We start from the raw sequence: 57671 nt of genomic DNA, 5'->3' as shown, positions 1-57671 counted from the left end.
TTGCCGGAGGCCGGTCGACGAAGCGGCTCCAGCGGGGAACGCTTTCCCAGGGGCTCATCGTGGGGACCGCGCTGCGGATCCTCGACGAGGACGGGCCGGACGCGCTGACCTTCCAGCGACTCGGCAAGGAACTGTCCTCCTCCGCGACCGCGGTCTACCGGCACTTCGCGAGTCGCGACCACATCATGGTCGCCGTCGCGGAGGAGCTCGACAGGATCTCCCTCGAGGGGTACGAGCCGCACGAGTCGTGGACCGAGTCGCTGCGAGATCTGGCGGTCCGTGCCTGGAACACCGCGCTGGACCACCCGGCGGCCGCCGCGCTCTGCATGGGGAGAGTCACCCGGGGCGTTCACGAGTTGCGCGCCGTGGACGCCGTCCTGGAAGCGTTCCACCGCGGCGGCTGGCGCGGCCGGGAGGCCGTCCTGCACTACCAGGCGTTCTCGAACTTCATCCTCGCCATGGCGAGCAACAACGCCTGGCGGCTCGTCAACCAGCGGTTCGGCGCCGAGGTGAACTGGGTGCAGGAATACCAGCCGGCGGATCCTGACGCGTACCCCTACGCCGAGGTGGCGAAGGAGCACCTGCGCAGCATCGACATGACCGACGTCTTCCACCGGCAGACAGACATCCTCCTCGCGGCCCTTGAGGCGGAGGCGGCGACGCTCCCGCGCGACTGACCCGCGTCAGTCCTCGCGGCACACCGCACAGCAGCGATCTCGCGGCCGAAATCGGCGACAGGGGTGGCGCGCGCAAAGATAGTTAACGCTATTGACTACGCCGTTCACTTGGCTGCATCCTCTGCACACCGGGTGCTCCACGGCTCGCCACGCGGCGTCCACCGAGCGCCGCGCGCACCGCCTCCACCCCGAACTGCTCGCGCTCGTCCCGCCCGTTCCCCTGCGACCTGCGCAGAGCGCGACATCCCTCTCCAGGAGCACCCATGCGCCAGACCCGTACCAGCGCGGTCCCTGTGACCGCAGCCGTCGCCATGACGGCCGTACTCGCCGGCTGTACCACCACGGGATCGACGTCCGCAGACCCGAGCGGCGGCGATGCCGCAACCGCGACGAAGATCCGGACGACGATCGACGTGCCGGCCGGCTTCGACCCGGCCAAGGCTCTGTCCCTGCCGGACTACCAGCTCGCCCGGAACAGTTACGACACCCTCGTACGCAAGGACGACGGCGGGCTCGTCGGCGGGCTGGCCACCAAGTGGACGAACACGCCGACCTCGGCCACGTTCACCCTGCGCGCCGACGCGACCTGCGCCGACGGGACGCCGATCACGCCGACGGTCGTCAAGGCGTCCCTCGACCGTTACGTCGACCCGAAGACGGCGGCGCCCGATCTCTCCACGGTCTTCGGCCCCGGCAACAAGGTGAAAGTGACCGCCGACGACGCGGCGCGGACGGTGCAGATCACGCTCGCCAGGCCGTGGGGCGACATGGTCACCGGCCTGTCGGTCGCGAGCACGGGCATCGTCTGCCCGGCGGGACTCAAGGACCTCAAGGCCCTTGCCGCCGGTAAGGCCAAGGGCTCCCAGTCCGGCCCGTACCTTCTTGAGAAGTCCCAGTCCGGCGTCTCGTACTCCTACACGCTCCGCCCGGAGTACAAGGCATGGCCGGCCTGGCGCACGAAGATCCCCGGCAAGGTCGCCGCGACGATGGAGTACCTGGTCTCGCCCGACCCGACGGCGACCGGCAACCTCGTGACCAGCGGCCAGCTCGACATCGGCAAGATCGACGCCTCCGGCATCCCGCGCTTCGACGGCGTGGCCGGCCACAGCGTGAGCGTCAGCCGGTTCTCCGACTTCTATCTGCTCTTCAACGAACGACCCGGCACGGTCTTCGCGGACGTCGCCACCCGCCGGGCGGTCGCCCAGGCCGTCGACCGCGCCGCCTTCACCAAGGTCGTCTCGAAGGACACGGGTGAGCCGTCGACGATGTTCGTGCAGAAGGGCATCCCCTGCAACGACCCGGGCACCTCCTTCCTCGTACCGACGGACAAAGCCGCTGCGGCCGCCGTGCTCAAGGGCAAGAAGATCCGTCTCGTCGGCCCCCAGGTCGTCGGGCCCGCCGGCGCCGGAAACCAGTACATCCAGGAGGCGCTGCGGGCCGCGGGTGCGGACGTCACCCTCGCCAACGTCGATGTCGGGGCCTGGGTCGGGACCGTGTTCGGCAAGCCTGACGCCTGGGATCTCACGGTCTTCGCCGACCTCAACTTCCTCGGCAGCGTCGCGGGCCCGCTCGCCCACTTCGTGGGCCCGACCGTCCCCGAAGGGGGCGGCAACCTCGGCGCGGTGAAGAACCCCGCGGTGAACAAGGCCTTCGCGCAGGGCGCCGAGGCGACGACCGAGAAGGCCCGCTGCGCCGCCTACCAGAAGGCCGCCAAGGCCCTGATCTCGCAGGTGGACGCGGTGCCGCTGGTCAACGACCCGTTCATCTACGCACTGCGCAAGGGATTCAGCGCACAGATGCTCGGCGGCTCGCTCGACGACCCCGTCCTGCGCATCACCGGCTGACGGACAGGCCGACCGCACGCGGCGCAGACCCACGCGACGGAGACCGCAGCCGGACCCGACCGTCCGGCACGGAGAATCCCCGCGCTGTTCCGGCGCCCCGCACCCACCGAAACCCTCGCACCTATGCGACAGGAGCCCCCTGGTGATCGACCCATTCAGCACCGCCCAGCAGATCGCCGACCTCGTGCGCACGAAAGAGGTCAGCCCGGTGGAGGTGGCCGAGACCTACCTCGACCGCATCGAGCGGATCAATCCCGCCGTCAACGCCGTCGTCTGGCTCGACGCCGACGCCGTGCGCGCGGCGGCCGTGCGGGCCGAGCAGGCGGTGCTGCGCGGCGATCCGCTCGGCCCGCTGCACGGCGTCCCCGTCCCCATCAAGGACCTCAACTCCGTCGCGGGACAACCCAACACGATGTCCTCACTGGCCGTCCGGGACACCCCGAGGACCGTCACGGACCCCGACATCCAGCTCCTCCTCGACGCCGGCGCGATCCCCCTCGGCCGGACGAACTCGCCGGAGTTCGGCGCTCTGACCGTCTCCGAGAACGCCCGGCACGGCAAGACGCGCAACCCGTGGAACCCGGCGCACACCTCCGGCGGGTCGAGCGGCGGCGCGTCGGCGGCCGTCGCGGCCGGGCTAGCCCCGGTGGCACACGCCTCCGACGGCGGCGGATCGATCCGGGTCCCGGCGTCCGTCACCGGGCTCGTGGGCCTCAAACCGAGCCGGGGACGCGTGCCCGCGCTCGTCCGGGGCTGGGAACACTCGACGACCGAAGGCGCGATCACCCGCACCGTGCGCGACGCGGCCCTCATGCTCGACGTCATGGGCCGTCCCGACCGGCTCGCCTGGTACAGCGCGCCCGAACCTGGTCGCCCGTACATCGAGGAGGTCGGTGCCGATCCCGGGCGGCTGCGGATCGGCCTGCTCCTCGACGCACCGACCGGGCTGCCGGTCGACGAGGAGTGCCGCAAGGCGGCGCTGACGGCCGCTCAGGCACTGCGCGACCTGGGGCACGAGGTCGTCGAGGCCCGCCCGAGGATGTTCTCGTACGAGGCGATCATGGGCTTCACCTGGACGATCATCAGTGCCTCCACCTACGCCATCGAGGTCGACGATCCCGACGCGGTGGACCCCTACATCCGCCGCCGCCGGGAGACCGCCCTCGAGGTCACCGCGGGCGACTACGCCCGGACGGCGGCGCGCCTGCAGGCCGAGTCACGCGAGGTGGTCGCCCAGTGGGGCAGGGACTTCGACGTTCTCCTCACTCCGACCACGGCGGTCGTGGCGCCGCCGGTCGGCCCCGTGTACGACGAGGCGAACTCCGACCCGGACGGCCCACGGGCCACCGAGACCCGGATGGTCTCGTTCACCGCGTTCGTCAACATCGCCGGGCTGCCCGCCATCTCGCTGCCCGTCCATACGACCGCGGACGGTCTGCCGGTCGGCGCGCAACTCGTCGGCGCGCCCTACGACGAGGCCACGCTGCTGCGGCTCTCGGCCCAGCTCGAACCGCGGTTCCGCTGGTACGAGCGGCACCCGGACGACGCGGTACTCGTGGGGGCGCTGTGAGCGCCGGGTCCGCGGTCCCGGCCGGGCCGCTGCCCGCCGCACCCGTCCGGCGCGTTCCACGGCTGCGGCTGGGCGGTGGCTGGGCCGGGTTCGCCGTCCGCCGGGCGGGCGGGCTGCTGATGTCCATGCTGCTGCTCGTCCTCGTGACGTTCCTCATCGTGCCCCTGCTGCCCGGGGACCCGGCCCGGGCGATCGCCGGCACCAACTCGTCCCCGGCCACGCTCGCGGCGATACGCGAACGACTGGGCCTCGACGAGCCGCTGGCGACGCGGTTCGTCCACTACCTCGGCGACATCGCGTCCGGACGGCTCGGCACCTCGTTCCGGTTCGACACCCCGGTCGCGGACATCGTCGCGACGCGGCTGCCGTACACCGTCCAGCTCGTCATCCCGGCCGTCCTGCTCTCCCTGGTCATCGCCGTCCCGCTGGGCATGACCGTCGGTGTCCTCACCCGTGACGGACGCCGCCGCCGGCTCGGCGTCGGCTTCGGCACGGTCGCCGGGCTCCTCGCGTCGGCGCCGGTCTACGTCGTCGCGACCCTCCTCATCGTCCTGTTCTCGATCACCCTCGGGCTGCTGCCGTCCGGCGGCGCCACGACACCGAGCGCGCTCGTCCTGCCGATCGCCGCGCTCTGCATCGGCCCGGCCTTCGCCATCGCCCGGGTCGTCCGGCAGGAGACGGCCTCGGTACTCGCCCAGGACTACATGAGGACCGCCCGCGGCCACCGCCTGGGATCCGTGCGGCTCCACCTCCGCCACGCGCTGCCCAACCTCGTGACGAGCGTCCTCACCCTGAGCGGTCTCGTCCTCACGTCCCTGCTCGGCGGGACGATCATCCTGGAGAACGTCTTCACCTACCCAGGGCTTGGCACCGAGGTCGTCCAGGCGATCATCTACAAGGACTATCCGGTGATCCAGGGCATCATCCTCGTCGTCGGCATGCTCGCCCTGCTCGTCAACCTCCTCGTCGACGTCGTCCTCGGCATCGTCGACCCCCGCACTCTCGAGGGAGGTCGTCGTGGCCACTGAGGCGACCGTGCGCCGATGGCGCCGCAACCCGTCGCTGCTGTCCGGCGCCGTGATCCTCGGATTGCTCCTCGTCGTGGCCCTCGTGGCCCCGCCGCTGCTGAGCGGCTCCGCCGAGACCCTCACCGACGACGCCCGGCTCGGGCCCGGCGCCGAACACCTCCTCGGCACCGACGCCTTCGGCCGTGACGTCCTCGCCCGGGCGCTCGTCGCGACCCGGCTCACCGTGCTCATGGCCGCCGCCGCCACGGCCGCCTCGTTCGTCGTCGGCGTCGCGATCGGGGCGCTGGTCCACCTCGCCCCCGGGTGGCTGCGCGAGGCCTGTCTGCGGCTGATCGACTCGGCGGTGGCCTTCCCCTCGCTCGTGCTCGCCCTCGTCATCGCGGCGGTGCTCGGACCGGGCACGGTGTCCGCGGTCGTCGCGATCGCCGTCGCCGGCGTCCCCGGGTTCGCACGGCTGACGGCGAACCTCGCCGCGACCGTCGCGGACAAGGACTACGTCCTCACCGCGCGCCTGCTCGGCGTCCCCGGCCTGCGCATCCTGGGCCGGCACGTCCTGCCGAACATCAGCGGGCCGCTGCTGGTGCTCCTCAGCTCCAGCTTCACCCTGTCCCTGCTCGACATCAGCAGCCTGTCGTTCGTCGGCCTCGGTGTGCAGAGCCCGCAGTACGACTGGGGCCGGCTGCTCAACGAGGCGCTGCCGTCGATCTTCGCCCAGCCGTCGGTCGTCCTCGCCCCGTCGATCATGCTCATCGTCACCGGTGTGGGCGCCATGCTCCTCGGAGACGGCGTGGCCTCACTAGTCGACCCGCGAACCCGCGGCACAGCGCCGGCATCGGCCAAGACGGCGGACGAGGCGGGACCGGCCGCCCCGGCACAGGCGCCTCAGGCGCTCCAGGCGTCGGGCGGTGCGGGCGCAGCGGCCGAAAAGGAGCCGGACGGCCTGCTGACCGTCGCTGGGCTGACCGTGCGGGCCGGCGACCGGACGCTCGTCGACGACGTGTCGTTCACCATCGGGGCCGGCCAGATCGTCGGCCTCGTCGGGGAGTCGGGCTCGGGCAAGTCCACCATCGCCATGGCGGTCGCGGGCCTGCTCCCCGAGGGCGTGCGGGCGAACGCGTCGCGCCTCGCCCTCGGCGACCTCGACCTGCTCGGAACACCGCCGGAGCGACGCCTCGCGACCGAGATCGGCATCGTCTACCAGGACCCGATCGGCACGTTCAACCCCGCGCTGAGGCTCGGCACCCAGCTCACCGAGGTGGCCAGGGTGCATCGGGGGACGCCTCGGCGTCAGGCCGCGCGGGACATGGCCCGCGCCCTGGCTGACATCCACGTCACCGAGCCGGACCGGAGACTGCGCCAGCACCCGCACGAGCTGAGCGGCGGCATGCTCCAGCGTGCCTCGATCGCCTCCGCGATGACGACCAACCCGCGGCTGCTCATCGCCGACGAACCGACGACGGCTCTCGACGTCACCGTCCAGGCGGAGGTGCTGCGGCAGTTCCGGCGCATCAACCGCGAGCACGGTACGGCGATGCTGTTCATCTCGCACGACATCGGCGTGGTCGGCGTGCTCTGTGACACCGTCCTGGTGCTCCACGGCGGCCGGGTCGTCGACCGGACGACGGGCGGCGACCTGCGCCGGGGGACGGTCACCCACCCGTACACCCGCGCGTTGCTCGCGGCGACGCCCGCCGCGGTCGAGGCCGGTGCGACCCTCAGCGCGGTCCGGTGGACGGCCGACGCGCATGCGGCGCAGCCGAACGGGGCGCCGCCGGACGACCTTTCCGACAAAGCCGCGGACCGCCCCCCGGCCGCGGAAGGGAGCCGCTGATGTCCGCCACCGCCACCGCACCGGACCCGCAGACGGCTGCCCCGCTGCTGCGCGTCGAGGACCTCACCGTCGAGCTCGGCCACGGTGCCGCGGCCCGCAGGGTGCTCAAGGGAGTCTCGTTCGACATCCCCCGGGGCAGCACCCTCGCACTCGTCGGAGAGTCCGGGTCGGGTAAGACGACGCTGGCGCGGACACTCGTCGGCGTCCACAGGCCGTCGAGCGGTCGGATCCTCGTGGACGGCGCCCCGCTGCGCACCTCGCGCGGACGGGCGGGAGCCGCGACGGTCCAGATGATTCCGCAGGACCCGTACTCCTCGTTCGACCCGCGGCGCACCGTCGCGCAGTCGCTCGCCGAGGCACTCGATCCGATCCGGGCCAGGGTCGGGCCGGCCCGGGCCCGGATCGCCGAGCTGCTCAGCCAGGTGAGCCTCGACCCGGACAGCATGGACCGCTACCCGCACGAGTTCTCCGGCGGCCAACGGCAGCGGCTGGCGATCGCACGGGCCCTCGCACCGCGTCCCCGGTTCGTCATCGCCGACGAGATCACCTCGGCCCTCGACCTGACGACGCAGGCCGAGATCCTCAACCTGCTCGCCGATCTGCGCCGCCGGCTCTCGCTGACGATGCTGTTCATCTCGCACGACCTGGCCGTCGTCCGGCACGTGAGCGACACGGTCGCGGTCCTGCGGCACGGGGACCTCGTCGAACTCGGCCCGACCGGAGCCACCTTCGCCGCGCCGAACCACCCGTACACCGCTCAACTCCTCGCGTCCGTCCCCGGCGACCCGAGGTTCCGCCTCGACGACGAGCCCGCCAGGACGTGAATCGACGGACGCGGTCCGGCTTCCGGCCCGCCGACCGGCCCATGCCGGCCGGCGGGCCGTGTGGCGCTGTGGGCCTGGCCCACTCCCGCTGACGCCGCACATCCGAAATCGCATACAGGCGTGAGGGCCAGGTCCGCCGGATGGTCCCGGCGGTCGCCACCCCGGCGCGCCGGTCACGGGGAGGGGTTAAGGCCCTCTGCCGATGCGGGGCATGCCGAGCATCACGCTCCGGCTGCGGCGTACGACGGCGACGGCCTCGCCGATCTGGGCCTGCTCCTCGGTCGGGAGGTCACCGAGATCGGACTTCACCCGCTCGATCAGCGGGCGTACCCTGCGGATCTCCTGTGCGCGGGCACGGTTCCGCGCAAGGGCTCCGGCGAACCATCGGGACGATGACCTCTGTGGCGAAGGGGCATCGCCCGGCGAGGAGCTACGGGCCTGGTGCCGTCGCAACGAAATCGATGCCGAGGACCGATTCCATGGCCGCAGCGATGTCGGCGCAGTCGCGCTCGGCCTGTGCCGAATCCTGCGCGGTCACTTGGAGCGTGCCGTATCTGTCCAGATTTCCCTCCATGGCGCGCAGCTGCATGCCCGCGCGGATGGTTGAGGACCCGAATTCCAGCCTGGGCCGGAACCCCTCGAACCAGTCCTCGGGCAGGTCGGCGCGCACGGTGCGGGGGCGCTCTACGCCGAGAAAGTAGTTGGTCGCCCCGCGTCTGACCGCGAGCGGACGCGCCGGTGCCGGGCTGCCGGCGTACAGATCGACCAGGATCTCGAAGAGGTTGGTGTCGGTGGCCGCGCGGATGACGTCCGGCACCATGCCGCCGCCGATACGGGGATTGACCTCGATGAGACGGAAGCCCTCAACGGTGTGAATTGCCTCGACGTGGAAGATCCCCAGATCCAGGCCGAGTGCCTGACAGACCCGGACACAGTACGCGCCGAGCTCGTCCTCTTCCGGGCCTGGCAGGCCGGTTGGCATGGTGGAGCCAAGTTCGAGCAGCGGATTGTCCCGGCCGACCTTGCGGCGAATCGCCGCCAACGGGACGGTGGACCGTCCGTCCGTGGCCACCTCGACCGAGTACAGCGGGCCGACGGCCACTTCCTCCACGATGAAGTTCTCACCGATGTCATCGGTGAGCGCGGACTCCAGGGCATCACGCCGCGCTGCGACCTCCGCGAAATGGAGGGTGATGTCCCGCTCCCCACGAGCCATCGTCGTGACCAGCTTGCCGGTGCCGGACACCGGTTTGATCACCACGGGATACCCGAGTGCGTCGGCGGCCTCCAGCGCCTCGCCGCGGGACGTGACGACGAAGTGGCGCAGGTTGGGGATCGCGTGCTCATCAAGGATCTGGCGGCAGCGGGACTTGTCCTTCGCGGCCTCGACGGCGGTGGGCGAAGGACCGCGTACACCGCACGCCCGAGCCAGGTGTGCGGCGGAGGTGACACAGAACTGTACGACCGTCAGGACGGCATCGAAGTGCGGTACATCGGCCGACTGCATGGCCTGCCGCACAGCATCGACGTCCGACAGGTCGTCGACCTCGACGACCTGGTCAGCCAGGCTCGCGGCCCTGGCGCGGACCTCGGGCGTCAGGAAGAAGTCGTACCGGGGCGACCTCAGCAGCGTGGTCCGGTGTCCCTTGTCCCGCGCGTAAGCGAGGGCGTGGTTTCCCAGGGGCGTGCTTTCCAGGAAGACCAGATGACTCATGCTTGCTGTCCCTCTGTGTCGACCAGGGTGAAGTCGAGTTCGGCTTCGGGCACCTCCGCCGGCAGCCCCGCCCAGGCAGGCGCCTGTTCCTTGGCGTCCTGGCAGGCCCGCAGCATGGCTTCCGGAGCAGCGAGATGTGCGACGGCCACGATGTCGTCGAGCCGGGCGGGATTGACGGAGGTCGTCACCCTGGCTTCAGTGCGCAAGGCAGCGCCGCCCACATCCGTCCACAAGTGCGGCGCGGAAAGCGAGGGTTCCTGGGTGGGGTGCATCGCCGGGTCTTTCCAATCCTGTCTCGTGCGGAAACGGTGAGGCGCGGCTGCGGGGACCGAAGGGCGGCCCGCCGCTCCGCCGGACGGCGCCGAAGCGCCGCTGGCGGAGCGGGGGACACAGCCTTCCGGTCGGATGAGCGGCGTTACGCCGCCTCGGCGAGCCAGACTCGGCGCAGGTGGCGGCGCTCGTCGGTGTAGGCGGTGCGGGAGTGCAGCACCCGGTGGTTGTTCCAGATCAGAATCGCGCGCGGCTCGATGTCCACGGCGACGTGGTTCTCCTCGAAGAACTCGACGACTCGATCCCGGATGCCGAGCAGAAACGGATCGTCGTTGTGGTTCACGTTGTTGTAGCTGAACCGGAAGATCGGTTCGCGACCCTCACGGATCTCGTACATCGGATGGACGGCGGTGCGCCCCAGCTTCATCTCCAGCACGCCGTCCGCGGAGACGTACTCGTAGCGCCGGCTCGACAACTGCTCCCGCTCATCGTCCGTGAGGGTCGCGATGAACTTCCTGCCGTCCAGCAGGGTCGTCTGGCCGCCGCCGTCACTGGCGCGGACCACGCCCCACAGTCCGAGGTACTGCGGGGACGCCTCCGGGAACTCGTAGCACTCCGTGTGCGGGTACAGCGCACGGGTGTTGAGGGAGTGGTACATGTTCTCGAAGCGCTTCTGCGACTTCACGGACCACACCTTCTGGCCGTCGTACTGCGGCATGAACTCTCCGAACCCACGCATGAAGGACTCGTGGTCGAAGTCCTCGGGTATCTCGTTCATGTACACGTAGCCGTGCTCGTCCAGCAGGCGTCGGAACTCCTCCGGGGTGTACTCGGAGTAGCTCAGACGGCTGTCAATTGTCGTAGTGCTGCTCATGCTTCCTCCTGGATCCGTGTGGTGTGCTCGGAAATGGTGCTGAGGACGCGGTCGATCGCGCCGACCGCAGTGGTGAGTTCGTGGACTGTGATGGTGAGCGGGGGCCTGAAGCGCAGCGTGCGGCTCCCGCTCGGGAGGGCCATGACGTGTTCCTCGGAACGCAGCCGCTCCACGACCCCGTCACGCACGGCGCCGTCGGGCAGATCGATGGCGGCCATGAGCCCGCGACCTCGTGCGTTCGTGACCAGGTCCGGGTGTCGCCTCTCGAGGTCCCTCAGCAAGTCCAGCAGGACGGCGCCGTGGGCGGCCGCGGCTGGGACGAGGCCGTCCTTCTCGATGATTTCCAGGATGCGGGTGCCCCGGACCATATCGGCGAGATTGCCGCCCCAGGTCGAGCTGATACGGGACGGAACGGCGAACACGTTGCTCGCCACCAGGTCGACTCGCCGGCCGGCCATGACACCGCAGACCTGGGTCTTCTTTCCGAAAGCAACGACATCGGGTTGCAGACCAAGTTGCTGGTACGCCCATGCTGTTCCCGTTGCTCCGCAGCCGGTCTGGACTTCATCGACGACGAAAAGGGCGTCGAACTCCCGGCACAGCTCCTGCATTCCGCGAAGAAAACCCGGGCTGAGGTGTATGTCACCCCCCTCCCCGAGAATGGGTTCGGCGATGAAGCAGGCGATCCGGCCGCCCGCCTCCTCCATCAGGGTGCGAGCCTCGCGAAGCGCCTCCTCGTCAGCACGCCGATTTTCGGCCTCCCACCGGTCTTCCGGAAAACGCTGTTCCGGAGTGGTCAGTCGAGGCCAGTCGAATTGAGGGTAGCGCAGGGTTTTTGCCGGATCCGTATTGGTCATCGACATCGTGTAGCCGCTGCGTCCATGGAACGCCCTGGTCAGGTGCAGCGCCGTCAACTGCCCACCGTCGGCGGGCGCGGAGGGCCGCTGTGCCTTCCAGTCGAACGCCACCTTCAGCGCGTTCTCCACGGCCAGGGCGCCGCCGTCGATGAAGAAAAGGTGCGGCAGTTCCGGATCGCCGAGTACGCGGGCGAAGGTGTCCACGAATTCGGCGTACTCGACGGTGTACATGTCGTGGTTGCTCACCTTGTGCAGAGCGGCCCGGCCGAGTTTGGCCAGAAAAGACTCATCCTGGGCCAATCCGACATGGTTCATCCCCAGCGGCAGCGAAGAGAAGAAAGTGAAGAGATCAAGGTACTCCTCACCGGACCGGGCTTCTACAAGTGTCGTTCCACTGCTCTTCTCCAGATCGAGAACGAAGTCGTATCCATCGACCAGGATGTGGCGCCCCAAGGAGTCCAGGACGTCTATGGGTTCGGGCATTATCTCTCCCAGAAGGATCGCGCGTGAGCGTCTTTGAAATTCGGCGGACTGCGGTGAGGGATTCAAGCTCCAGGTGGCGTCTCATCCACCGCCGGAAAAACCCTCGGTGCGACGATCAGCAGTACTCCGAAGGCCAGGGCCGCAGCGCCCGCAGCGGTGGCGAAGATCCGGCTCGTGGCGTCGGAGACAGCCTGCTGCAGGAACACGGCCAGTCGCGGGGGTACGGCATGCCCATGGCCCAGGGCGGAAGAGAGTGAGTCCAGGCCGGCCGGGCGACCTGGCGCGGACGAGTACGCCGGTCCCCCCGCACGCAGCGACTCGTTGGCAATCGTGCCGAAGAGTGCCGCGCCGAAGCTCTGGCCGATCTGACGCCAGAAGACGATCGACGAGGTGGCGGTCGCCCGCTCGCCCCAGGTGACCGTGGACTGGACGCCGACGATCAGGGGCGGTTGGAAGAAGCCGAGCGAGACACCCAGCACCAGCATGATGACGATCGGCTGCCAGATGGGCGGGCGCTCTGGCAGCAGCGCGAACGATGCTGCTGCCAGAGCGGCACCGCTGGTGCCGAGCAACGCGGTGTCCCGGAACCCCAGCCGCAGATAGGCGCGGTTCACGAATGCCGCCGACAGGGGCCAGCTCACCATGAGCACTCCGAGCAGGAATCCCGCTCCGAGGGGGCTCAGTCCGAGTACCGTCTGCCCGTAGACCGGGAGGATGAGGGTCGGAGCAGTCGCGACCAGGCCGAGCCCAGCCATGGCGAGGTTGCCTGCGACCATCACTCGGCGGCGCCACACCCACCCCGGGATCAGCGGCTGTTGCGCACTCCGTTCCACGAACACCGTTGCGACCGTGCACACTGCCGCGCCGGCGAGAAGAGCCACGGTGCCGGCGGACAGCCAGGGCGCCGTTCCCGCACGGGTCAAAGCGGCGAGAAACAGCCCGGTCGCCGCGAACACACCGGCCGCACCGAGCCAGTCCACGCGTACCGACGCCCCTGTCTGAGGCTGATCGTGCAGGTGGCGCCGGATCTGGAGCAGGCAGAACAGCCCGAGGGGCAGGTTGAGCAAGAAGATCCAACGCCACGAGGCATACGTCACGAAGACGCCGCCCAAGGCCGGTCCGGCCACCGCTGCCGAGACCCAGACGGTGGACAGGGCAGCCTGGATCTTTCCGCGCTCCTGCTTGTCGTACAGGTCCCCAGCGATGGTCTGAACCAGCCCCTGGATGGCTCCGCCGCCCAGGCCTTGCAGGACACGGAAGGCGATCAGCGACGGCATGTCCCACGCCACGGCACACAGGGCCGATCCCAGCAGGAAGACCGATACCCCGGCGATGAGCGCGCGCTGACGCCCGTACAGGTCGGCCCACCTGCCATACACAGGAAGCATCACGGTCACGGCGAGCAGGTAGCCCGCGATCAGCCACGCGAAGTAAGCCAGTCCGCCCAGGTCGCTGACGATCTGGGGGATGCACGTGGCGATCACGGTCGAGTCCATGGCCGCCAGCGCCATGACGAGCATCAGGGCGACGACCACGGGCCGACGGCGGACCGTCGGCCCGCCGGGAACCGGACCGTCGACGACGTCCGCCCCGTTTCGGGCGAGCGCGCCACGCGCTCCGGGTCGCACGTCACCTGGCGGTTCGTAGGGTTCCTCGGGCCTCTTTGGCTGCTTCCTGCTTCGCATGCGTCTCGTCTCACTATGTGCGGGGACAACGGCCCATTGGCTGCGGCCTGTTCAGGCTGCGATCAGGTGGAGCCCGTCCACCACGGCAGAGCCGAGGGCCGGCAGAGCGAGGCTCAGGAGGCGTCGAGCAGACCAGCTTTGATGACAGCGTCCCGGGCGCCGGGCAGTCACCGGGGGTCCGGGCGGCGACCTCCATCAGGTGGGGGTGGCCGTCAGCACTGTGCGAGAGCTCCACGAACGAGCTCGAGACCGACTCCGGGGTCTCCATGGTGGTCACCGAGGCGAATACCGGCCGGCCGTGCCGAACCAGAGCCTCCACGGAGAACTCCTGACCCACGACCTTCTCCTCGACGAGTACGTTCTCGCCGGGGGCCGGAAAGCCGGTGAGGGTCGCAGCGCGTCTACCCTCGAGATGTCCAGGTCATGTCATGTCATGTTCAGAACGGTTCGTCCGGCGTATCGGAGAATCGAGTACGTCCCGGCCCGGGGTTCGTTGCAGTGAAGTCGACGAAGCCGGACCTGTCCTGGCCGTAGCGCTTCACCACCGGCTGTCCGAAGCGCCGGTACCAACCCCAACACAAAGCCTTCCAGGCTTCATCGGTTCTGCTGGAGTATTGCGCGAGGAGGGGCGAGTCGCACCGACTGTCTTGAAGTCCAGTTCGCGCATGAGTTCCTGGACAAGATGGGTGCCGATTTTCTGAGGAGAGGCAATCAATACACGCTCAGAGAGAAACACGGAAATCCTGTCGGCCATCTACGGGACTGAAAGTTGGCACGAGGAACGGACTTCCGCCCCCGCGACTTACGATCATTCCGATCCTCCATTGCCTCGTCAACGATCATTTCAGGCCACCGGGTTGGCTCATAAGATTCTTAGAAGAATCCTGAGTAAATGCGGTGAAGTTTTTGCCGGATCTCTGTTTGCTCGCCCTGTGCTGAGGGAATCATTGGCACTCCGCATGCCCTCGCTTCGATTTGACCGGTTTACGCGCCGTTCGGGAGGGCCGGAGCGGTCGCCCGGGCCGCGTCCGGTGCCGGAACGGCAGCCTGGCAACTGCTGGAGCTGGGCTTCGGCTCCGGGCAGACGTGGCGGCGGCGCCTGGAGCGAGGGCGGCCAGGCCGGCGTCGACCAGCTGCACCGCATCCTGCGCGCCGAATGGAACGCGACCGATGAACTCGACTGTTCTCGGGGGAGCCGACACCGGCCCGTCGCCGGTCGACCGGCGGAAGACGGGCAGCAGACACCACCCGATCCGGGTCCTGGCGACCCAGGGTGAGGGCGGCGTCAGCGGAGGCCCTCGGCCGGCAGGATGCGCCGCACCCCGGAGCGGTGGATGCCGAGCGTGAGGCGGTGGGTCCTTCCGGGTGGCGCGGGTAGGCGGTGACCTCGCGGAAGAAGAGGGCGACGCACCACTCGGCGGCGGGCCTGCCCAGTCCTCTGGTCTTGGCGGGCCAGGCCAGTGCCCGGCGCGGCGGGGCGGTGGGGTGCCCGGCGGGTACGCCGTCGGGCAGGTCGCTCTGGGCCGGCAACTCCTGGAGGAGCTCGCGTGCGAGGCCGTCGAGGTCTCCCTCTCTTTGGCGTCCGGGGCGTTGCGGTAGGTCCGCGGAAGGCCATTGCCGCCATCGGCGGTGCCGGAGTCGCGTCGTGGGAACGGGAAGGGCGGGCGAGTCCTTTCGCAGGTCCCAGAGCTGGCCGACGGGTTGGCGGGTGCCAGATCCCTGCGCCTGCTGGGGCGTAGCGGGAGCCGGACTCCCTCGCGAGGAACACGCCGCAGTCCGCAGCGGACTCCAGCCTTCGGCGGCGCGTGCTTTCACTGTCCGACCGCCCGCCCGCGCCATGAGGGCTGCCCGTCGAGGGGTTCCATTTGGACTCCTCCTTGTGGGGCATCCCGAGCTGCTCGATTAGAAGGTTGGCGACCTCTCGCCTGTGCGTCGCGACTTGGTCTTCCGGGAACATGACCGCGCCCACAGCGGGCTCGGTGATCGTCCCAGCTGGTTCATCCCGTACCCGTGCAAGTCGGCATCCGCCCGCGGCGCGCCATCACCAGCTCTGCGCCGCGGACGCATGCTCAGCTGCCCCGGCCTGGCGTCATGAGCTGCGTGACCAACTCCTTGGCGGCGCCGTCGAGTTTGCGCCTGTAGAGGACCTCGCGCCGGTGGACGATCCGGGGCGTCCCGAGGGGGACGGCCGTGCCGACGGTGCTCTCCCTCGCCACGGACCAGGGCAGTACGACCTGGCCGAGACCCGCTTCGGCCAGTCCCTGCAGGGTTCGTACGTCCAGGCCCTCGTAGCGGAGGGACACGGGAAACGCTTTGCTGTGACAGATCGCGCGCAGTTCGGTGAGGGCGGCCGACGTGCTGGGGGCATCGATCCATTGGGCGTCGCAGAGGTCGGCCAGGTGGAGCCTGGGGCGGCCCTTGAGGGGGTGGTCGGCGGGGAGGAGGACGGCCACGGGTTCCTCCGCGACACGTACGGTCTTGAGAGGGCCGACATCGATCACGGGCAGCGGGTCGTCGGGGGCTCCTATGCCGTCGACGAGACCGAGATCGAACGTGCCCGTCGAGACCTGAGCGGCGATGTCCTCCCGCGCGGCCATGCGCAGGGTGATGCGGGTACGGGGGCTCACGGCGCGCGCCGAGGCGAGGGCGTGCATGGCCTCGCGGGTCATGGCGAGGGGGGAGACGCCCAGGACGAGCGTGTCCGCGGGGGCCGCCAACCGGCGTGTGACATCGCTGCGGGCGACTTCCAGACGGTGTAACAGGGGCTGTGCGTGCTCCAGCAGCCGCTGCCCCTCCGCCGTGAGGGACACGGGCCGCCGGTTCAGCAGCTGAACCCCCAGATCGTTTTCCAGGGTGGCCACCTGCTGTGAGACGGCGGACTGTGTGTACCCCAGTGCGCGTGCGGCATCTGAGAACGACCTGCGCTGAGCCACCGCGACGAAGGTCTTGAGCACATGAAGATCCATGCCGATCAGTATGGCTAATGATTTTTTATCGATTGTTGTTGGAGTCCGCCCGGGTCCGATTGCGATGATGTGTAATGTGACAGCAGCTCAGGGGGGACGTATGACTCGCGTCGCGCTGGTGGGGGACAGAACCACGCACGTCCGTGCGCATAACCGTGTACCTTCTCTTTTGGCTGCCGTCGCTGACAGAGAAGATCTGCTGCTCGACATCTACTGGGTGCCCACCTCCGACGTGGACGAACGCACCTTGAAGGAATTCGACGCGATCTGGCTGGTCCCCGGCAGCCCCTACCGGAACGAGAAGGGCGCCGTGGAAGCCGCGCGTGTCGCGCGCGTGCACGGCATCCCGTTTGTGGGAACGTGCGGCGGATTCCAGCACGCCCTGCTGGAGTTCGCGCGCCACGAGTGCGGGCTCCCCGACATCGGCCACGCCGAGAACGCCCCCTGGGCCGAGGAGCACCTGATCATTCCCCTGGCCTGCTCGCTCATGGCTTGGGAAGGCGTCGTGCACGTACAGTCCGGCTCCCTGGCGGAGCGGGTCCTCGGCACGGATCTGATCACGGGCCGCTATCAGTGTGCCTATGGCCTTTCCTCCGCCTACCGCGACGTGCTGGAACAGCACGGGATGCGGTGGAGCGGCGTCGGCGTGGACGGGGAGGTCCGCATCGCGGAACTCCCGGACCACCCCTTCTTCCTGGCCACGCTGTTCCAGCCCGAGCTCTCCGAGGACGAAGAGAGCGCGCAGGCGATCAGCGCGGCCCTGGCGAGGGCCGCGGTCGCTCGTAAGGAACGACGGCTGACGCCCGTCGGGTCCGCGGCCTGAACAGGGCGATCCGCGCAGAACACACCAAGCAGGCAAACCCTGACAGGGCGGCCTAGGTCGACTCAGGCGTCCGGCACTGGATCCTGACCTGATCTGTGCACGCCCCTGCCCGAATCCATCCCAGATGGATGCTTTCGCTCACTTTGACCACAAGGAGTAGCACCGTCATGGATCCCTATCACCGCGTTCTCCTCGTGTACTGCCGCGGCGGCGCACCGCTCGAGTACGCGATCCCGAAGATCGCGGAGCGCGCTGAGGTGCATGTCCTGGCACTGCAGCAGATGCCGTCGCACACGGAGGACTCCTGGCGTCCGCACTGCACCGCCGTCATTCCGGCGTGGGACGAGCGTCTCGAAGGCGACGCCCTGGTCGGTCTGATCGTCGAGGAGGCCCAACGGGTCGGCGCGGACGCGGTGTTCACGCTGTCCGAGTTCGCCGTCCTCGCCGTGGCCGAGGCGGCCGAGCGGCTCGGTCTGCGTGGCGCGGGACCGAAGGCGGCCCAGTCCCGGGACAAGCGCCTCATGCGGGAGATCTGGGAGCGAGAGGGCGTGCCGAGCCCCCGCTTCCGCCGCGTCACCTCCGAGGACGAACTGAAGTCCGCCTACGCGGAGTTGACGCCCCCACTGTTGCTGAAGTCGGCTTGGGGTGCGGGCGCGGTCGGCCAGCTCGTCATCGACTCTCCCGAGCGGATCGCTGAGGCGTGGGCCGAGACGACCGCGACGGTGGCGGACGCCCACGCGACCGGCTTCATGGAGCTCCAACAGGTGGGCGCCGAGCACGACTTCCTCGTGGAGGAGATCATCCCGGGCTCCATCCGGAGCTGGTGGGACGCCGACAGCGGCTACGGTGACTACCTCAGCGTCGAAGGCATCGTCGCCGACGGCGAGTATCACCCGCTGTGCATCACGTCGCGCATCCCGACCATCCCGCCCTTCACCGAGCTCAGCAACCTCGCCCCGTGCGCCCTTCCGCAGGATCTGCAGCGGAAGGTCGAGTCGGTGGCACGCGCCGCCGTCGACGCGCTGGGTCTCGAGACGTGCGGGACGCACACCGAGATCAAGCTCATGGACGACGGCGGCCTGTCCGTACTGGAGTCGGCAGCGCGGCTCGGGGGCGTCATGGTCGCCCCCGAGATCGAGCACGTCTTCGGCTACGAACCGATCGGCATGCTCATCGACTCCCTCCTGGGGCGGCCGGTCGAATTCCCCGAGCGGATGCTCACCGACCTGGACGCCAAGGGCGCGGCCGGCTCCCTCTCGCTCATCGCGACGGACGCCGCGGGCAACCCGTGGGCCGAGGAACTGACGTGGGACGAGGACCTCGTGGACTGGTCCGGCATCCTCAGCCCGGGCAGCCGGATCGAGGCCGTTCCGGGGCTCAGCATCACCAAGGGCACCCCGATGCCGCGCTACGACTTGTCCAGCGGAGCCCTCGGCTACGGCGGCATCTTCTTCCTGCGCACCACCGGCGCGGACACCCTGGTCCGCGATTCCCACTCCGTGCTCAACAACCTCGAAGCCGCCCTGTCCAAGGGCTGGCGTGAGAAGAACGCCCAGACGGAAGGCCACTGAATTGATCATCTGTGGGCTCAAACTGACCCACGACGGTGCGGTCGCCCTCATCGAGGACGGACAGCTCGTCTTCAGTGTGGAGGTGGAGAAGCTCGCCAACAACCCTCGCTACAGCCAGGTGGAGAGCAGCTCCATCATCACCACGCTCCTGCGGGACTTCGGCTATCAGCCCTCCGACGTCGACCGCTGGGTCATCGACGGCTGGGACGGCAAGCACGCCGGATACGCGAACCTCACCGACCAGGGAAAGCCCGTCACCCTGAACCTGGCGCCCTACCGGGAGACCGACGCGGTCCCCGACGTGTTCGAGCCGGGCCACGAGGGCACGTTCCCGCTGGCCGGCGAGTCACGGCCGTACAGCAGCTACGTGCACATCGCGGGACACATCGCGAGCGCCTACTGCACCAGCGACTTCGCGCTGCGCGGCGAGCCCTCGTTCGTCCTCGTCTGGGACGGCGGCCTCTTCCCCCGCCTGTACTGGGTCGACCCCGAACGCGGCGTCGAGAACGGCGGCGAGCTCTTCCCGCTGATCGGCCACACCTACGCCACAGCGGCCCACCACTTCGGGCCGTTCCGCCGCGCGAACGAGGCGAGCACGGTCGACGACCTGTCGGTCGCGGGCAAGCTGATGGCGTACATCGCCCTCGGCAAGCCCCAGCAGGCGATCCTCGACGTCCTGAGGTCGACGTTCGCCGAGCACTTCGAGTCCGAGTCGGACAGGACGGCCGAGTTCCGGTCGAAGGTCGGCGGGTTCGGCAGCACGTCCGAGCCGTCGATGTCCTTCGTGCACGCCTACTTCCGCGATGTGCAGGAGCGGCTGGCCGGGGCCGGGTTCTCCGACGAGGACGTCCTCGCCAGCGTCCACCAGTTCCTCGAGGACATGCTCATCGAGCGTCTCGTGGCCAAGGTGAAGGCGTGGAAGGGCGAGGGCCCCTGGAACATGTGCTTCGTCGGCGGCTGCGCGCTGAACATCAAGTGGAACAGCGCCATCCGACGCCAGGACCTCTTCACCGACGTCTGGGTTCCGCCCTTCCCGAACGACTCGGGGTCGGCCATCGGTGCGGCGGCCCTCGGGCTCGTCGCCGAGAAGGGCCGCCCGGTCGCCATCGGCTGGAATCCCCGTCTCGGTCCCGCCCTGAAGCCCACTCCCGAGGTGCCGGAGGGCTGGCGGACCACGCCCTGCTCGCCGGAGGAACTCGCCGCTCTGCTGCACGAGACCGGTGAGCCCGTGGTGGTCCTCAACGGCCGCGCCGAGCTCGGCCCCCGGGCTCTCGGTGGACGCAGCATTCTCGCCGCGGCGGTGGAGCCGCGGATGAAGACCGTCCTCAACGACGTGAAGAAGCGCGAGCCGTATCGGCCGGTCGCCCCGATATGCCTGGAGGAGCACGCTCCCGGGATCTTCTCCCCCGGCACCCCCGACCCGCACATGCTGTTCGACCACGTGGTCCGTCCGGAGTGGCGCGACCGCGTCCCGGCCATCCTTCACCTGGACGACACCGCGCGCCTGCAGACCGTGGGCACGGAAGACGACGAGACGCTGCGGCGCATCCTCGTCGCCTACCACGAGCTCAGCGGCGTCCCGGTCCTGTGCAACACCAGCGCGAACCTCAACGGCAGCGGGTTCTTCCCCGACGTGGCCTCGGCTCTCGAGTGGGGGCGCGTCGACATGGTGTGGAGCGAGGACACGCTCTACCGCAAGGTCACCTCCGACTGACGAGCAAGCAACGGCACGGCCGAGTCCCCAGACCATTCCTGCACGGAAGCAAGGATCAAAGGATCAGATGAGCTACGTTCTCGGAATCAACCTCAGCCACGACCGCTCCGCCGCCATCGTCAAGGACGGTGAGCTCGTGGTCGCCATCGAAGAAGAGCGCCTAGACCGCATCAAGCACTCCGAAGGCTTCCTCATACAGGGCCACTTCGAGCGCCTGACGAAGACCATCCCCATGAAGGCGATCGCCTACTGCCTCGACGCGGCGGGCATTGGCATCGACGACGTCGACCTGGTTCTCGGCAACCGCCCCCTGGGCGACGGTGCCGTATGGCGCATCCTGCGTGAACTTCCCATCAAGGACAAGAGCAAGGTCCACGCGCTGCCCTTCCCCTCGCACCACCTGGGTCATGCGGCGGCCACCTACTACACCTCGCCCTTCGACGACGCGGCCGTACTGATCATCGACCAGGCCGGCAGCCGCAACGCCGACGGCATCATCGAGAAGCACACCGCCTTCGTCGGCGAGGGCACCGAACTGCGCTCCGTGGCCGCCACGTCGTACCCGGCGGACTACACGGACATGAGCCTCGGGCTGTTCTACGACTTCTTCACCGCGAAGATGAACTTCCTGACCCGCTACGGCACTCCGGACTTCGGTGTCTTCGAGTGCGGCGGCTACCCGGAGGCGGGCAAGACCATGGGTCTCGCCCCCTACGGCCGCCCCCGCCCGGAGTGGGGTGACTGGCTGACCTTGGACGGCTTCGACATCAAGGTCTCGCAGGGCGACCTGGAGCAGATCTGGAAGGAGCTCCTGGAGGCCGAGGGCGCCGACTACGAGCCGTCCGCGCGCGGCTCCTGGAACCACCAGTTCGCCAAGGACGTGGCCTACAAGGTCCAGGACGAGCTGGAGCGTGCCGTTCTGCACCTGGCGCGCCACACCCACGAGTTGACCGGCAAGCGCAACCTCTGCCTGGCCGGCGGCGTCACCCTGAACTCGGTCGCCAACCAGCGCGTGCGCGCCGAGGGCCCCTTCGACGACGTCTACATCCCGGCTCCCGCCGGCGACTCCGGCGTGGCCATCGGCGTCGCCCTCTACGGCTGGCACGAGATGCTCGGCGGCAAGGAGCGGTACCGTATGCGCTCGGCGGCGACCGGCCGCACGTACACGCGTGAACGCGCCGAGCAGGCGCTCGCCCGCTACAAGGACACCCTCGAGTGGCGCGAGGCGACGGTCGACGAGGTCGCCGAACTGATCGCCGGGCACCACTTCGTGGGCTGGTTCCAGGGCGCCTCCGAGATGGGCCCCCGCGCACTCGGCCACCGCAGCATGCTCGCCGACCCGCGCCACCCTCAGACCCGCGACTACCTCAACACCACGATCAAGCACCGCGAGGTCTTCCGTCCGTACGCCCCGTCGGTCCTCGCCGAACACGTCTCGGACTGGTTCGACTTCACCGGGGAGAGCCCCTTCATGCTGCTCGTGCCGGACGTGCGCGAGGAGCGGCGCGCCGAGGTCCCGGCGATCACGCATGTCGACGGCACCGCGCGGGTGCAGACCGTGCACGCCGACATCGACCCCACGTATCACGCCCTGATCAGCGCCTTCCACGAGCGGACCGGCGTGCCGATGCTTCTCAACACCTCGTACAACGACAACGGCGAACCGATCGTCGAGACGCCGGAGGACGCCCTGCGCACCTTCCACCGCACGGAACTCGACTACCTCTACCTGGACGGTCTGCTGGTCACCAAGACCGGCCGATCCCTGCCCGCGGGACACCCGCGCGAGACCCCGCTCGCCCAGCGCTGACGACTGCGAGGGCGGCCGCCGCGACCGGCGGCCGCCCTCGCGGCGCGCACGTCCACTCCACGTCCGAGAGGCAAGATGTTCCCGTCACACGCTCCCATGCCCGAAGTGGCTGCCTTCCGCAACTGGTACGAACGCGCAGGCGTCCGGGCCGATCCGAGGCGGCTCCTCGACATCGAGGACGACATCCACAAGGCGTTCTTCCCCGAGGACCTCGTACCGCACCTCGCCCACCCCCACATTGACCCCGACGACCACCTTCTACGCCGGTATCTGATCGCGCAGCACTGCTACCAGTGGCTGCGCTTCACCATGCACTTCGAGGTCTCCGTGGTCTGCCGCGCGACCCAGCTGATAGCCGACGGCAGCACCGGCCTGTCCCTCACCGACGGCTCGCGCATGGACGCCTACCGGATCGTCGTGGACGAGGGCTACCACTCGCTGTACAGCCTCGACGTCCAGAGCCAGTTGGAGAACCGCTCCGGCATCGCGGCCCTGGAGTACGACTTCGGCCCGTTCATCAAGGGCCTTGACGGGGTCGGTGCTGACATGCCCGACCACCGGCTGCTCGTGCAACTCCTCCAGGTCGTCGTCTTCGAGACCCTGGTCACCTCGATCCTGTCCGACATCCCGAAGGACGAGGGGGTCGTCGAGCTGGTCCGCGAGACGGTGCGCGACCACGCGATCGACGAGGGACGCCACCACGCCTTCTTCTCGGCCTTCTTCAAACACCTGTGGGGCCAACTGGACGCCTCCACCCGGAAGTTGGTGGCCGAGTACCTGCCCGACCTGATCATCCGGTCCCTGCAGCCCGCGACCCGTCCCGCCCACACGGCGCTGCTCGCCTCAGGGTTCGACGCCGGCAAGGCCCGGGAGATCGTGGCCGAGTCCTTCGCGCCCGAGTCCGTCCTCGCGGGCATCCGCCACTCGGCCGCCAAGACCATCCGCCTCTTCGAGGAGGTCGGCGTCCTCGACCTCCCCGGCGCGCGCGAGCGCTTCTACAACAAGGGACTGCTCACCGCCTGAGGCGGGTCACGAGCCGCCGGTCCCCACGCCGGCCACAGAGGGAGAAGACATGACTGACACGGATGGTGTGCTGCTCGTCCTGGGGAGCGGCCACCAACAGTTCCGCGAGTACCTCCTCGCCTCCGCCGCACAGCGGGGCAAGGTCTGGCTGTTCGACCCGGAGGCCCCCACCTGGCAGACCCCGTACATCGTCGGCTCGACGGTCCTCGATGTCTTCGACCCGGCGGTGTCGGTGCCCGCAGCCCGCGAACTGGCCGCCCACACGCCCGTACGCGGCGTGTACTGCTATCACGAGGCCGGTATCCTCGCCGCCGCCCACGTCGCCGCCGAACTCGGGGTGCCGGGGCCCACACCGGAGGCGGTGGCCGCCGTGCGGGACAAGGGCGCGACCCGGGACGTCCTCGCCCGGGCGGGGATCCGTCAGCCCGAGGTTGCCCGGGTCACGACCGAGGAGGAGGCCGAGAAAGCCGCCGCCCGGATCGGCTTCCCCCTGGTGGCCAAGCCCCGCGGCCTGGGCGCGAGCCAGGGGGTGGTCAAGGTCTCCGCCCGCGAGGACCTGGCCGAAGCCCTGAAGATCGCCGGCTCGGCGACCCAGGCGGGCATGGTCAACCACGCGGACGTGCTCGTCGAGGAGTTCCTGACGGGTCCTGAGATCAGCGTCGACGCGGCCGTCTTCGACGGCGAGTACCTCCCCTATCTGATCGGGCACAAGCAGCTGGGTGGCGAACCCTACTTCGAGGAGACGGGGCACACCGTCATCGCCGACGACCCGCTGTTCGCCGACGAGGACCTGTGGAAGATGCTCGCCGAGGCCCACCAGGCCCTCGGCTGGTCCCACGGCATGACCCACACCGAGGTCAAACTCACCCCCGACGGACCCGTGATCGTCGAGGTGAACGGCCGTCTCGGGGGCGACCTCATTCCGTATCTGGGCCGGATCGCGAACGGCATCGACTCCGGCCAGGTGCAGGCGGACGTGACCCTGGGCGTCCGTCCCCGCCTCGACCGGAGCCGGAACGCGACGGTCGCCATCCGCTTCCTCTGCCCGCCCGCGAGCTGCACGGTGCGCCGCCTCGCCATGCCCGCCGCCGACCCCGACGCGGGCCTGTACGAGTCGGTGCCGCTGGTCGAGCCCGGCACGCGCCTGCTCATGCCGCCCGAGGGCTACATCGCCCGCTACGGGTATCTCATCGCGCGGGCCAGCTCCCCGGAGGAGTGCGAGGCGGTCCTGGACCGGGCCGAGGCGGACGTCGTCTTCGAAGGCGAGTGCTGACCCGTGCCCGACGAGCAGCCCAAAACGGGCTCCCCGGAACCAGAAGACGCCCCGGAGCAGCAGGACGAGCACGCGGGTGTGCTGCGGACGCTCCGCGAACTGCCCAACCCCGTAAGAGTCCTGCTGTTCGGCGTCGCCCTCAACCGCATGGGCAGTTTCGTCGCGCTGTTCCTGGTTCTCTACCTCACGGACATCGGCTACAGCCCCTCGCGGGCCGGTCTCGTGCTGACCGCGTTCGGCGTCGGCACGATCGCCGGCAGCTTCCTCGGAGGCACCGTCACCGGCCGGTTCGGCCCGCGGCGGGCGATCGTCGGGTCCATGGTGCTCTCCGGCGTGGCCACGGCGTGGTTCGGCTTCGTGGACCAGTACGCCCTCCTCGTGGTGATCAGCCTCGCGGCGGGCACGTTCACCCAGGTGTACCGGCCCGCCGCCTCTACCCTGCTCGCGGAGCTGACGCCGCCCAAGCGGCTCGTCATGGCGTCCGCGGCCACGCGCCTCGGCCTGAACGTCGGCGCGTCGGCCGGTCCGCTGCTCGGCGTGTGGCTGTCCGGATACTCGTACACCGGGCTGTTCCTGGTGAACGCGGCCACGAACCTGGGCTTCGCGCTCGTCGCGCTCCTCGCGCTTCCGGAGACGGGGCGGGGAGGAGCGGAGGCGGAAGCGCCCGAGAAGGAAGGGAAGGCCAAGGGGGCTGGGAAGAGCGGCGGGGGATACCTGGAAGTCCTGCGGGACCGCAGGTTCCTCCTCGTGATCGTCGCGATGTTCCTCACCGCCTTCACCGAGGCCCAGTACCAGGCGGTGCTGCCGCTGGAGATCAAGGAACGAGGTCTCTCCACGGCCCTCTACGGCACGGTCCTTGCCCTCAACGGCGCCCTGGTCATCATCTTCGAGCTGCCGTTGACCCGGTTCACCCAGAAGCTGCCGATGCACACCATGATCGCCTTCGGCAGTCTGCTGATCGGCGGCGGCCTCTCGCTGTTCGGCATCGGCGCTGGGATCTGGATCTTCTTCATGGGCACCATCGTGTGGACCCTCGGTGAGATCATCAGCGCGCCCTCGATCGTCGCCTATCCCGCTCTGGCCGCGCCGAGGGAACAGCTGCGCAGCCGGTACATCGGGGCCCTGACCACCGCGCAGACCGCCGGCTACGCGGTCGGCCCGAGTGTGGGAACGGCCCTGTTCCAGTACAGCGGCACGGCGGTGTGGGCCATGTGCGCGGTCCTCGGTCTCATCGCTTTCGCGGGCATGTGGGCCGGGGCGGCGCCGGGGCCCGAGCGCTCGTCCGGCGCCGCGCCCGGGGATCCCAGAGAAGCGGAAACGACTGCCGCCAGGTGACGGGAGGTTGACGGGCCGAGGTCCGCGCCGATGCCGGTCTCACGGCGCGGCCTCGACCGGCCCCCGCCTCACCGCGCGGCTTCCACGAGCCCTCGCATCACCCGCAGGTCCTGCCCCATCTCGGGATGCCACTGCACCCCAAGGAGCCACCCGGACGCGGAGGGCAGTTCCATCGCCTCCACGGTGCCGTCTTCGGCGTACGCGGACGCCACGAGCCCCTGCCCGAGGCGGTCCACCGCCTGGTGGTGGTACATCGACACTTCCGTCTCCTCCGGCACCAACTCCCCGTACAGGGTGCCCGGAACCGGCTTCACCGGATGCGTGCCGAAGCATCCGATCCGCTCGACGTGCCCCTCCAGGTGCTGCGTCAGCGTCCCGCCCCGGGCGACGTTGATGAGCTCCATGCCCCGGCAGATCCCGAGGAGCGGCGTGCCCGACGCCAACGCCGCCTCGATCAGGGCCAGTTCCCACGCGTCACGCTCCCGCGCGGGCGGGCCCGTGTGCTCCTCGCGCTCCGCGCCGTACCGCTCGGGTTCGACGTCCGGGCCGCCTGCGATGACGAGCCCGTCGAGCCGGGCGACGGCCGACGCGGCGTGGGCGGGTTCGTCCGGCGGGAGCATCACCGCGAGCCCGCCGGCCGCCTGGATCAGCCACGGGTACCTGGCGGGCAGGAGCGCAGCCGGCAGCTCCCACACGCCCCAACTCACCTTCTGTTCAAGGTAGGTGGTGACGCCGATGAGTGGCCGGTCGTTCATGGGGCTCCCCCGTCTCAGCCGGAACGTGCGATCACCACCACATATACCGTGGCCCTGCGGGCACCGCCCGCACATCCGCGAGAAAGATCGCGGCGGGGGCGTGCCCGCGGGGGCCGCACGGGTCGCTCACATCCCGGCTGGCCCCCGGCTGGCCCCCGGCGGATTCTCCGGGCGAGGTTCGGGCGTCCGGTCCCAAGGTCGGCGCCCAGCGGGCCGCGACCGTCGTGTTCGCTTGCGACGGGACCGGCGTGGCGGAGACCGGGCCGACGCCGGGTGACGGGCGCGCGGGACCCCTCCCGGGCACCCGCGGGTAGAACGGCCCCATGACCACATCGGAAACATCGGCCCGCCGCCGTACGGGCAGGCTGTCCGCGGTGCGCGGCCCGGCGGGGACCGTCTGTGCCCTGGTCCTCGCCGCCGCGCTGACCGGATGCGGCTCCGACTCGGGCGACGACGCGGGGGCATCCGCGTCGGCCGCGCCGTCGCGTTCGGTCGAACCGTCGTCCGCATCGCCCACGCCCGCGAAGCCCTCCTCGTCGCCGTCGCCGACCGCGGTCAAGCCGATGAAGCCGTCGACGCAGGCCGAGCTGCGGGCCTGTGCGGACGGAAGCTGCACGGTGGTCGTGACGAAGGGCACCGAACTCCCGCGCGCCGCCGGCCTGCGGGCGGGACCGTTCACGGTGAGCGCCGTCGGTGCCGGAGGCGTGGACCTGACCTCGGTCGACGCGAGCGGATTCACGTCCAACCTCCTCGGGCAGCGACCCGACCAGGGCGGGCCCTCCACCGTCAACGAGCTGTCGATCGCCGTTCTCGCCATCGTGGGGGACACCGCGAAGCTGCGGCTCTTCCCGGCGGAGCGCTAGCTGTCGCACGCGTCGACCAGAAGCAAGGCTCTCGCAGCGTCTTCGAGGAGGAATGGTCATGGGGCAGGTACGCGAGGGGGCACGGGCAGGGGCGTGGGCCGTCGGCGGCATCATCGGCCTGGCGGTGGTGTACGTGATCGGGGTGTTCGCCTTCGGTGGCGCGGGGTGGATCACCGCCCCGTTTCGCGGTGAGGCGGACAAGCGCGAGAACACCGTCGGCTCGGGCGAGTTCCGTCAGACCACGTACGAGGAGTTCTTCGATCTGTGCGAGGCCGTGCAGAACGCCGAAGGGACGATCCAGGCGCTCCGGGAGGAGCGGAAGACCGCTTCGGGGACTCGCACGACGCAGATCGACCAGTCGATCACCGCGCTGAAGGCCACGCGGATCGAGTCGGTCAACGCCTACAACTCGAAGGCCGCCCAGGAGCACCGCGCGTCCTTCCGTGACGAGGATCTGCCGTACCGGCTGGATGCCACCGCCGAGCGCACGACGTGCACCAACTGATCCCCATCTCATCCCGGGAAGAGGGCAGCACCGCATGAAGAAGTTCGCACGCACGGCCCTGGCCACCGTCGTCGCGCTCGTTGTGGGCCTTGCCCTGGCGTCCTGCACCGACTCCAGCCAGGACAAGGAGAACAAGGCCAAGCAGGAGAACTACGACCACCTCGTGGCCCAGCAGCCGGCGGGCCGCATGGAGTACTCGCCGACCCGCGAAGCGATCAACCAGTGGATCAAGACGTGGGGGCAGCGGGGCAAACTCTCGTACGTCTACATCCAGAACGCCAACGGCGAGTACGGGTACTTCATCATGAAGGGCCTGCCGGTGCCGCGCTGCAAGATGCTCACTCCGACGGAGAGGGCGGAGTCTTCCTCCCATGGCGTCGCGGTCCTCGCACAGCCCGGCATGGACGGCACGTACACGTCGGGTTCCACCTGCCATGCCTACTACGGTTTCGACGCCACGACGGGCGCGTACATGGAGTTCACCGTCGGCACGAACCAGTCGTTCTTCCTGTTCGACAAACCCATGACGATGCCGGAGTACGCCAGCGCCAAGCAGTTGGGGCCGACCTCGGTCGAGGACGTCGAGAAGCGACCCTGAGCCGTCGGGACCGGTTGAAACGAGGTGTCTGCTCGTCCGCCGGGGAAACCCTCGGCCTTGGGGTGGGGCGACAAGTGGCCGCCTACGGGGAGTATTTCCTGGCCGCCGACACTGGCTCGCGGCTGCCATTCCGTGGTGCAGTCGACTCATGGCCTCACCGCCCCAGGACGAGCAGGACGCCCCGGCGCCTCCGCAGGCACGCGAACGCCCCTCTTGGCTGATCGACCTCGGGGTCGCCCTGCTGCTCCTGATCGCGGACGCGGTCATCGTCGTCGTCGCCGGGATGGTGCTCGTCATGGTCGGCATGGGCAGCGCACAGGCGCCGCACTCCTCCGCACCCGTGCACTCCCGTGACGTCCCCGTCCTGACGTGGCTCGCCATCTGGGGCGTCCCGGCCGTGGCGGCGACCAGCGCCGTCGTGCACGCCCGCCTGAGGATGCCGGTCACCACCGTCGTGCAGACCTTGTTCACACTCGCCTGCACGATCCTGGCCGTGATAGGGACGCGAGTGCTGCTGTCGTGACCCACCCCTTGGTCACCATCAATTACGTCGGCGAGGGCGTGGTCAGAACCAGTGCAGGCAGTGCGGGGGGCAGTCGGTGCGGAAAAGGGCGTCAGCGAGGGGGGCCGCGTCCGGGCGGTGGGCCCGGATGTGTCCGGCACGCACGAGGGTGCTCGGGGCGGTGCCGCCGAGGTAGACCGACCCCAGGTCGCGCACGTCCAGGGACAGGTCGGGCTCCTGGTCCGTCGGGACGCAGTCGGCCTTGCTGTCCCTGACGGTCAGCAGGTAGCGGCCGTGCTCGCCGAGGAACGGGTCCTCGACGTCTAGGACGAGCTCGCCGTCCGCGAACCAGCCGCGCGCGGTCAGTGCACGCGGGACGTCCAGCAGCCGCACCCAGAGCCAGTCCATGTCGCCGCTCACCTCGCCGGCGCGGAAGTCCGCGAGCTGCCAGCGCAGGGGGTGTTGGGGCGGGACGTGGTGGAACACGACCTGAGAGACCAGGTCGTGGCCGAGCACGAACCGGGCCAGGGCCGTGAAGACGGCGTCGTCGCCGGCGATGGTCTCGTCGACGGTCAAGGTCCCGGACTCGCCGATCGAGTAGCTGGCGTATCCGTCCGGGACGCCGTCGGGGTCCCGGTGGACGGCGACGTAACGCGGCGCCGGAGAGATCGGGGGCTGGCCCGCGCGCAAGGCCCACCAGCGGTGCGGCCGGGACAGCGCGCCGGGCTGGGCGCGGCGATACCGGTCGTAGACCTCCTCCAGGATCTCGCCGCATTCGGCACGACGCAGCACCTCGACCGAGCCGTTGTCCGGGCCGGAGCCGTTGCCCGGGCCGGTCGCTGGTGCGTCGGCCGTTCCGCGCGCCCGGGGGAGGGCGAGGGCGGCCCGGTGGCGCTGCACCGTCAGGCGCTGCGTGTAGGTCGCCGGTCCGTAGCCGAACCTGCCGTAGATCGGGGCCTCAGAGGCCAGCAGCACGGAAAGGAAGTCCCCGCGCGCCCGCAACTCGGTGAGCTGATGCCGCATCATCGCGCTGAGCACGCCCTGGCGTCGGTGCGAGGGCAGGACGCCGACGGCGGTCACCCCGGGGGCCGGGACGAGGGTTTCACCGGGCAGGGTGAGCTCGAAGGAGTGCGTGGCGGCGGTGCCGACGGGCCGCCCGTCCGCCGTCAGGGCGAGGAGGCAGCGGTCCATTTCGAGCGCCGACCACCAGAGCCCGCCACCGTCGACCGGGGTTTCCGGGAAGCGGCCGAACGCGGCATGGACTGTGTCGACGAAGACGTCGAGATCCTCGTCGGTCGTGGGACGTATCTCCATTGCTGCCGCTGCCTCCTCGGGATACCGGCACCACGACTTGTGGTGCCTGGCCACAATGCGGCGTTGCCCCGTGGCCCGGTCAAACGAATTACGGCTCGGCCCGCGGCGTTGAGCGGCCGGCACGTCGGAGTGTCGGGCGTTGGTGTCGGCCTTGGTGTCGGCCAGGGTGAACCGGTGTGCCCTCTCCAGGCCTTCGCTTTCCGTGGAGGCGGTCACGGCTGTTGATCAGGGGCCGGTGTGGCGGGAAGGCAGGCTCTGGGTGATGTGCCACAGGCGGCGGGGCAGTTCGCCCTCCTCGAAGGCGTGTACCTCGTCGAGGGTCCAGCCTGTGGCGAGGGCGTCGACGAGGGCGCGGTCGAAGAAGTGCACCGCGAAGCCGCCGTGCTCGAAGATGTCGTCGCCGTGGGCGATGCCGGTGGCGTAGTGGGCGTCGCCGGTGTGCCGGACGGTGTAGACGAAGCGGCCACCGGGGCGCAGGACGCGGCGGACCTCGCCGACCACGGCGTGGATCTCCTGGGTGGACAACGCCATGCACAGCAGCATGTGTGCGAAGACCGCGTCGACGGAGGCGTCGGGCAACGGCAGCGGGTCGCGTACGTCGTGGACCGTGGTGGTCACTCGCTCGGCGACTCCCCTTGAGCGAGCGGCTTCGCGCAGCTGCCGCAGTGCGGTGGCACTGAAGTCGAGGGCCTGGACGGTGAAGCCGCTCTGCGCGAAGTACAGGGCATCCCGCCCGTGTCCGGCCCCCAGTTCCAGGACGTCGGTGGCGTCGGCCGCGCGGAAGACGCCCCTGGCGTGCCGGGCCGCAGCGGACGGCTCCTCGCCGTACATGCCGGGGTGCGCGGTATACGTCTCCTGCCAGTGCGTGCGCTGCACTTCGCCCAGCTCGTGGTCGTACCGGCCCTGGTGATCACGCATGGTCACTTCCCGCGGGTGCCGTCTCCACGGTTCGGGAGACGCGGGCCAGCCTAGGTCTTGGTACGGGGCCGGCCCAGGGAGACCCGGCGTCACCTCACTGTCTCGCCCAGCAGTGCGCGGACCGACTCCCACGCCGTCCCCGCGACCGTCCGCAGCGCCTCGGTCGTCGCGCCGTCCCGGGCCCGGTGCGACATGCCCTGAACGATCACCCCGGCGAACTCGGCGACCGCGCGTGCGTCGGTGCCGGACGGGAGGGTGCCCGCCTCGATGTCGGCATTGATGTGGGCCTCCAGGCGGTCGATGTTGGCGTTGCGGAGATCGCGGAGGTGGTCGGCGACCTGCTGGCCGGCGTCGGAGACGCGGGTGGCGGAGCCGATGATCAGGCAGCCGCCGGGACAGTCGGTGTGGGTGTAGGCGTCGGCCGCCTCGTACAGCAGACGCCGGACCAGGGCGGGGGAGCGGTCCTCCTCGTCGAAGGCACGCTGCATGAAGCTGCCCCAGCTGTTGTTGTAGTGCTCGACGGCGGCGAGGAAAAGGCCCTCCTTGCTGCCGAAGGCGGCGTAGAGGCTGGGAGCGTTGATCCCCATCTCCCGGGTGAGGGTGGCTACCGAGGTGCCGTCGTATCCGTGCCGCCAGAAGGCGAACATGGCCTTCTCCAGGATGTATTCGAGATCGAACTTACGGCCCTGGCCGCGTACTCCTGCCATCCGGGTGCTCCCACGTCGTCGTCGGTGAGCGTGCTCTGTCGGGGGCGCGGGCCGCGGTGCGGCTTCACGCCGGTGTGATCCAGTATTCATGTAGCGATCAATAAACGAATGATAATCTCGCCGGACCGGTGAGGGGGACCGGTACGCCGTACAGGCGTGGTTCCTCGCCGCATCTCCATGCGCTCCGCGGCGCGGCGACAGAGCGGTCGCCAGTCGCGACGCATCATGCCTGCACACCGTGAGGACTCCACATGCACGACAGTGCGTCATACACCGACGGCTTAACCCGTCGTCACTCGACCTCCCCGTCCTGGACCGTGGAGGCCGTCAAACAGGTCCGGTACCACGTCGTCGAGGCGTCCGGCCTGTTCGAGCCCGACAGCACCCTGCTGCTCTCGGGCTGCGCGGACGCCCCGCTGCGACCCGGCGACCGGCGTCTCGTCGTCATCGACTCGACCGTTCAGCAGCTCCACGGGGAGCGCATCACCCGCTACTTCGACCACCACGGCATCGCGGTCACCCTCCTTCCCTTACGCGCGGACGAGAGCGTCAAGCGGTGGAGCCTGGTGACGGACGTGGTCGACGCGATGAACCAGTTCGGTATCGACCGCAGGCGCGAACCGGTGATCGCGATCGGCGGCGGCGTCCTCCTCGATGTCGTCGGACTCGCCGCCAGCCTGTACCGGCGCGGCACCCCCTACATACGCATACCCACCACGCTGGTGGGCCTGGTCGACGCCGGGGTCGGCGTGAAGACCGGGGTCAACTACGGGCAGGGCAAGAACCGGCTCGGCACCTACGCGCCGGCCGTGGCGACCTTCGTGGACCGCTCCTTCCTGAGCACCCTCGACGCGCGTCACCTCTCCAACGGGCTGGCGGAGATCCTCAAGATGGCGCTGATCAAGTCGGCGGAACTCTTCGGTCTTCTCGAGGACTTCGGGCCGCTGCTGATCGAGGACCGCTTCCAGGGCAGCACTCCCGCCCTGGAGAGGGCGGCCCGCCGGGTCGTCTCCGAAGCCATCCATCTGATGCTCGAAGAACTTCAGCCCAATCTCTGGGAACAGTGCCTGGAGCGGTGCGTCGACTACGGGCACACCTTCAGCCCCACCATCGAGATGGAGGCGCTGCCGGAGCTGCTGCACGGTGAGGCGGTCGCCGTCGACATGGCGCTCACCACCGTGATGGGGCGGATGCGCGGTGATGTCACCGAGCACCAGGCCCAGCGCGTACTGGCACTGATGGACCGGCTGCGCCTGCCGCTGTGGACCGACGTCCTGGCCCGCCCCGGAATCCTGGACGGCGCACTCGCCGACACGGTGCGCCACCGCAACGGACAGCAGCGGCTGCCGCTGCCGGTCGGCATCGGACACCACCGCTTCGTCAACGACGTCACCCCCGAGGAACTGGACACCGCGCTCAAGGAACTCGACACCGCACGACGACGGACCGGGCAGGGAGTGGGACCGGCCGGCGGACTCGTAGGGGCCGGTGAGGCAGCGTGAAGTGGGACAGCCTCTACATCGAGGGCTTCGGCTCCTATCTGCCCGAAGAGCTTGAGTTCGCCGCCGAGATGGTGGCCAACGGACGGTACAGCCAGGTCGAACACCGCAAGACCGGACAGGTGTCGGCCGTCGTGGCCCGGCCCGAACGCGGCGAGACCGCCCCCGAGATGGCCGTCGCCGCCGGCCGCGCCGCGCTCACGGACGCCGGCACCGACCCCGCCGACATCGATGTCCTCGTCCACGCGGTGGTGCTGCACAACGGCCTCGAGGGCTGGAACTGCGGCGCCTATCTGCAGAGCGAACTCGGCATAGAGGAGTGCATACCGATCGAGATACGCACCGCCTGCGCGGGCGCCGTCGTCGGTATGGAACTCGTCGGCCGCTGGTGCGCGGGCTCCGGCAAGGGCATGGTCACCGCCTCCGACGCCTGGCAGCTGCCGCTCTTCGACCGCTGGGCCTCCGACAGCGGACTGGTCTACGGCGACGGCGCGGGCGCCCTGGTCCTCGGCCACGGCGGCGGCCCCTTCCGGGTGCTGTCCACCTCCGTGGTCAGCGACCCGCTGCTGGAGCGGATGCACCGCGGAAACGACTCGATGGCGATGCCGTACTACGGCGCCGGCGCCCCCATCGACCTGCGCCGGCGCGTCGCCGCGTTCGCCGAGGCCCGCAGCACCGAGGAGTTCTGGACCCGGAACACCGCCGCACTGTCGCGCTGCGCCGAGACCGCACTCGCCGACGCCGACACCGCGCACGCCGACATCGCCCACTGGCTGGTGCCGAACTTCGGCCGGGTCCTGCTGCGCAAGCAGTGCTTCGGCCCGCTGAAGATCGACGCCGGCCAGACGCTCGCCGAACGCGGCTGGGAGATCGGGCACACCGGCGCCGCCGACCCGGTCGTAGGCCTCGACCTGCTGCGCCGCTCCGGCGCCCTCACCTCGGGCGACCGGCTGCTGCTCACCGGCATAGGCGTCGGATTCACCTGGGGCTGCGCGGTCGTGGAGTACACCGGCGCGCCCGCACCCAGCACCGAGACGAACGAGACGTACGAGATGAACGAGACGAAGGGGGGCGTCCGTTGACCGCCACCACCAGGACCGAGACCGCGAAGCCCGTATCAGGGGCCGGCGCCAACGCCGCCGTGTTCTGGATGCTGCTCGCCGTCTTCGGCGTCGGCACCGTCGAATACCTCGTGGCCGGCGTCCTGCCGGACATCGCGGGCGACGTCAAGGTGTCCGACGCCACCGCCGGCCTTCTGGTGACCGTCTACGCGGTCACCGTGATGATCGGCGGACCGCTGCTCACCATCGTCACCACCCGGGTGCCGCGCACCGCCCTGATCATCGGCTCCATGGCGGTCTTCGTCATCGGCACCCTCGGCACGGCACTGGCCGACAGCTTCGCGCTCCTGGTCGTCTTCCGGATCGTCACCGCACTGCCGCACGCCACCTTCTTCGCCCTCTGCCTGGTCCTCGCCACCTCGCTGGTGCCGCCGGAGTTCCAGGGCCGGGTGATCGCCCGGGTCTCGCTCGGCCTGAACCTGGCCACCGTGCTCGGCGTGCCGCTCGGCACCCTGATCGGCGGCGAGTTCGGCTGGCGTACCTCCTTCGTGGTGGTCGCGGTCTTCCAGACCCTGGTCACCATCGGGCTCGTGGCCGTCACCCGGCGCGCCCCCGCCCGCCCGGCCGGGTCGATCTCCGCCGAACTCACCGTCTTCACCCGCCCCTCGGTGTGGGCGGCCCTCACCCTGACCGCGCTCAGCCAGGCCGCCCTGTTCGTCGTCTTCACCTACATCGCGCCCTACCTCCGCGACCACACCGGCTTCTCGGCCGGCCACGTCACCCTGCTCCTGTTCGTCTTCGGCATCGGCTCGGTGGTCGGGAACCAGCTCGGCGGACACTTCGCCGACCGCTCCATCGACCGCACCCTGCTCGTCGCGCTCGGCGCGCTCACCGTCGCACTCGGCCTGCTCGCGCTCTTCGGTTCGAGCACCTGGTTCACCGCACCCTGGCTCTTCGTCCTCGGCGCCGCGGGCTTCTCGATCATCCCGCCGCTGGCCTCCAAGCTGATCACCGCGGCGAGCGAGGCCCCCAACCTCGCGGCCACGGTCAACATCGCGGGCTTCCAGCTCGCCAACGCCGCCGGCGCCTGGATCGGCTCCGCCACCCTCTCCCTCGGCGCATCGCTGGGCTCGCTGCCCGCGGTCGGCGCCGGCCTCGCCCTGGCAGCCGTCCTCGCCCTCGCCGTGGGCACCCGCCGTACTCGTAACCGGACGGTAGGTGAGGGCAGTTGATGCGGGCCGCCGTCATAGACAAACCGCACACCGCGACCCTGGTGGAGACCGCCCGCCCGGTCGCCGGGCCCGGCGAGGTCCTGGTCAGGATCGCCTACGTCGGGCTCTGCGGCAGCGACCTGGAGCTCCTCCACGGCACCTCTCCCTACCTCGCCGACGGGCGGGCCGCCTTCCCGCACCGGTTCGGCCACGAATGGGCCGGCACGGTCGAGGAGTACGGCCCCGGCGTCACCGGGCTGCGCCACGGCGAGGTGGTCACCGGCTCCACCATGATCCCCTGCCAGTCCTGCCACTCCTGCGCCTCCGGCCGGCGCAACCTCTGCACCGAGCTGCGCGAGGTCGGCCTGTACGGCTGGACCGGCGCCGCCGCCGAGTACCTGGTGATGCCCCGTCACGCCCTGGTCCCCTTCGGCCCCGGTACGGAGCACCCGCGCCCCGAACACGTCCTGGTCGAACCCCTGGTCACCGTTCTGGAGGCGGTCCACGCGGCCGACCCCCGGCCCGGTGACCAGATCCTGGTCGTCGGCGCGGGCACCATGGGCAGCCTCGCCGCCGCCGTCCTCGCCCGCTACCCGGTGATCGTCGACATCGTCGAACCCGGCAGCGTCGGCCACCTCCCGCCCGGCAGCCACCGCAACCGGGTCACCAGCACCGCCGACGCCCCCACCGGCTACGACCTCGTCCTGGAGTGCTCCGGCGCCCCCGGCACCCTCAGCGCTGCGCTGGACCGTCTGCGGCCCGGCGGCCTGTGCCTCCTCGTCGGCGTCCCCGCGGGGACCGAGAGCGTCGACCCCGGCCGGATCACTCTCGACGGCCTTCGCGTCGTCGGAGTCCGGCACGGTGTCGACCACTACGCCCGCGCCGTCGCACTCGTCGACGAACTCGCCGCCGGCCTCGTCGACCAGGTGATACCGCTCGCCGAGGTCGCCCACGCCTTCGACGTGCTCCAGCACGGCCGGACCCGGCCCAAGGTGGTGCTGAGCCTTGCCTGACCCGCACACCACACTGATCACCGGCGCCAGCAGCGGCATCGGCCGGGCCGCCGCCCGGGCGCTCGCCCGCCCCGGCCACCGGCTGCTGCTCGGCTACGCCACCGGCGAGGACCGGATCCGCCAGGTCGCCGGGGAACTGCAGCGCACCACCGGCGCCGAGTGCGTCCCGGTCCGGGCCGATCTGCGCGACCCGGAGGCCGCCGTGGACAGCTGCATGGCCGCCGTCGAGCGGGCCGGCCGTATCGACTGCCTGGTCAACAACGCCGGCATCAATGACCGCACCGCCGCCGACGCCCTTGAACTGAAGCGGGCCGACGAGGTGTTCGCGGTCAACGCCCTCGCCCCCATGACGCTCGCCTCCGCGGTGGGCCACCACATGATCCGGGGCGGCGTCCGGGGCAGCATCGTCAATGTCACCTCCGTCCACGAGACCGTGCCCATCACCGGCGGCGCGCTCTACTGCGCCAGCAAGGCCGCCCTGGGCATGGTCACCAAGGTGCTCGCCCTGGAGTTCGGCCGGTTCGGCATCAGGGTCAACTCGGTCGCGCCCGGTGAGACCGCCACCGCCATGAACGGTGTCCACGACGAGGGCACCTACCGGGAGATCTCCCGCCCCGACATTCCGCTCGGCCGCCCGGCCGGAGTCGAGGAGATCGCCTCGCTCATCGCCTGTCTCGCCGGGCCCGGCTCCGGCTATGTCACCGGCGCCTCGGTCCTCGCCGACGGCGGACTCGCCCTGACCGCGGCGGAGGCCAACGCCCGTCACGGCTTCACCACCGTTCCTTCGAGGGAGAACCCACCGGCATGAAAGCCGTCACCTTCCACCACACCGGCGACCCGGACGTCCTGACCCTCGCCGATGTGCCCGAACTGCCCGTCGGACCGCAGGACATCCGCGTCGCCGTCACCGCGGCCGCCGTGAACCCGGTCGACCTCAAGACCCGCTCCGGCTTCCTCACCATGGACCTGACCTACCCGGCCGTCCCCGGCTGGGACGTCTCCGGCGTCGTCACCGAGACCGGCGGCGAGGTCACCCGGTTCACCGTGGGCGAGCAGGTCATCGGCATGATCGCCCAGCCGGTCCACCGCTACGGCACCTACGCCGAACAGGTCGTCGCCGACGCACGCCTCTTCGCCCGTGCCCCGGCCGGAGTGCCGCTGGAGGAGGCCGCCGCGCTTCCGCTCGCCGGACTCACCGCCGTCCAGACCCTGGCCAAGCTCACGCTGCCGCCCGGCGCACCGGTACTCGTCACCGGCGCCGCCGGCGCGGTCGGCCGGATCGCCGTCCAACTGCTGCTCGCCGACGGACACCCGGTCGACGCCCTGGCCCGGACCGGCGACACCGAACCCCTGCGGGCCCTCGGCGTCGGCACCGTCCACACCCGGCCCGAGGATCTCCCCGCCGCCACCCACGCGGCTGTCGTCGACACCGCGGGCGTGGCCGCCGCGATCCGTACGGTCGCCGACGGCGGCCAGTTCGTCGCCATCGACGACAACCCCCAGCCGGCGCCGGAGCGCGGCATCACCCCGCGCAAGAGCTACGTCAACGAGAACGGCGACCAGCTTCAGACGCTGAGCGACCTGACCGCGGCCGGCCGCCTCACGGCCCCGGCCGGCCGCCGCTACCCGTTTGCCGACGCCGCCCACGCGCACCAGGACTTCGGCGCGGGCGGCCTGCGCGGAAAGGTCCTCCTCCTGCCGTGACCCACCCGCACCCGCACCCGCCGCCCACCGCGCGCCCGGTCCCGACCCCGGCTATGGCGCCGGCCACCGGCCGGTACGCCCACTCGGCTGCCGGCCTGGCGGTCGGGCTCACCGTCCGGTACGCGCACTTGGCTGCCGGCCTGGCGGTTCGGGTCACGGGCCGGTGCGCGGTTTTGGCCGACCGCCGGTACCGGGTCTCGACCCCGGGCCGGCACTCGCGCCCGGCCTCCGGCCTGTACCCGTCCCAAGTCGCAGGCTGCTGCCCGTACTTGGCTGTCCGCCGGTACCCGGCCCGGGTCACGGGCCGGTGCGCGGTCTCGGTCACCGGCCGGTACTCGTGCCTGTCCGCCGGCCTGCACCCGTCCCAAGTCGCAGGCCGGTGCTCGCACTTGGCTGTCCGCCGGTACCCGGCCCGGATCACCGGCCGGTCCCCGCACTCGGCCCCCGGCCGGTACCCGGCCCCGATCGCGGGCCCGTACCCGACCCCCGCCCCCGACCGGTCCCCGCACCCAGCCCCCGGCCCGTCCCCAACCCCGGTCGCCAGCCCCCACACCACCCAGGTCGTCGATCCGGCCCCGCACTCCGAATGGACCCGCGCATGAATACGACCCCGGACACCTTCGCCGCCCCGGACACCTCAACGACCCCCGCCCCGGGCACCCGCCCGCCGGCCCACCGGATCACGGTGGCGGTGCCCGACGTCGCGGAGGCCACCGCCTTTCTCGCGGAACTGGCCGGGCCCTCGGCCGTGGACAGGGACGGCGGGGCCGGCGTCGTGTCGTTCTCGCCCGGCATCGAGGTGCGGCTCGTTGCCACCGCGCCCGTCGGCGCCTCCGACACCCCGCCCCGCCTGGTCGACATCGGCACCAACCACCTCTGCCTCCGCGTCGGCGACATCGAGGCGGCCGTCGCCCACCTGGAGAACCTCCCCGGCGTCGACGTCCTCGGCGACATCGTCACCATCCCCGAGGGCCCGATCCGCGGAAACCGGTGGATCTACTTCCGCTCACCCTGGGGCACCCTCTTCGAACTCCAGCAGTGGCCCGACACCCCCGGGTACGCCGACAGCACCGACGAACGGCTCCACCACGCCCAGCGGCCGGCCGCGGACGCACCCCTGCCGACCCTCCTCGGTCTGGACCACACCGGCTACAGCGTCCAGAGCCTCGACGCCACGGTCGACCACCTGGTCACCCACCACCGGGCACGGGTCGTCCTGCGTACCGAGATCGCCGCCGACCGAGCCTTCATGCGACGCCAGTTCGACCTCGACGTCGAGGGCGTCTCGGCGATGGCCATGGTCGTCGTCGACGACGTCCTCAACCTCGAACTCTTCGAACACGGTGTCCCCGGCCAGGCCCCGCCGCGCCCCCTCGACCGCCTCGGCGGCAACCTGCTCGAACTCCACGCCGCACCGACCCCGGTCGCCACCGCCCACCACGCCCCCTTCGGGCTCACCCTCCCCGGGCCGGTGACCCCGTGAAATTCGGCATCAACCTGCCCAACTTCGGCCCTCAGATGACACCCGAGGGCATGCTCACCTGGACCCGCGAGGCCGAACAGCTGGGCTTCGACACCGTCCTGGTCTCCGACCACCTCGCCCTCACCGACGACGCCCACCGGCGCTCGCCCGCCCCGTTCCACGAGAGCCTCGCCACCCTCTCCTGGCTGGCCGGGCAGACCGAGACCGTACGTCTCGGCGCGGGCGTCCTCATCGCCGCCCACCGCCACCCGATCGCACTCGCCCGGGCCACCGCCACCATCGACCGGCTCAGCGGCGGCCGCCTCGTCGTGGGGGTCGGCGTCGGCTGGGCCCCACGCGCCTTCGACGTCCTGGGCGTGGACTTCCGCCGACGTGGCGCCCTCACCGACCACACCCTGGGCGTCCTGGTCGCGGCATGGACCTCCGACACCGTCACCCACCGCGGTCACCGCGTGCACACCGCACCGCGACCCGTACAGGACCCGCATCCGCCGCTGTGGATCGGCGGCAACGGGCCGCGCGCCCTGGAACGCGTCAACCGCATCGGTACCGCCTGGCACCCGCTCCACCCCAGCCGACAGCTGTGCGCCCGAGCTGCCGGGGTCCTCGCGGAGGGCAAGCAGTTCGCCCCGAGGATCTTCTTCCTCCCCACCACCACCCCCGCCGACCCGGACTCCCGGCCCCTCGGCTACGGCACACCCGACCAGATCCGCGCCGACATCGCCTTCCTGCGAGACGCCGGCGCCGACCACGTGATCCTCGACACCGACCCCGGCGACCAGCGTCTGCGCAGGCACTGGAAGGAAGACCTCGAACTGATCCGGCTCGCCGCACACACCCTGGAGATCGGATGACCTCCCTGCGCGCCGTGACGGCCCGCGCTCTGCTCTTCGACATGGACGGCACCCTGGTCGACTCCGCGGCCTCCATCGACCGCGTCTGGCGGGAGTTCGCCGCCCGTCACCGTCTCGACCCCGTCACCGTGCTCGCCGCGCTGCCCGGCCGCACCGCGCACGACATCGTCGCCGGGCTCCTGCCCGCGGCCGGTTTCTCCACGGTCACCGCCGAAGTCGCCTGGATCCGGGCACGCGAGGAGGCCACCGCCGACACCGTCACCGAGATCCCGGGCGCCGGTCGGCTGCTCGCCTCCCTGCCCGCGGACGCGTGGGCCGTCGTCACCTCCGCCTCCCGCACCATGACCGAACGCCGCCTCACCGCCGCCGGACTGCCCCTGCCCGCCGTCGCCGTCTGCGCCGACGACGTCCGGGCCGGCAAACCCGACCCCGAGGGCTTTTGTGCCGCTGCCCGTCTCCTCGACGTGGACATCGTCGACTGCCTCCTCTTCGAGGACTCCGCCCCCGGCCTGCTCGCGGCCCGTCGCTCCGGCGGCACCCCCGTCGCCGTCGCCGCCCCCGCCGCCGAACCGGCCCCGTACCGCGTCGACGACCTGACCGCCGTCACCGCCCACGTCCAGGACGGCCGTATCCGCCTGGAGATCCGGCAACCCCGGGCACACCGCGAACCGGCAGAGGGGATACGGCTGTGAGCACGCGGGCCGGCCTGCCTGCCATGACAGAGGACCGCGACGATCAGGTACGTACCCAGGTCGCCGTCGACCTCGGAGGGACCTGGCTGCGGATCCGGACCGGTGCCGGGACCGGGACCGGGGAGACCGTACGGCTTCCCGCGCCCAGCATCCTCAACCGGCCCGGCGAGGATCCGGCCGCGCTCCTGGAGCAGCTCGTCGAGATCCTGGCCGACGCGGTGCCGGCGGGCGCGCGGGTGGCGATGTCCTGCGGTGCCGCCATGGACGAGGAGCACGGCGTGCTGCACGGCTCGGGCCCGCTGTGGGGCGGTGGCCCGGACCGGCCCGTGCCGCTCCGGGACCTGCTCAACGCCCGCCGCCCGGACGTGAGTTGGCACCTGTTCAACGACGTCACCGCCGGGCTCGCGAGCTTCGTCGAGCGGTTCGCCCGCCCCGGCCACCGCCGCGTCGTGTACGTCACGGTGAGCAGCGGCATCGCCCTGCGCACCGCCGACCTCACCGACCGCTCCGTCCCGGTCGACGCCCACGGCCTGCAGGGCGAGGTCGGCCACCTCCCGGCCGTCTCCACCGCGCCCGCCGCCGTCCGCGCACTGCGCTGCCCCTGCGGCGGCATTGGCCACGTCGCCGCCCTGGCCGCCGGACCCGCCCTGCCGTATGTCGCGGCCGCGCTCGGCGTCGAACGCCCCGAGGGCATCCGCGACACCCTCCCCGCCCGGCTGCGGGCCGGGGACCCCGCCGCCCGCCGCCTGCTCAGCACCGTCGTGGAACCCGTCGCCGAGATCGTGCGCACCTTGCGCTGCCTCGATCCCCGTATCGACCTCATCGGCATCGGCGGCGGCTACGCGGAAGGCCTCGGCGACCCCTACCGCGCCGAACTGGTCCGCCAGGTGAGCGAGGTGCGCAGCTATGCCGACCGCGACACCGGCCCCGACCGGGCCGGACACCGTCTGCGGCTCTGCCGCCCCGGCGAGGTGGACCCGATGGCGGGCGCCGTCGCGCTCTCCCGCGGCGCACTGACCGTCACCAAGCACTGAGACCAGCCCCTTCAACCGTCGTCACCACCCGGGAAGGACCCCATGCCGGCCACGGTTACCCACCGCGCGATCGTCCGCCACGGCACCACCTGCCGTATCGAAGAGGTCCCCACCCCGGACCCCGGCGAGGGCGAACTCCTGCTCGCCCCCGAGCATGTGAGCCTGTGCGGCACCGACATCCAGATCCTGCGCGGCGACCGCGACGACCCCTCACCCGTCGTGGGGCACGAGGGCGCCGCCCGGGTCGTCGCCGCCGGGCCAGGGACCGACGGCTTCGCGCCCGGCGACCGGGTGGTCGTCAACCCCACCCACCCCGGCGACCCGTCCTTCCTCCTCGGCCACAATGTGCCGGGCCTCTTCCAGCAACGCGTCCTCATCGGCGCGTCGGCCGTCCGGGGCGGCCTGGTCTCCCACCTCCCCGAAGACCTCCCCGCCGCCCGCGCCACCCTCGTCGAGCCGTACGCCGTCGTCCGTTACGCCCTCTCCTGCCTGGCCACCGCGGCGCCCGACACCCTGGTCGTCCACGGCGACGGCCTGACCGGCAATCTCGCCGCCCTGCTCGCGCCCCGCTTCCTCTTCCCCACGGTCCGGGTAGTCGTGGTCCACCGCACAGAGGCCGGCCTCAAATGGACCCAGGCCCACTTCCCCCACACGGTGAGCGTCCTCGCCACCGAGCCCCTCGACCGGCATGTCACCGGCACCGTTGCGCTCCTCGTCACCACCCATCGCGGCGGAACCGTCCCCGCCGTCGAAGCCGCCGTCACCGCCCTCGGTGAGCGCCTGGTCGCCGTCCACCCCCTCGGCGGTGTCCCGCCCCGCGCCACCACCCCCCTGCTGCCCGGCGTCGACCTCGACGGCGTCCGCCGCGCGGGCACCGGCGGCCCCTGGCCCCCGGCCACCACCACCTTCACCCGCCCGGGCCTGAGCCTCACCCTCAGTGGCAACCGCGGCGTCACCAACCCCCAACTCCTCGCCGCCGCCGAGGCCCTGCGCACCGACAGCACCGCTGACCCGCTCCTCACCCACGTCACGGCCCTGGAACCCGGCGTCCGCCACCTCAACCGGATCATCGGCGACCGCACCCGCACCGTCGACGGCGAACTCGTCATCCGTCTGGTCATCGACCTGGGCAACGCCCCCGTACGCCGTGGGCTGGGCGGATGAAAACGATCTGCTCCATCAGAGGCGCCGCGAGCGGCCGTTGAGCGCTGCCCGGAACCGCTCCTCGATCATCTTCGCGTCGGCGCTCTGTGGGGACCTCGCCCTGACGGTGACCGTGGGGCTCCAGGGCGTGGCCGCCGCAGCCGACACACCCGCCCCGGCCCGTCCGCTGCGGCCTCTCCCTGCCCGTACTCGGCGGCTGAAGTAGGTCCTGTGCCGCCCCGCCCCTGAGTACTCGTACTCATGCCTGAGTGCGCCCTCCGGTCCACCGTGGAGAAACACGATCCGGACCGACCCGAGGGAACACCGATGCCGAATACGTCCCGTCCGAGCAGCCTCCCGCGGCTGCGCCGGCTCCTCGCGCTCGCCACGGACAACTGGCTCGCCCGGGGCTATCTGGCTGTCGTCGCCGTCTGTGTCCTGGTCATGGTCCTCTTCCCGGACAGCGGCTTCGCCGAGAGCCCGATGATGCTCACCGCGCCCCTCTCCTTCGCGCCCGTGATCCTGCCCTTCGGTCCCGGTACCGAGGGCGGTGGGGCGGTCGAGGGGCTCGCCGTCGGCTTGTGGGCCGTATGGCTGCTCGTGTGCGCTGTCGTGAACGCCGCCGTGCTCGGTGCCCTCGTCACGAGGTCCGCGGCCGCCGCGACGGACGGGGCCGGTGCCGCGCGGCCCCGCACGGGCAGGGTCCGGGATCTGCTGGCGCCCGCGGTGGACAACTGGCTCGCGCGTGCGTACCTCGCGGTGGTCGCGGCGTCGCTGGTGTTCTTCCTGTGGGCCGCGTACCTGTCGCCGGACCCGGGGTTCGCCGGTATCTGGCCGCTCATGGCCGCGGCGCCGTTCAGCATCCTCGCTCTGGTGGTGACGGCGCCCCTGGAGTGGGCCTCCTCGCTCGCCTGGCTGAGCCCGTTGCTGTTCTGCGCCGGTGCGGCCTTGGCCGGGCTGTTCAACGCCGTGCTGCTGGGCCGGTTCGCCCACCGGCTGCGGGGGAGGCAAGCGCGCCCGGCCGTCTGACGGGCGGGAAGCGCGTCACTCGCAGACGATCTCGTCACGCGGCGTGTAGTGGGTGCGGAACGGCTCCCGCTTCACTTCCCGGCCGTCGGCGTAGAAGACCCGCTCCACCTTGACGTCGAAGCCCTCGAGCGGGGTCTGCGGCACGCACTTCTCGTCGGTGCTCACCTTCTTCTCCGGCTCCTTGACGTTCTCGCGGGGCCCCGTGACCGACTTGATCTCGTCGTACTTGCGGGTGCCGAGGAAGGTGATGGTCACCGAGGTGTCGGTGGCCTCGGCCTTGATGTAGATGGCGTTGCCGGAGTCGTTCCTGAACCGCAGGTCCAGGCTGCCCCAGGCGACCGTCGCCTCGCGGCCCTCGGGGTAGCGCTCGATGTAGAAGGAGTGGGCGCCGTACTCCACCGGCTTGACCCCGGCGAAGAACATCGCGTTGAACATGGTCGTGGCCACGGCCGAGACGCCGCCGCCGGGCGCCTTGGCGAACTCGTCGTTGAGGATCATGATGCCCTCGGTGAAGCCGTTGGCCTCGGTGCGCTCACCGACCCGCTTGTTGAAGCTCCAGGTCTGGTTCGGCAGGACGACGGAGCCGTTGATCAGTTCCGCGGCCCGGCCGATGTTCTTCGTGCGGTACGGCGCCGGTTCGAAGTTGACGGTGAAGGAGGACATCTTCTCCGTCAGGCCGAGCCGCGCGGCGTTCTCGGAGGTCACCTGCGGCTGGGTCACGCGCGCGGCCACCTCGCCGGTGCGGGCGGTGATGCCCGACTTGGTGAGCAGCGGCAGTACCGCCTGGCCCAGGGCCTTGTCGGTGACCTGGACGCCGGGCCTGGCGTCGTCGGCCGCCACGACCTCGTCGTCGTCGAGGTCCAGCGTGGCGTTGCGGGGCTCGGCGGGCAGGTCGGACAGGGGCTCGGCCACCGCGGGGGCGGCGCGCAGGCTCTTGGCGTCCAGCTTCGGGGTCAGCTTGCCGGCGCTGTCCGGCCGCATCGTGAGGTACTCGCCGAGGACGTCCGGGTCGATCGTGAACCGCTCTCCCGCCGCGGCGAGTCTGACTGGCGCCGACATGGCCGGCTGCGCGAACTCGCGCACCGCCCGCCGCACCTCCGCCGCCGTGACCTTCGGTTTCGTCTCGCGGGCGGGCAGGGCCGTGACGGAGTCGGCCTTGCCGCTGAGGAAGGCGGTGCGCAGGGGGTCGACGGCGGCATCCGTGTCCAGGGCGTAGCCGTTGTGCGGGGCGACCTGGCGGACCTCGCCGTCGGCGAACGTGACGGCGCCGTCACGGACCTTCTGGTCCAGTGACTTCGCCAGCTCTCCGAGGCCGGCGTCGGCCTTGTCCTCGTCGACGCGTACGACCGGCTCGACGGCGCCGCCCGAGCGGAAGAGGCCGCCGATCACGGTGATCGGGTCGGCGGCGTGGGTGCGCGCCGCGTGGTCGACCGTCTTGTCGTAGTCGAAGGTGATGCCGACCTGCCGCGGATCGACCGTGCCCTTGCGGTCACCGACGGTCACGGTCAGCTCGCGCGAGGCGGCCGGGCCCAGCCGGTCCTCCAGCTTCCGGATGGCCTCCGCACGACTCAGGCCCCCGATGTCGACACCGCGCACCGTCGTGCCGGCGTCTATGTCCCCGCCCGCGAGCAGCAGCCCGGCGATGTACAGGCCGCCGATACCGACGGTCAGCGCGCCCCCGGCCAGAGCGAGGGGCGGAAGGGAGGTGATACGGGGAGCTGACGGGTGTCGCGGGACGGAGGGTACGCGCAGGCGCATGGGTCTCCCGGGCGGATGGTCGGCTGGGACGGCGCGTCCGATGACGCGCCGCTGTGCGCGAGGCAAGCACATCCAGCTAGCCATAATCGGGCGAAAACGCCTATGTCGCAGACCACGTATGTTTCACGTCACGCGCCTGCCACAGCTCGGGCCACGCATCCCGCTCAAGCCCCCGCCTTGACCGCCAGCACCGGGCAGCCCACCCCCAGCAGGATCTGCTGCGCCGCCGAGCCCATGATCAGCTTGCCCACCGCGCTGCGCCGGCGCAGGCCGATCACCACCAGGGACGCGTCCGTCTTCTCCGCCAGGTCGATGATCTCCTCGGCGGCGTCACGGGCGCCGAGGACCTGCCGGAGGTCGAAGTCGACGCCCAGTGCCGCGAGGTCCTCGCGTACGTGGCTCAGGTCGGGCTCCTGGGCGAAGTGGGGATCGACATAGGCGTCACCCCGGGTGGTGTTCACCACCAGCAGCTTCTCGCCGCGCCGACGGGCCTCGTCGATCCCCGCGCGCAGGGCCGCCTCGCCCTCGGGGGAGGGGACGTAGCCGACCAGAATGGTCATCGCGATCTCCAGATCTCTCGGGCTGCATCTCTCAGGGTGCGCTTCGCGCGCGCAGGGGACGTACGACGAACCGGCCGATCAGCGGCCACACCAGGACCAGCGCGATCGCCGCGTAGACCGTGTACGACACCGGGCCGCCCACCAGCCCCGACAGCTCGCCGCCGGAGAGCTGGAGGGAGCGCCGGCCCTGGAGCTCCGCGCGCGGGCCGAGGATCACGCCGACGATCAGCGGCAGCACCGGCAGCCCGAAGCGTCGCATGGCGAAGCCGAGGAGGCCCAGGGTGAGCAGGATGAACAGGTCCAGGGGCTGGGCGTTGACGGCGTAGGCGCCCATCGTGGCGAAGAACAGGATGCCCGCGTAGAGATAGGGGCGCGGGATCTGCAGCAGCTTCGCCCAGGCCGGGGCCAACGGGAGGTTCAGCAGCAGGAGCAGCAGGTTGCCGATGAACAGGCTGGCGATCAGGATCCAGACCAGGCTCGCCTCGCGCTCGAGCAGCAGGGGGCCGGGCTGGATGCCGTACGACTGGAAGGCCGCCAGCATGACCGCCGCCGTGGCGTTCGTCGGGAGGCCGAGCGCGAGCATCGGCACCAGTGTGCCCGCGGCGGACGCGTTGTTCGCGGCCTCCGGACCCGCCACACCCTCGATCGCGCCCTTGCCGAACTCCTCGGGGTGCTTGGTGAGCCGCTTCTCCGTGGCATACGACATGAAGGTCGGGATCTCCGCGCCACCGGCCGGCAGCGCGCCGAACGGGAAGCCGTACGCCGTCCCCCGCAGCCAGGGCTTCCAGGACCGCTGCCAGTCCTTCCTGCCCATCCACGGACGCCCGACCGGGATCACCTCGGCCGGCTTGCGCCGCAGATGCGCGGCCACCCACAGCGCCTCGCCGACGGCGAAGATGCCGACCGCGACCACGACGACGTCGATGCCGTCGGCCAGCTGCGGCATGCCCAGGGTGAGTCGCTGCTGGCCCGACACCGAGTCGATGCCGACCAGGCCGATCGTCAGGCCCAGCAGGAGCGAGATGAGGCCCCGGATGCGGGACGAGCCCAGCACCGACGTGACGGCTATGAACGCCAGCAGCATCAGCGCGAAGTAGTCCGGGGAGCCCAGGCTGACCGCGAAGTCGACCACGAACGGCATGAACAGAACCAGCAGCAGCGTGCCGATCGTGCCCGCCACGAAGGAGCCGATCGCCGCCGTCGCCAGGGCCTGCGCCGCCCGGCCCGCCTTCGCCATCTTGTTGCCCTCGATGGCGGTGACCACGGACGAGGACTCGCCGGGCGTGTTGAGGAGGATCGAGGTCGTCGAGCCGCCGTACATGCCGCCGTAGAAGATGCCGGCGAACATGATGAACGCCTGCACCGGCTCCATGCCGTAGGTGACCGGCAGCAGCAGGGCCACCGTCATCGCCGGGCCGATGCCCGGTAGGACGCCCACCGCGGTGCCGATGACGACGCCGATCAGGGCGAGCAGCAGGTTCAGCGGATCCATGACGTCCGCGAAGCCCTGCATCAGGTTGTTCAGGTTGTCCGTCACGGGCCAGGCCTCACAGGATTCCTTGCAGGACACCGGCGGGGAGGTTCACGCCGAGGCCGATCGCGAACGCGTAGAACGTCGTCAGGGAGAGCGTCACCGCGATCAGGAGGTTGCGGAAGTAGTGGCGGTTGCCGAGGGCGAACGCCGTGCCCCAGAAGAGCAGGGCGCCGCTGATCACCCAGCCGAGCCGCTCGATGAGCAGGGCGTTCGCCACGAACACCGCGATCAGCAGGGCCACCGTGCGCCAGTCGCTGCCGCTCGACAGGTCGACGTCCTCGCCCGCCTCCGGCTCACCGTGGCCGCCCCGGGCCACGTCGACGGCGTACAGCACGGCGAGCAGTACCAGGAGCGCGCCCAGGATCAGCGGGACCGCGCGCGGGCCGACCGGGTCGGTGCCGCTGGTGATGTGCGGGATGCCGAGGGCGTCCACGATCACCGCGGTGCCCAGCAGGGCGAGGAACACGCACACGCCGTACTGCGCGCGGTCCCCGCCCTCCCGGGGCGGACGGGAGTCCGCCCCGCTCTCTTGCGTCACTGGATTCACCGGATTCACAGGGTTCACCGGGGAACTCATGCCAGCCCGAGCTCGGCCAGCAGGTCGGCGACCGCCTTGTCCTGCTCGGTCAGATAGCTGCCGAACTCGTCACCGGTGGCGAAGGCGTCGACCCAGCCGTTCTTCTCCAGCTGCGCCTTCCACTCGTCCGAGTCGTGCATCGTCGTCAGCGCGTCGATCCAGGTCTTCTTCTGCTCGTCGGTGATGCCGGGAGGGGCCACGATGCCGCGCCAGTTGGTGAAGACCAGGTCGATGCCGGAGTCCTTGAGGGTGGGCGCGTCCTTCAGCGCCTCGACCGGCTTCTCGCTGCTGACCGCGAGGACGCGCACCTGGCCCGCCTCGACCTGGTCGAGGAACTCGCCGAAGCCGCTCGCCCCGAAGGCGATCTTGTTGCCGAGGATGGCCGGGAGCAGCTCGCCGCCCCCGTCGTACGAGACGTAGTTGACGTCCTTCGGCTTGATGCCGACGGCCTTCGCCAGCTGCATCGGCAGGAGGTGGTCGGGGCCGCCCGGCGAGGAGCCGCCGCCGACCGCGAACTTCTTGGGGTTCTTCTTCCACGCGGTGACGAGGTCGTCCATCGTCTTGTACGGGGAGTCCTTCGGCACGACGATCGCGCCGGCCTCCTCGATGAGCTTGGCGAGCGGCGTGGTGTCGGTCAGTGTCGCCTTGGACTTGGAGGTATACGAGGCTCCGACGACGCCCAGGCCCATCTGCATGGCCATCTTGCCGTTGCCCTTCTCGTTCACCAGGCGCTGCAGGCCCACGGTGCCGCTGGCGCCGGGCAGGTTGAAGACCTGGACGCCGGAGGCGACCTCGGTGTCCTGCATGACCTGGGTGACGGTGCGGGCGGTGAGGTCGTAGCCGCTGCCCGGGGTGTTGGGGACCATCAGGCGCAGGCCCGTCACGGGCTTGCCGTCGCCTCCGCTCCCGGAGGCCTCCTTGTCGGCGGTGGCGCCACAGGCGCTGACCGCGGCCATCGACACGGCGGCAAGAGCTCCGACAAGTGCGGCTCGTCGACTTCTCATGGCTCATCTCTTTCGCTCGGCCTGATCCGGCGCCATGATTGTGCGATTCCTGAGACACCCCGTCTCGGTTCTGTGACCATTGAAGGTTGAGTTCATAGTGGTCATAACGGCACGGCAAAAACGGAACCAGACGCTCGCCGGTGAGCTGCTCGTATGGCAGCTCGCCATTGTCGTGATCGTGCTGGCCGCCGTCGCGGCGGTCTCGCTCGCGCAGTCGAAGGCGACCTTCGACCGGGTCGAGGGACGCCGGGTGACCGCGCTCGCCGAGGAGATGGCGGGCAACCCCCTCGTGCGCACCCAGCTCGTCCGGCCCGCTCCCGCCGAGATGCTCGCGCCGCTGCTCCAGTCCACGCTGACCAGGTCCGGCGTCACCTCCGCGGCGGTCGCCGACGCCGGCGGCGAGATCGTCGCCTCGACCAACCCCACCCTGGTCGGCACGCGGATGCCGTCCGACGGTCCGCAGGTCGCCGAGGGCCGCGGCTGGTCCGGTGAGCTGCCGGTGGACGGCATCACCGAGCTGGTGGCGCAGGCGCCGGTGCTCCAGGCGGAGGACGACAAGGACCGCCGCCTCAAGGCCGGGGCCCACCTCGGCACCGTGATGATCGGGCGGGCCTCGCCGTCGGTCGGGCAGCGGCTGGTCGGCGCCTCGTCCTATCTGCTCGTCTACCTCGGCGTCGCCAGCGTCCTCGGGGTGGCCGGTTCCTGGCTGCTGGCCCGGCGGATCAAACGGCAGACCTTCGGCATGGAGCCACGCGAGATCGCCGGGCTCGCCGAACACCGCGAGGCGATGCTGTTCGGGATCGCCGAGGGCGTGGTGGCCCTCGACCCGCAACAGCGGCTCACGCTGGTGAACGCGGTCGGCCGACGGCTGCTCGACCTGCCCGAGAACTGCGTCGGGATGAGCCTGGCCGACCTGGGGATCGAGGGGCGGCTGTACGACGTCCTGGCCGGGACCGCGCCCGAGCCCGAGGACGAGCCCGGCGACCTCAGAGCTCTGACGCGGCGGGACGAGGTCGTCGTACGCCGGGGCCGGGTCCTGGTGATGAACCGGATGGACGTCACCAAGGACGGCCGCCGCCTCGGCTCGGTGACGACCCTGCGGGACCGCACCGAACTCGCCCAGCTGGAGCGAGAGTTGGGCTCCTTCCGCTCCACCACCGAGCTGCTGCGCGCCCAGGCCCACGAGTTCTCCAACCAGCTGCACACCATCTCCGGGCTCATCCAGATCGGCGAGCACGACGAGGTCGTACGGTACGTCCGTGCCCTGCGCAAACACCGTGAGTCGCTCGATCTGAACCTCACCAGCCGGGTCCGCGACCGGGCCGTCGCCGCGCTGCTCATGGCGAAGTCGGCGCTCGCCGCCGAGCGCAAGGTGCGGCTGAAGATCTCCGAGCGCACCGCCCTGGAACGCCTTGAGCCGACCGACTCCGCGGACGTGGCGACCGTGCTCGGCAACCTCGTGGACAACGCGGTCGACGCGGCCACGAGCGGTTCCGGGGCGGGGGACGGCGACCACGAGGCGTGGGTCGAGGTCGAACTGCGCCAGGACGCCTCCAGCGTGGAGATCGTCGTACGCGACTCGGGGCCGGGGGTGGCGCCCGAGCTCGCGCAGGAGGTGTTCTCGCACGGCTTCACCACCAAGGCCGCCCAGGGCGGCGACCGGGGGATCGGGCTGGCCCTCACCCGGCTGGTGTGCAAACGCAGGGGCGGTGAGGTGTCGGTGACCAACACGCGGGCGGGGGCCATGTTCACCGCCCGGATGTCCGTCGGCCATCCGGCCGACCGAGCGACGGAGGGAGTCCGATGATCGACGTCCTGATCGTGGAGGACGACTTCATGGTGGCGCGGATCCACCGCGGATTCGTCAATGACGTCGACGGGTTCCGGGTGATCGGCACGGCGAACTGCGGTGAGCAGGCGCTCACCGCCGTCGCCGAGCTGCAACCCGACCTGGTGCTGCTCGACCTCTACCTCCCCGACATGTTCGGCCTGGAGATCATCCCCCGGCTGCGGACCGCCGGGCACGACTGCGACGTCATGGTGATCAGCGCGGCCCGCGAGTCGGACGCGGTGCGGGGCGCCGTACGGCAGGGCGTCGTCGACTATCTGCTCAAGCCGTTCGACGCCGGGGATCTGAGGGTCAGGCTGGAGCAGTACGCGGCCCGGCGCAGCAACCTCCACGCGGCGGTCGTCAGCGGGCAGTCCGACGTGGACCGGGCGCTGGCGCGGGGCGCGGCGCCGGTCGCCACGGCGGCCACCCTGCCCAAGGGCATGAGCGTGGAGACCGCCGAGCTGATCGAACGTGAGCTGCGCGCGGCCGACGGCAGCCTCTCCGCCGCCGAGTGCGCGGCCCGGCTCGGGGTGTCACGGGTCAGCGCCCGCCGGTACCTGGAGCACTTCAGCGTCACCGGGCAGGCGGAGGTGTCACTGCGCTACGGGCACGCGGGGCGGCCGGAGCGGCGGTACAGCTGGCTGGGCGGTTAGGGCGTCCGGCTGGGCGGTCAGGGCGTCTCCCACGCCCGGCCGCCGCCTCCCTGGTCGGCCGGGCCGGCCAGCTCCACGATGTCGTCGGACGCGATGTCGTGCAGCCTGATGGCCAGGTCCTCCAGGGCGCGGCTGGCGGCGAGTTCGTCGCCGATCTCGGCGATGGGCCGGTCGATCGGATTGCGGTGGGCCACGCCGCGGCCGGTGACGGCCGACGTGCCCCCCTCGGGCGTGTCCTGGGACGCGTCCTGCGTGGTCAGCACGGCCTCGGCTCGGGTGTCGTCGCCGTCCTCGGTGATGTGGATCCGGACGGTCCAGTTCTTGTCTTCCATCGAGATCACTTCCGTACGGAGTCGGAAAGAACCCCCCACTGACGAGCGTGCGCCTGTTCCCCGGCCGGGTCCAGCGCGAGCGGCATCTGCCAACCGCTCCTGCCGCGGAGGCATGACAAGAGTCTCCGTGGGCACGATGTGCCACAAGGTTGCGGAGAGAAGGCTGGTCGCAACGCACCCGAGCCGTCGAACGAGGAGGGCGCCATGAAGCCCCAGGCCCACGTCCGTGTGCGTGTCACCCGCCGGCCCGCCGCTCCCCGCGACACCAGGGGCGAGATCGACCGACGCACCCCCTCGGGGCGGATCCTGCCGTACTGACACCGGGCCGGGACGCCCTCGCCCGCGCAGCGTGAGGGCATGCGGGTGCTGGTCGTCGAGGACGAGGAGCGGTTCGCGGCGGGGCTCAGGGACGGGCTGGAGGCCGACGGCTTGGCCGTCGACATCGCGCTCGACGGGGCGGACGGGTCGTGGCCGGCCCGCGAGAAGACGTACGACGCCATCGTCCTCGACGTCATGCTGCCGAAGCTCAATGGCTACCGCGTCTGCGGGGCCCTGCGCGCCGAGCGTGACTGGACGCCGACCCTCATGCTCACCGCCACTGCTGAACCGGCAGATGTCACGCGACCTCGACACGCTCGACGAGGCCGTCGACGCGCAGGACGAGGAGCAGACGCTCGGCGCCGCCCTGCGAGTGGCGCAGAACACCTCGGACCTGCGGCTGCGTCACGAGCCGCTGCGGACGGTGGACCTGGACCGGTTCGCCATGTGGGCACGGCAGTCAGGGATCGACGCGAGGGCTGACGTCACCCGCGACAGCTCCCTCGTCCGCGGTGGCCGGGTCCAGTTGCAGGGGCTCGACCCTGCCCTCCAGCATGGTCCCCAGGCCCTGTACGGCGCAGATGTCGGGCCGTTCGGCGATGTGCACGGGCATGTGCGTGGCCTGGCGCAGCATCTGGTCGAACCCGGGCAGCAGCGCACTGCCGCCGACCATCATGATCCCGCGGTCGGCCAGGTCCGCGACCAGATCGGGCGGGCAGTCGCGCAGCACCTTGCCGATGCTGTCGAGGACGACGGTGAGCGGGGTCTGGATGGCGTGCCGTACGGCGGCGGTGTCGACCTTGACGCTGCGGGCGAGGCCGGTGCAGACGTCGCGGCCGTGGATCTCGGTGGAGGCCGGGCCGTGGGACGTGAGCCCGTTCCCGGACAGGGCGAGCTGCAGGGGCCGGACGCTCTGGCTGGGCAGCATGAGTTCGTGCTCGTGCCGCAGGTGCTGCACGATGGCGTGGTCGACGGCCTCGCCGCCGACCCGGACGCGTTCGGCGGTGACGATGTTGCCGAGGGAGAGCACGGCGACCTCGGTCGCGGCCGCCCCGCACACCATGATCATGCTGGCCTCGGGCTGCTCCACGGGCAGCCCGCAGCCCACGGCGGCGGCGATGAGCGTGTCCACGAGCTCCACCCGCCGTGTGCCGAGCCCGACGAGGGTCTCGATGGCGGCGCGCTGGGCGAGCGGATCGGCGTTGTGCGGAGTGCAGACCGCGGCGCGCAGGAACGGCTTGCGGCGCAGGGTGCGGCGCATCTTGTCACCGAGGAGCTGCCGCAGCATGCGCTGCGCCATCTCGATGTCGACGACGGTGCCTCCGGAGACGGGCCGTACGACACGGATGTAGTCCGGGGTACGGCCGGTCATCTTCTCCGCGAACTCACCGACCGCGATGAGGGCACCGGTCCGGGTGTTGACGGCGGCGGCGGAGGGCTGGTCGACGACGAGTCCGGCGCCCTTGACGTAGACGCGCGTCCTGGCCGCCCCCAGGTCGACGGCGAAGTGGCAGCGACGCAGCTGCTCCGGAGTGGCGGTCATGGGGGGTCCTCCCGAGAGCGCAGACCATGGGTCCGCCGGGTGGGTGGCGGGCCTCGCTTGGGGTGTGTGGGTCGTGTTCGCGGGGCCGGCGGGTGTGGCGGCCTCCCTCGCATCGTGCGGGCGGCCGGGAGGGGGGCGCCTTTTGGAGGGGGCCGGGTGGGGTGCCGCTGAATGGGGGGTTTTATTACTGATGGGGAGTCAGGCGGCGTGTCGGATCACCGGGGGCGGTGGGCTTCGAGTAAGGCCGGAGGGGGTCGGCGGTGCCCATGAGGGGGAGGCCCAGGGCTGGGCGTCCAGGGCGGGCGTCCAGGGCTGGCGTCCCGGTCTCCGCCCAGGGCTGGCGTCCCGGCCTCCGCCCCTTCCCCCTTCTCTCCCCCTCCCTACCCCTCGACGACTCCCCGGATCACCCCCAGCTCCACCAAGTCCTGGGGCCGGACCCGGAGTTGGTCCGCCGTCGCCTCCACATCCTCCGGCCCCCGCTTCAGGATCGCCGCCGCCCACTCGGGGGCGATGACGGAGAAGTAACTGTCCGGCGTGGCCCAGGTGTTGCCCGGCGCCGCCAGGGCCAGCGCCCCGCCCGAGCCGCCCTCGCCGATCAGCAGCGTGGTGATCGGGACGCGGGCCGCGGCCACCGCCCCGAACAGGTCGGCGATCGCGGCACCCACCCCCTGCCGTTCCGCCTCCGCGTCATTGGCGGCGCCCGGCGTGTCCACCAGCGTCAGCACCGGGACGCCGAGCCGGTCCGCGAAGCGGATCAGCCGGGCAGCGGTGCGGTAGCCGGCCAGGCGGGTCGCGGTGCCGGTCTGGGCGGCGTAGGCGACCGTACGGCCCTCGTGCGCGCCGAAACCGCAGAGCATGCCCTCGGTGTCGACACCACCGCAGCGGTCACCGCCGATCGCGACGCGGTCGGTGAAGTAGGCGGCCAAGTAGGCCTCGGCGCGCGGACGCCGCGGACCGCGGGCGCGTCGGACCGCGTCCCAGCCCGTGGCCGGCAGGTCGCGCGCGCCCAGGGCGCGGGGCACCGCGGCCTCCTGGGCGGGCGGTCCGGCCAGCAACCGCAGCCAGCGCCCCAGCACCTCCCGCAGCTCCTCCGGCCGGACCACCGCGTCCGCCGCCCCCGCCGCCACCTGCGCCTCGGCCGTGTACGCCGCCGGATCCGCGTCCGGCGGGCGGACCCGGGAGCCCGCGAAGCCGACCTGGGCACCGGGCAGGGCGAGGACGACATCGGCGCCCGCGCCGAGGGTGGCCCAGCCGCCGCCCGTCGTGGGGTCGCGCAGGACCGCGATCTGGGGCAGGCCCGCCTCCCGCGTGAGCGCCGTCTGCCGTGCCACGCGCTGGAGTTGGGTCAGCGCCACCATGCCCTCCTGCATCCGGCTGCCGCCCGTGGCGACCAGCGGGACGACCGGGAGGCGGTGGGCGCGGGCGTACGCGTACGCCGCCTCCAGCCGGTCCCCGGTGCGTTCGCCGAGCGAGCCGCCCAGGAAGCCGAACTCGAACACCGGCAGCACGGCCCGCGTGCCCGCCACGCTCGCGACGCCGCAGACGACCGACTCCTCCTCGCCGGTGCGCTCGGCGGCACGCGCGCGTGAGGCGCCGTAGCCCTGCCAGGCGAGCGGGCCGTCCGGCCCGGACTGCCGTTCCGGGTGGGGGAGTTCGGTGAACGTGGAGTCGTCGGCGAGCCGGGCGATGACCTCGCGTGCCGACAGGCGCCGCTCAGTCATGGGTCAAAGCCCGCTTCATGATCTTCCCCATGTCGTTGCGGGGGAGGACGTCGAGGTAGTGGACCTTGCGCGGGCGCTTGTGCGGGGCGAGGCGTGCGGCGACGTGGTCCGCCAACTCCTCGGCGGGCGGCGGTGATTGAGGATCCGCCGGGACGATCCACGCCACGATTCGCTCGCCCAGGTCGGCGTCCGGTTCGCCGGTGACCGCGGCCTCCCGCACCCCGGCGTGTTCGAGGAGCGCGTTCTCGATCTCACCCGCCCCGATCTTGTACCCCCCGCTCTTGATCAGGTCGGTGGCCTTGCGGCCGACGATCCGGACGTACCCGTCGCCGTCGCGCACCGCCATGTCGCCGGTGCGGAACCAGCCGTCCCGCGTGAAAGCCGCGGCCGTCGCGTCGGGGCGGTTCAGATACTCGGTGAACAGGTTCGGGCCGCGCACCTGGATCTCGCCCACGGTCTCGCCGTCGTACGACGCGATCGGCGTCCCGTCCTCCTCCACCAGCCGCAGCTCCACGCCCGGCAGCGGCACGCCGACCGTCCCGGCCCTCGGCTCGCCGTCCGCCCGCACGCTCGTGTTCATCAGCGTCTCCGTCATGCCGTACCGCTCGACGACCCGCTGCCCGGTCGCGGCCGTGATCCGCTCGTGGTCGTGCACGGGGAGCGCGGCCGAGCCCGACACGAGGAGGCGGGCCTTGCCCAGCGCCTGCGCCAGTGCCGGGTCCTCGGGGAGCGCCTGAGCGATGCGGTGGTACATCGTCGGCACACCGAACATCATGGTCGCGC

51 protein-coding genes and 1 pseudogene (2 of these 52 running past the window's edge) are annotated in these 57671 nt (G+C 70.9%); 32 read left to right on the top strand and 20 right to left on the bottom strand.

The window, feature by feature from the left end:
- From ACTMVF_RS23605 to ACTMVF_RS23580, 6 genes are all read left to right on the top strand, one after another.
- On the top strand, positions 1–677 hold the 3' portion of the coding sequence (locus tag ACTMVF_RS23605) for a TetR/AcrR family transcriptional regulator (RefSeq protein WP_441273084.1). It extends 7 nt beyond the left edge of the window; 677 of the gene's 684 nt are visible here — the last part of the coding sequence; its start codon lies beyond the left edge, outside the window; its stop codon occupies positions 675–677.
- Between the two features lie 263 nt (positions 678–940).
- Complete coding sequence (locus ACTMVF_RS23600; protein ID WP_441273083.1) at positions 941–2521, top strand: ABC transporter substrate-binding protein; 1581 nt, start codon at positions 941–943, stop codon at positions 2519–2521.
- A gap of 142 nt (positions 2522–2663) precedes the next feature.
- Positions 2664–4091, top strand: coding sequence for an amidase (locus tag ACTMVF_RS23595; protein WP_441273082.1), 1428 nt, complete (start codon positions 2664–2666; stop codon positions 4089–4091).
- Positions 4088–5119: an ABC transporter permease gene (locus ACTMVF_RS23590; protein ID WP_441273081.1), complete on the top strand. Its 1032-nt coding sequence runs from the start codon at positions 4088–4090 to the stop codon at positions 5117–5119. The genes ACTMVF_RS23595 and ACTMVF_RS23590 overlap by 4 nt, the downstream gene beginning before the upstream one ends.
- Positions 5109–6950: a dipeptide/oligopeptide/nickel ABC transporter permease/ATP-binding protein gene (locus ACTMVF_RS23585; protein ID WP_441273080.1), complete on the top strand. Its 1842-nt coding sequence runs from the start codon at positions 5109–5111 to the stop codon at positions 6948–6950. The genes ACTMVF_RS23590 and ACTMVF_RS23585 overlap by 11 nt, the downstream gene beginning before the upstream one ends.
- On the top strand, positions 6950–7774 hold the full coding sequence (locus ACTMVF_RS23580) for an ABC transporter ATP-binding protein (protein ID WP_441273079.1): 825 nt from the start codon (positions 6950–6952) through the stop codon (positions 7772–7774). The genes ACTMVF_RS23585 and ACTMVF_RS23580 overlap by 1 nt, the downstream gene beginning before the upstream one ends.
- 186 nt (positions 7775–7960) lie before the next feature.
- Here ACTMVF_RS23580 and ACTMVF_RS23575 read toward each other — a convergent pair whose 3' ends face one another.
- The 7 genes from ACTMVF_RS23575 to ACTMVF_RS23545 form a co-directional block, all read right to left on the bottom strand.
- Complete coding sequence (locus ACTMVF_RS23575; protein WP_441273078.1) at positions 7961–8083, bottom strand: hypothetical protein; 123 nt, start codon at positions 8081–8083, stop codon at positions 7961–7963.
- A gap of 121 nt (positions 8084–8204) precedes the next feature.
- A complete protein-coding gene (locus ACTMVF_RS23570; RefSeq protein ID WP_441273077.1) occupies positions 8205–9488 on the bottom strand; it encodes an ATP-grasp domain-containing protein in 1284 nt (427 codons plus the stop codon).
- Positions 9485–9760, bottom strand: coding sequence for a hypothetical protein (locus tag ACTMVF_RS23565; protein ID WP_441273076.1), 276 nt, complete (start codon positions 9758–9760; stop codon positions 9485–9487). Before ACTMVF_RS23565 ends, ACTMVF_RS23570 begins: the two co-directional genes overlap by 4 nt.
- 143 nt (positions 9761–9903) lie before the next feature.
- Positions 9904–10632, bottom strand: a complete 729-nt coding sequence (locus ACTMVF_RS23560; protein ID WP_441273075.1) for a TauD/TfdA family dioxygenase — start codon at positions 10630–10632, stop codon at positions 9904–9906.
- Complete coding sequence (gene lat, locus ACTMVF_RS23555) at positions 10629–11972, bottom strand: L-lysine 6-transaminase (protein ID WP_441273074.1); 1344 nt, start codon at positions 11970–11972, stop codon at positions 10629–10631. The genes ACTMVF_RS23560 and lat overlap by 4 nt, the downstream gene beginning before the upstream one ends.
- Positions 11973–12034: 62 nt before the next feature.
- A complete protein-coding gene (locus ACTMVF_RS23550) occupies positions 12035–13600 on the bottom strand; it encodes an MFS transporter (protein ID WP_441273073.1) in 1566 nt (521 codons plus the stop codon).
- A gap of 2126 nt (positions 13601–15726) precedes the next feature.
- Positions 15727–16623, bottom strand: a complete 897-nt coding sequence (locus tag ACTMVF_RS23545) for a LysR family transcriptional regulator (RefSeq protein WP_441273072.1) — start codon at positions 16621–16623, stop codon at positions 15727–15729.
- Between the two features lie 100 nt (positions 16624–16723).
- Between ACTMVF_RS23545 and ACTMVF_RS23540 the strand changes: the two genes are divergently transcribed.
- The 7 genes from ACTMVF_RS23540 to ACTMVF_RS23510 all read left to right on the top strand — a co-directional run bounded on the left by ACTMVF_RS23540 (position 16724) and on the right by ACTMVF_RS23510 (position 26172).
- Positions 16724–17446 carry a CTP synthase C-terminal region-related (seleno)protein gene (locus ACTMVF_RS23540; protein WP_441273071.1) on the top strand — a complete coding sequence of 241 codons (723 nt, stop codon included), beginning with the start codon at positions 16724–16726 and terminating at the stop codon, positions 17444–17446.
- A gap of 167 nt (positions 17447–17613) precedes the next feature.
- Complete coding sequence (locus ACTMVF_RS23535) at positions 17614–19017, top strand: ATP-grasp domain-containing protein (RefSeq protein ID WP_441273070.1); 1404 nt, start codon at positions 17614–17616, stop codon at positions 19015–19017.
- A 1-nt stretch (position 19018) separates the two neighbouring features.
- Positions 19019–20731, top strand: a complete 1713-nt coding sequence (locus ACTMVF_RS23530) for a carbamoyltransferase N-terminal domain-containing protein (protein WP_441273069.1) — start codon at positions 19019–19021, stop codon at positions 20729–20731.
- Between the two features lie 67 nt (positions 20732–20798).
- Positions 20799–22541 carry a carbamoyltransferase family protein gene (locus ACTMVF_RS23525; protein WP_441273068.1) on the top strand — a complete coding sequence of 581 codons (1743 nt, stop codon included), beginning with the start codon at positions 20799–20801 and terminating at the stop codon, positions 22539–22541.
- Between the two features lie 96 nt (positions 22542–22637).
- A complete protein-coding gene (locus ACTMVF_RS23520; RefSeq protein ID WP_441273067.1) occupies positions 22638–23564 on the top strand; it encodes a diiron oxygenase in 927 nt (308 codons plus the stop codon).
- A gap of 49 nt (positions 23565–23613) precedes the next feature.
- Positions 23614–24837 carry an ATP-grasp domain-containing protein gene (locus ACTMVF_RS23515; RefSeq protein WP_441273066.1) on the top strand — a complete coding sequence of 408 codons (1224 nt, stop codon included), beginning with the start codon at positions 23614–23616 and terminating at the stop codon, positions 24835–24837.
- A 3-nt stretch (positions 24838–24840) separates the two neighbouring features.
- Positions 24841–26172, top strand: coding sequence for an MDR family MFS transporter (locus ACTMVF_RS23510; RefSeq protein WP_441273065.1), 1332 nt, complete (start codon positions 24841–24843; stop codon positions 26170–26172).
- Positions 26173–26240: 68 nt separating this feature from the next.
- Here ACTMVF_RS23510 and ACTMVF_RS23505 read toward each other — a convergent pair whose 3' ends face one another.
- Positions 26241–26927, bottom strand: a complete 687-nt coding sequence (locus ACTMVF_RS23505) for a gamma-glutamyl-gamma-aminobutyrate hydrolase family protein (protein WP_441273064.1) — start codon at positions 26925–26927, stop codon at positions 26241–26243.
- Positions 26928–27250: 323 nt separating this feature from the next.
- On the opposite strand from ACTMVF_RS23505, the gene ACTMVF_RS23500 reads away from it, so the two are divergent.
- From ACTMVF_RS23500 to ACTMVF_RS23485, 4 genes are all read left to right on the top strand, one after another.
- Positions 27251–27790 carry a hypothetical protein gene (locus ACTMVF_RS23500; protein ID WP_441273063.1) on the top strand — a complete coding sequence of 180 codons (540 nt, stop codon included), beginning with the start codon at positions 27251–27253 and terminating at the stop codon, positions 27788–27790.
- Between the two features lie 52 nt (positions 27791–27842).
- The gene (locus tag ACTMVF_RS23495; RefSeq protein ID WP_441273062.1) at positions 27843–28295 is read left to right on the top strand and encodes a hypothetical protein; all 453 of its coding nucleotides are present in this window, start codon (positions 27843–27845) and stop codon (positions 28293–28295) included.
- 34 nt (positions 28296–28329) lie between these two features.
- On the top strand, positions 28330–28893 hold the full coding sequence (locus tag ACTMVF_RS23490; RefSeq protein ID WP_441273061.1) for a hypothetical protein: 564 nt from the start codon (positions 28330–28332) through the stop codon (positions 28891–28893).
- 148 nt (positions 28894–29041) lie between these two features.
- On the top strand, positions 29042–29416 hold the full coding sequence (locus tag ACTMVF_RS23485; RefSeq protein ID WP_441273060.1) for a hypothetical protein: 375 nt from the start codon (positions 29042–29044) through the stop codon (positions 29414–29416).
- A gap of 42 nt (positions 29417–29458) precedes the next feature.
- Here the strand turns inward: ACTMVF_RS23485 and ACTMVF_RS23480 are convergent, their stop codons facing one another.
- The 3 genes from ACTMVF_RS23480 to ACTMVF_RS23470 all read right to left on the bottom strand — a co-directional run bounded on the left by ACTMVF_RS23480 (position 29459) and on the right by ACTMVF_RS23470 (position 32334).
- A complete protein-coding gene (locus ACTMVF_RS23480; protein WP_441273059.1) occupies positions 29459–30709 on the bottom strand; it encodes a GNAT family N-acetyltransferase in 1251 nt (416 codons plus the stop codon).
- A 225-nt stretch (positions 30710–30934) separates the two neighbouring features.
- A complete protein-coding gene (locus tag ACTMVF_RS23475; RefSeq protein WP_441273058.1) occupies positions 30935–31627 on the bottom strand; it encodes a class I SAM-dependent methyltransferase in 693 nt (230 codons plus the stop codon).
- Between the two features lie 89 nt (positions 31628–31716).
- The gene (locus ACTMVF_RS23470; RefSeq protein ID WP_441273057.1) at positions 31717–32334 is read right to left on the bottom strand and encodes a TetR/AcrR family transcriptional regulator; all 618 of its coding nucleotides are present in this window, start codon (positions 32332–32334) and stop codon (positions 31717–31719) included.
- Between the two features lie 317 nt (positions 32335–32651).
- Between ACTMVF_RS23470 and ACTMVF_RS23465 the strand changes: the two genes are divergently transcribed.
- The 12 genes from ACTMVF_RS23465 to ACTMVF_RS23410 all read left to right on the top strand — a co-directional run bounded on the left by ACTMVF_RS23465 (position 32652) and on the right by ACTMVF_RS23410 (position 45057).
- On the top strand, positions 32652–33836 hold the full coding sequence (locus tag ACTMVF_RS23465) for a sedoheptulose 7-phosphate cyclase (protein ID WP_441273056.1): 1185 nt from the start codon (positions 32652–32654) through the stop codon (positions 33834–33836).
- Positions 33833–34915, top strand: coding sequence for a 3-oxoacyl-ACP synthase III family protein (locus ACTMVF_RS23460; protein WP_441273055.1), 1083 nt, complete (start codon positions 33833–33835; stop codon positions 34913–34915). The genes ACTMVF_RS23465 and ACTMVF_RS23460 overlap by 4 nt, the downstream gene beginning before the upstream one ends.
- The gene (locus ACTMVF_RS23455; protein WP_441273054.1) at positions 34912–36126 is read left to right on the top strand and encodes an MFS transporter; all 1215 of its coding nucleotides are present in this window, start codon (positions 34912–34914) and stop codon (positions 36124–36126) included. Before ACTMVF_RS23460 ends, ACTMVF_RS23455 begins: the two co-directional genes overlap by 4 nt.
- Entirely contained in the window at positions 36126–37118 is a 993-nt protein-coding gene (locus tag ACTMVF_RS23450; RefSeq protein WP_441273053.1) for a zinc-dependent alcohol dehydrogenase, read from the top strand. The genes ACTMVF_RS23455 and ACTMVF_RS23450 overlap by 1 nt, the downstream gene beginning before the upstream one ends.
- Positions 37111–37926: an SDR family oxidoreductase gene (locus ACTMVF_RS23445; RefSeq protein ID WP_441273052.1), complete on the top strand. Its 816-nt coding sequence runs from the start codon at positions 37111–37113 to the stop codon at positions 37924–37926. The genes ACTMVF_RS23450 and ACTMVF_RS23445 overlap by 8 nt, the downstream gene beginning before the upstream one ends.
- Entirely contained in the window at positions 37923–38822 is a 900-nt protein-coding gene (locus ACTMVF_RS23440; protein ID WP_441273051.1) for an NADP-dependent oxidoreductase, read from the top strand. Before ACTMVF_RS23445 ends, ACTMVF_RS23440 begins: the two co-directional genes overlap by 4 nt.
- A 598-nt stretch (positions 38823–39420) precedes the next feature.
- Positions 39421–40305, top strand: a complete 885-nt coding sequence (locus tag ACTMVF_RS23435) for a VOC family protein (RefSeq protein WP_441273050.1) — start codon at positions 39421–39423, stop codon at positions 40303–40305.
- Positions 40302–41159, top strand: a complete 858-nt coding sequence (locus ACTMVF_RS23430) for a TIGR03619 family F420-dependent LLM class oxidoreductase (protein WP_441273049.1) — start codon at positions 40302–40304, stop codon at positions 41157–41159. The genes ACTMVF_RS23435 and ACTMVF_RS23430 overlap by 4 nt, the downstream gene beginning before the upstream one ends.
- Positions 41156–41851 (top strand): HAD-IA family hydrolase, encoded by a 696-nt coding sequence (locus ACTMVF_RS23425; RefSeq protein ID WP_441273048.1) that lies wholly within the window; start codon positions 41156–41158, stop codon positions 41849–41851. Before ACTMVF_RS23430 ends, ACTMVF_RS23425 begins: the two co-directional genes overlap by 4 nt.
- 23 nt (positions 41852–41874) lie before the next feature.
- Positions 41875–42885 carry an ROK family protein gene (locus ACTMVF_RS23420; protein ID WP_441273047.1) on the top strand — a complete coding sequence of 337 codons (1011 nt, stop codon included), beginning with the start codon at positions 41875–41877 and terminating at the stop codon, positions 42883–42885.
- A 42-nt stretch (positions 42886–42927) separates the two neighbouring features.
- Positions 42928–44049 carry an alcohol dehydrogenase catalytic domain-containing protein gene (locus ACTMVF_RS23415; RefSeq protein WP_441273046.1) on the top strand — a complete coding sequence of 374 codons (1122 nt, stop codon included), beginning with the start codon at positions 42928–42930 and terminating at the stop codon, positions 44047–44049.
- 306 nt (positions 44050–44355) lie between these two features.
- On the top strand, positions 44356–45057 hold the full coding sequence (locus tag ACTMVF_RS23410) for an SCO4225 family membrane protein (RefSeq protein ID WP_441273045.1): 702 nt from the start codon (positions 44356–44358) through the stop codon (positions 45055–45057).
- Positions 45058–45072: 15 nt separating this feature from the next.
- Here the strand turns inward: ACTMVF_RS23410 and ACTMVF_RS23405 are convergent, their stop codons facing one another.
- The 5 genes from ACTMVF_RS23405 to ACTMVF_RS23385 all read right to left on the bottom strand — a co-directional run bounded on the left by ACTMVF_RS23405 (position 45073) and on the right by ACTMVF_RS23385 (position 50442).
- Positions 45073–46815: a VanW family protein gene (locus ACTMVF_RS23405; protein ID WP_441273044.1), complete on the bottom strand. Its 1743-nt coding sequence runs from the start codon at positions 46813–46815 to the stop codon at positions 45073–45075.
- 164 nt (positions 46816–46979) lie between these two features.
- A complete protein-coding gene (locus ACTMVF_RS23400; protein ID WP_441273043.1) occupies positions 46980–47375 on the bottom strand; it encodes a universal stress protein in 396 nt (131 codons plus the stop codon).
- 31 nt (positions 47376–47406) lie between these two features.
- A complete protein-coding gene (locus ACTMVF_RS23395) occupies positions 47407–48888 on the bottom strand; it encodes a tripartite tricarboxylate transporter permease (RefSeq protein WP_441273101.1) in 1482 nt (493 codons plus the stop codon).
- 34 nt (positions 48889–48922) lie between these two features.
- Entirely contained in the window at positions 48923–49447 is a 525-nt protein-coding gene (locus ACTMVF_RS23390) for a tripartite tricarboxylate transporter TctB family protein (RefSeq protein ID WP_441273042.1), read from the bottom strand.
- Between the two features lie 35 nt (positions 49448–49482).
- The gene (locus tag ACTMVF_RS23385) at positions 49483–50442 is read right to left on the bottom strand and encodes a Bug family tripartite tricarboxylate transporter substrate binding protein (protein WP_441273100.1); all 960 of its coding nucleotides are present in this window, start codon (positions 50440–50442) and stop codon (positions 49483–49485) included.
- Between the two features lie 145 nt (positions 50443–50587).
- Here ACTMVF_RS23385 and ACTMVF_RS23380 point away from each other — a divergent pair, with 145 nt between their 5' ends.
- The gene (locus ACTMVF_RS23380; protein ID WP_441273041.1) at positions 50588–52297 is read left to right on the top strand and encodes an ATP-binding protein; all 1710 of its coding nucleotides are present in this window, start codon (positions 50588–50590) and stop codon (positions 52295–52297) included.
- Positions 52294–52974 (top strand): response regulator, encoded by a 681-nt coding sequence (locus tag ACTMVF_RS23375; RefSeq protein ID WP_441273040.1) that lies wholly within the window; start codon positions 52294–52296, stop codon positions 52972–52974. Before ACTMVF_RS23380 ends, ACTMVF_RS23375 begins: the two co-directional genes overlap by 4 nt.
- A 17-nt stretch (positions 52975–52991) precedes the next feature.
- On the opposite strand, the gene ACTMVF_RS23370 is transcribed toward ACTMVF_RS23375, so the two are convergent.
- The gene (locus tag ACTMVF_RS23370) at positions 52992–53306 is read right to left on the bottom strand and encodes a dsRBD fold-containing protein (RefSeq protein WP_302000945.1); all 315 of its coding nucleotides are present in this window, start codon (positions 53304–53306) and stop codon (positions 52992–52994) included.
- A 357-nt stretch (positions 53307–53663) separates the two neighbouring features.
- Here ACTMVF_RS23370 and ACTMVF_RS23365 point away from each other — a divergent pair.
- A pseudogene (locus tag ACTMVF_RS23365) lies at positions 53664–53870 on the top strand (response regulator); the annotation flags it as partial.
- A 214-nt stretch (positions 53871–54084) separates the two neighbouring features.
- On the opposite strand, the gene ACTMVF_RS23360 reads toward ACTMVF_RS23365, so the two are convergent.
- The 3 genes from ACTMVF_RS23360 to ACTMVF_RS23350 all read right to left on the bottom strand — a co-directional run.
- Positions 54085–55167, bottom strand: coding sequence for a rod shape-determining protein (locus ACTMVF_RS23360; protein ID WP_441273039.1), 1083 nt, complete (start codon positions 55165–55167; stop codon positions 54085–54087).
- Positions 55168–55547: 380 nt separating this feature from the next.
- A complete protein-coding gene (locus ACTMVF_RS23355; RefSeq protein WP_441273038.1) occupies positions 55548–56888 on the bottom strand; it encodes a carboxyl transferase domain-containing protein in 1341 nt (446 codons plus the stop codon).
- Positions 56881–57671, bottom strand: partial view of an acyl-CoA synthetase gene (locus ACTMVF_RS23350; protein WP_441273037.1) — the 3' portion only. Its footprint extends 670 nt past the window's final position; 791 of the gene's 1461 nt are visible here — the last part of the coding sequence; its start codon lies off the right edge, out of view; the stop codon is at positions 56881–56883. Before ACTMVF_RS23350 ends, ACTMVF_RS23355 begins: the two co-directional genes overlap by 8 nt.

This window comes from Streptomyces sp. SD31 (assembly GCF_052068475.1).
In the GTDB taxonomy this organism is placed as follows: Bacteria; Actinomycetota; Actinomycetes; order Streptomycetales; family Streptomycetaceae; genus Streptomyces.
This window is presented reverse-complemented; position numbering and strand designations above follow the sequence as displayed.

Bases quoted from the DNA above. Each gene is read 5' to 3' on its own strand.
- ACTMVF_RS23600 (WP_441273083.1), top strand. From the start codon at position 941: ATGCGCCAGACCCGTACCAGCGCGGTCCCTGTGACCGCAGCCGTCGCC.
- ACTMVF_RS23580 (WP_441273079.1), top strand. From the start codon at position 6,950: ATGTCCGCCACCGCCACCGCACCGGACCCGCAGACGGCTGCCCCGCTG.
- ACTMVF_RS23570 (WP_441273077.1), bottom strand. From the start codon at position 9,488: ATGAGTCATCTGGTCTTCCTGGAAAGCACGCCCCTGGGAAACCACGCC.
- ACTMVF_RS23565 (WP_441273076.1), bottom strand. From the start codon at position 9,760: ATGCACCCCACCCAGGAACCCTCGCTTTCCGCGCCGCACTTGTGGACG.
- ACTMVF_RS23560 (WP_441273075.1), bottom strand. From the start codon at position 10,632: ATGAGCAGCACTACGACAATTGACAGCCGTCTGAGCTACTCCGAGTAC.
- lat (WP_441273074.1), bottom strand. From the start codon at position 11,972: ATGCCCGAACCCATAGACGTCCTGGACTCCTTGGGGCGCCACATCCTG.
- ACTMVF_RS23545 (WP_441273072.1), bottom strand. From the start codon at position 16,623: ATGGATCTTCATGTGCTCAAGACCTTCGTCGCGGTGGCTCAGCGCAGG.
- ACTMVF_RS23540 (WP_441273071.1), top strand. From the start codon at position 16,724: ATGACTCGCGTCGCGCTGGTGGGGGACAGAACCACGCACGTCCGTGCG.
- ACTMVF_RS23535 (WP_441273070.1), top strand. From the start codon at position 17,614: ATGGATCCCTATCACCGCGTTCTCCTCGTGTACTGCCGCGGCGGCGCA.
- ACTMVF_RS23525 (WP_441273068.1), top strand. From the start codon at position 20,799: ATGAGCTACGTTCTCGGAATCAACCTCAGCCACGACCGCTCCGCCGCC.
- ACTMVF_RS23520 (WP_441273067.1), top strand. From the start codon at position 22,638: ATGCCCGAAGTGGCTGCCTTCCGCAACTGGTACGAACGCGCAGGCGTC.
- ACTMVF_RS23515 (WP_441273066.1), top strand. From the start codon at position 23,614: ATGACTGACACGGATGGTGTGCTGCTCGTCCTGGGGAGCGGCCACCAA.
- ACTMVF_RS23505 (WP_441273064.1), bottom strand. From the start codon at position 26,927: ATGAACGACCGGCCACTCATCGGCGTCACCACCTACCTTGAACAGAAG.
- ACTMVF_RS23500 (WP_441273063.1), top strand. From the start codon at position 27,251: ATGACCACATCGGAAACATCGGCCCGCCGCCGTACGGGCAGGCTGTCC.
- ACTMVF_RS23495 (WP_441273062.1), top strand. From the start codon at position 27,843: ATGGTCATGGGGCAGGTACGCGAGGGGGCACGGGCAGGGGCGTGGGCC.
- ACTMVF_RS23490 (WP_441273061.1), top strand. From the start codon at position 28,330: ATGAAGAAGTTCGCACGCACGGCCCTGGCCACCGTCGTCGCGCTCGTT.
- ACTMVF_RS23485 (WP_441273060.1), top strand. From the start codon at position 29,042: ATGGCCTCACCGCCCCAGGACGAGCAGGACGCCCCGGCGCCTCCGCAG.
- ACTMVF_RS23480 (WP_441273059.1), bottom strand. From the start codon at position 30,709: ATGGAGATACGTCCCACGACCGACGAGGATCTCGACGTCTTCGTCGAC.
- ACTMVF_RS23475 (WP_441273058.1), bottom strand. From the start codon at position 31,627: ATGCGTGATCACCAGGGCCGGTACGACCACGAGCTGGGCGAAGTGCAG.
- ACTMVF_RS23470 (WP_441273057.1), bottom strand. From the start codon at position 32,334: ATGGCAGGAGTACGCGGCCAGGGCCGTAAGTTCGATCTCGAATACATC.
- ACTMVF_RS23450 (WP_441273053.1), top strand. From the start codon at position 36,126: ATGCGGGCCGCCGTCATAGACAAACCGCACACCGCGACCCTGGTGGAG.
- ACTMVF_RS23440 (WP_441273051.1), top strand. From the start codon at position 37,923: ATGAAAGCCGTCACCTTCCACCACACCGGCGACCCGGACGTCCTGACC.
- ACTMVF_RS23435 (WP_441273050.1), top strand. From the start codon at position 39,421: ATGAATACGACCCCGGACACCTTCGCCGCCCCGGACACCTCAACGACC.
- ACTMVF_RS23425 (WP_441273048.1), top strand. From the start codon at position 41,156: ATGACCTCCCTGCGCGCCGTGACGGCCCGCGCTCTGCTCTTCGACATG.
- ACTMVF_RS23420 (WP_441273047.1), top strand. From the start codon at position 41,875: ATGACAGAGGACCGCGACGATCAGGTACGTACCCAGGTCGCCGTCGAC.
- ACTMVF_RS23415 (WP_441273046.1), top strand. From the start codon at position 42,928: ATGCCGGCCACGGTTACCCACCGCGCGATCGTCCGCCACGGCACCACC.
- ACTMVF_RS23410 (WP_441273045.1), top strand. From the start codon at position 44,356: ATGCCGAATACGTCCCGTCCGAGCAGCCTCCCGCGGCTGCGCCGGCTC.
- ACTMVF_RS23405 (WP_441273044.1), bottom strand. From the start codon at position 46,815: ATGCGCCTGCGCGTACCCTCCGTCCCGCGACACCCGTCAGCTCCCCGT.
- ACTMVF_RS23400 (WP_441273043.1), bottom strand. From the start codon at position 47,375: ATGACCATTCTGGTCGGCTACGTCCCCTCCCCCGAGGGCGAGGCGGCC.
- ACTMVF_RS23395 (WP_441273101.1), bottom strand. From the start codon at position 48,888: ATGCAGGGCTTCGCGGACGTCATGGATCCGCTGAACCTGCTGCTCGCC.
- ACTMVF_RS23385 (WP_441273100.1), bottom strand. From the start codon at position 50,442: ATGGCCGCGGTCAGCGCCTGTGGCGCCACCGCCGACAAGGAGGCCTCC.
- ACTMVF_RS23375 (WP_441273040.1), top strand. From the start codon at position 52,294: ATGATCGACGTCCTGATCGTGGAGGACGACTTCATGGTGGCGCGGATC.
- ACTMVF_RS23370 (WP_302000945.1), bottom strand. From the start codon at position 53,306: ATGGAAGACAAGAACTGGACCGTCCGGATCCACATCACCGAGGACGGC.
- ACTMVF_RS23360 (WP_441273039.1), bottom strand. From the start codon at position 55,167: ATGACCGCCACTCCGGAGCAGCTGCGTCGCTGCCACTTCGCCGTCGAC.
- ACTMVF_RS23355 (WP_441273038.1), bottom strand. From the start codon at position 56,888: ATGACTGAGCGGCGCCTGTCGGCACGCGAGGTCATCGCCCGGCTCGCC.